55 protein-coding genes (1 of these 55 running past the window's edge) are annotated in these 57,671 nt (G+C 51.0%); 26 read left to right on the forward strand and 29 right to left on the reverse strand.

All coding sequences use genetic code 11. The annotated features are described in order from the left end of the window. Positions 1–649 precede the first annotated feature (649 nt). The 8 genes from PsAD37_RS01045 to htpX all read right to left on the reverse strand — a co-directional run bounded on the left by PsAD37_RS01045 (position 650) and on the right by htpX (position 10,726). Positions 650–1,102: a GNAT family N-acetyltransferase gene (locus tag PsAD37_RS01045; RefSeq protein ID WP_063294569.1), complete on the reverse strand. Its 453-nt coding sequence runs from the start codon at positions 1,100–1,102 to the stop codon at positions 650–652. Between the two features lie 12 nt (positions 1,103–1,114). Continuing rightward, positions 1,115–1,858 carry a carbonic anhydrase gene (locus PsAD37_RS01050; protein WP_244272464.1) on the reverse strand — a complete coding sequence of 248 codons (744 nt, stop codon included), beginning with the start codon at positions 1,856–1,858 and terminating at the stop codon, positions 1,115–1,117. 113 nt (positions 1,859–1,971) lie between these two features. Continuing rightward, positions 1,972–2,439, reverse strand: coding sequence for a GNAT family N-acetyltransferase (locus tag PsAD37_RS01055; protein ID WP_208991616.1), 468 nt, complete (start codon positions 2,437–2,439; stop codon positions 1,972–1,974). A 114-nt stretch (positions 2,440–2,553) separates the two neighbouring features. Continuing rightward, positions 2,554–4,065, reverse strand: a complete 1,512-nt coding sequence (locus PsAD37_RS01060; protein ID WP_063294611.1) for a glycosyltransferase family 39 protein — start codon at positions 4,063–4,065, stop codon at positions 2,554–2,556. A 168-nt stretch (positions 4,066–4,233) separates the two neighbouring features. Then, positions 4,234–5,850, reverse strand: a complete 1,617-nt coding sequence (gene purH, locus PsAD37_RS01065) for a bifunctional phosphoribosylaminoimidazolecarboxamide formyltransferase/IMP cyclohydrolase (protein WP_063294571.1) — start codon at positions 5,848–5,850, stop codon at positions 4,234–4,236. A gap of 163 nt (positions 5,851–6,013) precedes the next feature. Beyond that, complete coding sequence (locus PsAD37_RS01070) at positions 6,014–7,672, reverse strand: heparinase II/III family protein (RefSeq protein WP_063294572.1); 1,659 nt, start codon at positions 7,670–7,672, stop codon at positions 6,014–6,016. Positions 7,673–7,945: 273 nt separating this feature from the next. Beyond that, positions 7,946–9,394 (reverse strand): 16S rRNA (cytosine(967)-C(5))-methyltransferase RsmB, encoded by a 1,449-nt coding sequence (gene rsmB / locus PsAD37_RS01080; protein WP_084407620.1) that lies wholly within the window; start codon positions 9,392–9,394, stop codon positions 7,946–7,948. 303 nt (positions 9,395–9,697) lie between these two features. After that, entirely contained in the window at positions 9,698–10,726 is a 1,029-nt protein-coding gene (gene htpX, locus PsAD37_RS01085; protein ID WP_063294574.1) for a zinc metalloprotease HtpX, read from the reverse strand. Positions 10,727–10,938: 212 nt separating this feature from the next. Between htpX and PsAD37_RS01090 the strand changes: the two genes are divergently transcribed. Beyond that, entirely contained in the window at positions 10,939–11,202 is a 264-nt protein-coding gene (locus PsAD37_RS01090) for a DUF1674 domain-containing protein (protein ID WP_063294575.1), read from the forward strand. A gap of 59 nt (positions 11,203–11,261) precedes the next feature. Here the strand turns inward: PsAD37_RS01090 and PsAD37_RS01095 are convergent, their stop codons facing one another. Continuing rightward, positions 11,262–12,266: a CorA family divalent cation transporter gene (locus tag PsAD37_RS01095; protein WP_063294576.1), complete on the reverse strand. Its 1,005-nt coding sequence runs from the start codon at positions 12,264–12,266 to the stop codon at positions 11,262–11,264. A gap of 202 nt (positions 12,267–12,468) precedes the next feature. On the opposite strand from PsAD37_RS01095, the gene PsAD37_RS01100 reads away from it, so the two are divergent. From PsAD37_RS01100 to PsAD37_RS01115, 4 genes are all read left to right on the forward strand, one after another. Next, positions 12,469–13,665 carry an aminotransferase class I/II-fold pyridoxal phosphate-dependent enzyme gene (locus PsAD37_RS01100; RefSeq protein ID WP_063294577.1) on the forward strand — a complete coding sequence of 399 codons (1,197 nt, stop codon included), beginning with the start codon at positions 12,469–12,471 and terminating at the stop codon, positions 13,663–13,665. 4 nt (positions 13,666–13,669) lie between these two features. Continuing rightward, positions 13,670–16,567 carry a DNA translocase FtsK gene (locus tag PsAD37_RS01105; protein ID WP_063294578.1) on the forward strand — a complete coding sequence of 966 codons (2,898 nt, stop codon included), beginning with the start codon at positions 13,670–13,672 and terminating at the stop codon, positions 16,565–16,567. A gap of 254 nt (positions 16,568–16,821) precedes the next feature. Beyond that, on the forward strand, positions 16,822–17,511 hold the full coding sequence (locus PsAD37_RS01110) for an outer-membrane lipoprotein carrier protein LolA (protein WP_057464662.1): 690 nt from the start codon (positions 16,822–16,824) through the stop codon (positions 17,509–17,511). A 72-nt stretch (positions 17,512–17,583) separates the two neighbouring features. Next, positions 17,584–18,633, forward strand: a complete 1,050-nt coding sequence (locus tag PsAD37_RS01115) for a cyanophycin synthetase (protein ID WP_063294579.1) — start codon at positions 17,584–17,586, stop codon at positions 18,631–18,633. A gap of 64 nt (positions 18,634–18,697) precedes the next feature. On the opposite strand, the gene PsAD37_RS01120 is transcribed toward PsAD37_RS01115, so the two are convergent. Beyond that, complete coding sequence (locus PsAD37_RS01120) at positions 18,698–18,904, reverse strand: DUF1737 domain-containing protein (protein WP_057464660.1); 207 nt, start codon at positions 18,902–18,904, stop codon at positions 18,698–18,700. A 91-nt stretch (positions 18,905–18,995) separates the two neighbouring features. Then, complete coding sequence (locus PsAD37_RS01125; protein ID WP_063294580.1) at positions 18,996–19,898, reverse strand: CoA ester lyase; 903 nt, start codon at positions 19,896–19,898, stop codon at positions 18,996–18,998. 268 nt (positions 19,899–20,166) lie between these two features. Here PsAD37_RS01125 and PsAD37_RS01130 point away from each other — a divergent pair, with 268 nt between their 5' ends. After that, entirely contained in the window at positions 20,167–20,628 is a 462-nt protein-coding gene (locus PsAD37_RS01130) for a GNAT family N-acetyltransferase (RefSeq protein WP_063294581.1), read from the forward strand. A gap of 14 nt (positions 20,629–20,642) precedes the next feature. On the opposite strand, the gene PsAD37_RS01135 is transcribed toward PsAD37_RS01130, so the two are convergent. Next, positions 20,643–21,686: a DUF2125 domain-containing protein gene (locus tag PsAD37_RS01135; RefSeq protein WP_063294582.1), complete on the reverse strand. Its 1,044-nt coding sequence runs from the start codon at positions 21,684–21,686 to the stop codon at positions 20,643–20,645. Between the two features lie 94 nt (positions 21,687–21,780). On the opposite strand from PsAD37_RS01135, the gene PsAD37_RS27365 reads away from it, so the two are divergent. Next, the gene (locus tag PsAD37_RS27365) at positions 21,781–22,305 is read left to right on the forward strand and encodes a gamma-glutamylcyclotransferase (RefSeq protein ID WP_082827028.1); all 525 of its coding nucleotides are present in this window, start codon (positions 21,781–21,783) and stop codon (positions 22,303–22,305) included. Positions 22,306–22,318: 13 nt separating this feature from the next. Here the strand turns inward: PsAD37_RS27365 and PsAD37_RS01145 are convergent, their stop codons facing one another. The 5 genes from PsAD37_RS01145 to ftsE all read right to left on the reverse strand — a co-directional run bounded on the left by PsAD37_RS01145 (position 22,319) and on the right by ftsE (position 26,235). Further along, positions 22,319–22,690, reverse strand: a complete 372-nt coding sequence (locus tag PsAD37_RS01145) for a hypothetical protein (protein ID WP_208980588.1) — start codon at positions 22,688–22,690, stop codon at positions 22,319–22,321. A 158-nt stretch (positions 22,691–22,848) separates the two neighbouring features. Next, the gene (locus PsAD37_RS01150) at positions 22,849–23,628 is read right to left on the reverse strand and encodes a 1-acyl-sn-glycerol-3-phosphate acyltransferase (RefSeq protein ID WP_063294583.1); all 780 of its coding nucleotides are present in this window, start codon (positions 23,626–23,628) and stop codon (positions 22,849–22,851) included. 65 nt (positions 23,629–23,693) lie between these two features. Further along, positions 23,694–24,401 carry a YdcF family protein gene (locus tag PsAD37_RS01155; protein ID WP_208991618.1) on the reverse strand — a complete coding sequence of 236 codons (708 nt, stop codon included), beginning with the start codon at positions 24,399–24,401 and terminating at the stop codon, positions 23,694–23,696. A gap of 102 nt (positions 24,402–24,503) precedes the next feature. Then, on the reverse strand, positions 24,504–25,583 hold the full coding sequence (locus tag PsAD37_RS01160) for an ABC transporter permease (protein WP_208991619.1): 1,080 nt from the start codon (positions 25,581–25,583) through the stop codon (positions 24,504–24,506). Then, complete coding sequence (ftsE, locus tag PsAD37_RS01165) at positions 25,576–26,235, reverse strand: cell division ATP-binding protein FtsE (protein WP_057464653.1); 660 nt, start codon at positions 26,233–26,235, stop codon at positions 25,576–25,578. The genes PsAD37_RS01160 and ftsE overlap by 8 nt, the downstream gene beginning before the upstream one ends. Positions 26,236–26,658: 423 nt before the next feature. On the opposite strand from ftsE, the gene PsAD37_RS01170 reads away from it, so the two are divergent. From PsAD37_RS01170 to PsAD37_RS01185, 4 genes are all read left to right on the forward strand, one after another. After that, positions 26,659–27,624 carry a zinc-ribbon domain-containing protein gene (locus PsAD37_RS01170; RefSeq protein ID WP_063294586.1) on the forward strand — a complete coding sequence of 322 codons (966 nt, stop codon included), beginning with the start codon at positions 26,659–26,661 and terminating at the stop codon, positions 27,622–27,624. Next, entirely contained in the window at positions 27,621–28,166 is a 546-nt protein-coding gene (hpt, locus tag PsAD37_RS01175) for a hypoxanthine phosphoribosyltransferase (protein ID WP_057464651.1), read from the forward strand. Before PsAD37_RS01170 ends, hpt begins: the two co-directional genes overlap by 4 nt. 14 nt (positions 28,167–28,180) lie before the next feature. Further along, positions 28,181–28,576, forward strand: coding sequence for a response regulator (locus PsAD37_RS01180; protein WP_063286186.1), 396 nt, complete (start codon positions 28,181–28,183; stop codon positions 28,574–28,576). 166 nt (positions 28,577–28,742) lie between these two features. Next, on the forward strand, positions 28,743–30,044 hold the full coding sequence (locus PsAD37_RS01185) for a S41 family peptidase (RefSeq protein ID WP_063294587.1): 1,302 nt from the start codon (positions 28,743–28,745) through the stop codon (positions 30,042–30,044). 56 nt (positions 30,045–30,100) lie between these two features. Here the strand turns inward: PsAD37_RS01185 and PsAD37_RS01190 are convergent, their stop codons facing one another. The 5 genes from PsAD37_RS01190 to argH all read right to left on the reverse strand — a co-directional run bounded on the left by PsAD37_RS01190 (position 30,101) and on the right by argH (position 36,736). Then, positions 30,101–30,733, reverse strand: a complete 633-nt coding sequence (locus PsAD37_RS01190; RefSeq protein ID WP_057464717.1) for a TetR/AcrR family transcriptional regulator — start codon at positions 30,731–30,733, stop codon at positions 30,101–30,103. Between the two features lie 130 nt (positions 30,734–30,863). Next, positions 30,864–33,509 carry a TIGR02302 family protein gene (locus PsAD37_RS01195; protein WP_063294588.1) on the reverse strand — a complete coding sequence of 882 codons (2,646 nt, stop codon included), beginning with the start codon at positions 33,507–33,509 and terminating at the stop codon, positions 30,864–30,866. A 96-nt stretch (positions 33,510–33,605) separates the two neighbouring features. After that, positions 33,606–34,877, reverse strand: a complete 1,272-nt coding sequence (lysA, locus tag PsAD37_RS01200; RefSeq protein ID WP_063294589.1) for a diaminopimelate decarboxylase — start codon at positions 34,875–34,877, stop codon at positions 33,606–33,608. Positions 34,878–34,926: 49 nt separating this feature from the next. Then, positions 34,927–35,196 carry a lipoprotein gene (locus PsAD37_RS01205; protein ID WP_063294590.1) on the reverse strand — a complete coding sequence of 90 codons (270 nt, stop codon included), beginning with the start codon at positions 35,194–35,196 and terminating at the stop codon, positions 34,927–34,929. 139 nt (positions 35,197–35,335) lie between these two features. After that, complete coding sequence (gene argH / locus PsAD37_RS01210; protein WP_063294591.1) at positions 35,336–36,736, reverse strand: argininosuccinate lyase; 1,401 nt, start codon at positions 36,734–36,736, stop codon at positions 35,336–35,338. Between the two features lie 29 nt (positions 36,737–36,765). On the opposite strand from argH, the gene PsAD37_RS01215 reads away from it, so the two are divergent. Together PsAD37_RS01215 and PsAD37_RS01220 are read left to right on the forward strand one after the other, a co-directional pair. Then, positions 36,766–37,434: a TlpA disulfide reductase family protein gene (locus PsAD37_RS01215; protein ID WP_063294592.1), complete on the forward strand. Its 669-nt coding sequence runs from the start codon at positions 36,766–36,768 to the stop codon at positions 37,432–37,434. A gap of 67 nt (positions 37,435–37,501) precedes the next feature. Further along, a complete protein-coding gene (locus PsAD37_RS01220; RefSeq protein ID WP_063294593.1) occupies positions 37,502–37,966 on the forward strand; it encodes a YccF family protein in 465 nt (154 codons plus the stop codon). 20 nt (positions 37,967–37,986) lie between these two features. On the opposite strand, the gene PsAD37_RS01225 is transcribed toward PsAD37_RS01220, so the two are convergent. Further along, positions 37,987–38,367, reverse strand: coding sequence for a VOC family protein (locus PsAD37_RS01225; RefSeq protein ID WP_063294594.1), 381 nt, complete (start codon positions 38,365–38,367; stop codon positions 37,987–37,989). Between the two features lie 88 nt (positions 38,368–38,455). Then, on the reverse strand, positions 38,456–39,337 hold the full coding sequence (tesB, locus tag PsAD37_RS01230) for an acyl-CoA thioesterase II (protein WP_063294595.1): 882 nt from the start codon (positions 39,335–39,337) through the stop codon (positions 38,456–38,458). Between the two features lie 127 nt (positions 39,338–39,464). Here tesB and PsAD37_RS01235 point away from each other — a divergent pair, with 127 nt between their 5' ends. From PsAD37_RS01235 to cls, 4 genes are all read left to right on the forward strand, one after another. After that, on the forward strand, positions 39,465–40,706 hold the full coding sequence (locus tag PsAD37_RS01235; protein WP_063294596.1) for a ubiquinone biosynthesis hydroxylase: 1,242 nt from the start codon (positions 39,465–39,467) through the stop codon (positions 40,704–40,706). Positions 40,707–40,726: 20 nt separating this feature from the next. Continuing rightward, the gene (locus PsAD37_RS01240) at positions 40,727–41,578 is read left to right on the forward strand and encodes an SDR family oxidoreductase (protein WP_084407621.1); all 852 of its coding nucleotides are present in this window, start codon (positions 40,727–40,729) and stop codon (positions 41,576–41,578) included. 94 nt (positions 41,579–41,672) lie between these two features. After that, positions 41,673–41,984, forward strand: coding sequence for a YrhK family protein (locus PsAD37_RS01245; RefSeq protein WP_063294597.1), 312 nt, complete (start codon positions 41,673–41,675; stop codon positions 41,982–41,984). Between the two features lie 63 nt (positions 41,985–42,047). Beyond that, positions 42,048–43,478 carry a cardiolipin synthase gene (gene cls, locus PsAD37_RS01250; RefSeq protein ID WP_063294598.1) on the forward strand — a complete coding sequence of 477 codons (1,431 nt, stop codon included), beginning with the start codon at positions 42,048–42,050 and terminating at the stop codon, positions 43,476–43,478. Positions 43,479–43,653: 175 nt separating this feature from the next. Here cls and PsAD37_RS01255 read toward each other — a convergent pair whose 3' ends face one another. The 3 genes from PsAD37_RS01255 to PsAD37_RS01265 all read right to left on the reverse strand — a co-directional run bounded on the left by PsAD37_RS01255 (position 43,654) and on the right by PsAD37_RS01265 (position 48,093). Then, positions 43,654–46,419: a DEAD/DEAH box helicase gene (locus PsAD37_RS01255; RefSeq protein ID WP_063294599.1), complete on the reverse strand. Its 2,766-nt coding sequence runs from the start codon at positions 46,417–46,419 to the stop codon at positions 43,654–43,656. 70 nt (positions 46,420–46,489) lie between these two features. Beyond that, complete coding sequence (locus tag PsAD37_RS01260; RefSeq protein WP_208991620.1) at positions 46,490–46,891, reverse strand: GNAT family N-acetyltransferase; 402 nt, start codon at positions 46,889–46,891, stop codon at positions 46,490–46,492. A gap of 50 nt (positions 46,892–46,941) precedes the next feature. Beyond that, a complete protein-coding gene (locus PsAD37_RS01265; RefSeq protein WP_063294601.1) occupies positions 46,942–48,093 on the reverse strand; it encodes an MFS transporter in 1,152 nt (383 codons plus the stop codon). 182 nt (positions 48,094–48,275) lie between these two features. On the opposite strand from PsAD37_RS01265, the gene PsAD37_RS01270 reads away from it, so the two are divergent. The 6 genes from PsAD37_RS01270 to PsAD37_RS01295 all read left to right on the forward strand — a co-directional run bounded on the left by PsAD37_RS01270 (position 48,276) and on the right by PsAD37_RS01295 (position 52,662). Next, positions 48,276–48,806 (forward strand): TspO/MBR family protein, encoded by a 531-nt coding sequence (locus PsAD37_RS01270; protein ID WP_208991621.1) that lies wholly within the window; start codon positions 48,276–48,278, stop codon positions 48,804–48,806. A 40-nt stretch (positions 48,807–48,846) separates the two neighbouring features. Next, positions 48,847–49,041: a twin transmembrane helix small protein gene (locus tag PsAD37_RS01275; protein ID WP_063286199.1), complete on the forward strand. Its 195-nt coding sequence runs from the start codon at positions 48,847–48,849 to the stop codon at positions 49,039–49,041. A gap of 23 nt (positions 49,042–49,064) precedes the next feature. Continuing rightward, positions 49,065–49,640, forward strand: a complete 576-nt coding sequence (locus PsAD37_RS01280; protein ID WP_057464634.1) for a cob(I)yrinic acid a,c-diamide adenosyltransferase — start codon at positions 49,065–49,067, stop codon at positions 49,638–49,640. 290 nt (positions 49,641–49,930) lie between these two features. Next, complete coding sequence (locus PsAD37_RS01285; RefSeq protein ID WP_063294602.1) at positions 49,931–50,680, forward strand: electron transfer flavoprotein subunit beta/FixA family protein; 750 nt, start codon at positions 49,931–49,933, stop codon at positions 50,678–50,680. 24 nt (positions 50,681–50,704) lie between these two features. Further along, on the forward strand, positions 50,705–51,634 hold the full coding sequence (locus tag PsAD37_RS01290) for an electron transfer flavoprotein subunit alpha/FixB family protein (protein ID WP_063294603.1): 930 nt from the start codon (positions 50,705–50,707) through the stop codon (positions 51,632–51,634). A gap of 146 nt (positions 51,635–51,780) precedes the next feature. After that, positions 51,781–52,662, forward strand: a complete 882-nt coding sequence (locus tag PsAD37_RS01295; protein ID WP_057464631.1) for a 3-hydroxybutyryl-CoA dehydrogenase — start codon at positions 51,781–51,783, stop codon at positions 52,660–52,662. Positions 52,663–52,728: 66 nt separating this feature from the next. Here the strand turns inward: PsAD37_RS01295 and PsAD37_RS01300 are convergent, their stop codons facing one another. Continuing rightward, complete coding sequence (locus tag PsAD37_RS01300; protein ID WP_084407622.1) at positions 52,729–53,841, reverse strand: GTP-binding protein; 1,113 nt, start codon at positions 53,839–53,841, stop codon at positions 52,729–52,731. Positions 53,842–53,911: 70 nt separating this feature from the next. After that, complete coding sequence (locus tag PsAD37_RS01305) at positions 53,912–55,249, reverse strand: D-alanyl-D-alanine carboxypeptidase family protein (protein ID WP_063294605.1); 1,338 nt, start codon at positions 55,247–55,249, stop codon at positions 53,912–53,914. A 463-nt stretch (positions 55,250–55,712) separates the two neighbouring features. Between PsAD37_RS01305 and PsAD37_RS01310 the strand changes: the two genes are divergently transcribed. The 3 genes from PsAD37_RS01310 to acs form a co-directional block, all read left to right on the forward strand. Next, the gene (locus PsAD37_RS01310; RefSeq protein ID WP_063294615.1) at positions 55,713–56,315 is read left to right on the forward strand and encodes a glutathione S-transferase family protein; all 603 of its coding nucleotides are present in this window, start codon (positions 55,713–55,715) and stop codon (positions 56,313–56,315) included. Between the two features lie 160 nt (positions 56,316–56,475). After that, positions 56,476–56,874, forward strand: a complete 399-nt coding sequence (locus PsAD37_RS01315; protein WP_084407623.1) for a DUF1761 domain-containing protein — start codon at positions 56,476–56,478, stop codon at positions 56,872–56,874. 176 nt (positions 56,875–57,050) lie between these two features. Beyond that, positions 57,051–57,671, forward strand: partial view of an acetate--CoA ligase gene (acs, locus tag PsAD37_RS01320; RefSeq protein WP_063294606.1) — the beginning only. 1,329 nt of this gene lie beyond the right edge of the window; only the first 621 of its 1,950 coding nucleotides appear in the window; the start codon lies at positions 57,051–57,053; its stop codon lies beyond the right edge, outside the window.

Consider the following 57,671-nt stretch of genomic DNA (forward strand, 5'->3'; position numbering starts at 1 on the left):
TTCAACGTATGTTTTGCAGCAAACACAGTCGCAAAAATCGACTTAACATCATAACATGACCGTCACCCATGTCCCCGAATAAACGTCAACCATCTCTCCGGGACAAACATCAAAGCCCGGGATGACACCGGTGGGACTGCAAAAAACTTATCCCCCTTGGCAAAAGATGCCGCCATACTAACTCCCATGCCTACGTAACGGGCTGCTGGCGGACCATCCGTCAGTTTGTCGTAGGCTGGGTGGGGCTTTTGAGAGAGGTAACGCATCTTTCAAAGGTCCGGTGGAACCGATTTTCAGACGTGACTGCATGGTCTGAGAGGAAGGGCCCAAGCTTGAGGGGCATCACGCAGTGGCATTTGCTGGTCAGAGCAGCTGATGTCAGGGATAGAGGACCTGTTTAGGCCGGGAAACTTGCCTGAGCAAAGCCACTGTCCTTCCAGGAAACTGGCTATCGTGTCTTTCAGGATAAGAGGCGATGTTGTCCATACCAAAATGCCCGGGCAAGGCGACAGCCAATGCCGAAGACTCACTACCAATAAAATGCGCAGGCACTGCCTGCTCGCCTTGCCCTCCCCATTTTGGGAGTTTCACGTGAAAACACCGCCGGTCATTTCCAGCGGTGCTAAAGCTGTTTGCATAACAGGAAGGCTCACGCTGCCGCCTTCTCCTTAAACATGTGAAGCCGGTCCGTATCTTCCCACTGCAATCTATAGCCAAGCTGCTCAATGAACACCTTCGCAGGGTGGGTCTTGATCGGGTTGAACGTCCACTGGCTAAAGCCCTTGCGCTGAATATCTTCCTCCGTGCGCTCAAGCAGATACTTCGCCAAACCATAGCGGCGAAAATCCGGATGCACATACACGTTGAAGATATGGGCACTGTCGTTCTGAAGCCCCCAATAGCAATAGCCTTTAATGTCATCTGCCATTTCAGCGGCAAAGGTGCGTAGCAAAGCCTCTTCCATCCGCTTGCGCTGCACAGCCTCACACGTCTTCCACCGCTCAAAATTCTGCGGTTCCAACTCCGCCATATAATGAGCCTCAAGCTCCAGTAAAGCCGGAAGATCCTTCGCTTCAGACACCCTGATTATGGGAACAACCATCTGCCAACCCTCTTATGTCACCATTGTAACTTTGCCCGTATCAAGGTCATACACCCCGCCAACCACCTTCAACGTCCCCGCCTTGAAGTGCTTGTCTAAAATGGGTGATGCCTGCTGCAAAGCCGTCACGCCCCACTGCACATTGGCTTTGATGGCATTGACAAGAACATCCCCCTTCTCACCCTGCGCCTGTTGCACAGGAGGTCGAAGAAGTTCAACAAGCGTCTGAATATGACCGGGAAACTGGTTGCCACTTTGTGTCGAAGAAATCGCCGCCTTAACAGCACCGCACTTCTCGTGCCCCAACACCATAATGAGCTGCGTACCCAGCACATCAACACAAAACTCAAGGCTCGCCAGCCCTTCCGGCGTCACAACATTGCCAGCAATACGAACCACAAAAAGATCCCCACGCCCGGTATCAAACGCCAGCTCCGGCGCCACACGGGAATCCGCACAGCCAAGGATCGCCGCAAACGGGTTTTGCCCAGCAGCCAGTGCAGCACGGGTACTCTGGAAATCAGCAGGAGTGATATCACCCTCAACATAGCGTTTGTTACCATCCATCAAACGCTTAAGAGCAGCCTCACCACCAATCTCATTCTTAGGAATAGGCGGCTCCTGCGCACTGACAGACGAAACAGCACCAACACCACCCGTTGCCAGAGCAGCACCAAACACACCAGCCGTTTTCAAAAACTTGCGGCGCGCTGGTGATCCAACCAAACCCGCTTTGTCATTACACATCCAACACATAGGCTTCTCCTGGCCAAACAACAAAAGTTGCAGCCAGCCTAAAAGCCCATTCTGGACATTCTGTTGTTGAATTGGATGAAACAGCCCTAAACAAAAAGAACTCACAATCGCACCTAAATTTCTCTTTCCAGCCGCGGACCAATTTCTCTGAATTCGTTATTAAGATAAAAACTCAGCGTCGTTTTCCAGGCCGGCTGATGCGGCGCTCCCACTTCCAAATACGGCCAGTCCATCTCCTGCCCCTTCAACACCGCCTGCTGCAGCAGTATCTTACCAACCCCGGCACACCGGCCAGACGGCACAACGTAAAACTCAACAATTTCACCAAACCGGCCACCAGCATAAATGGCCTTCTTTTCCGCCAGTGTAATGAGTCCGAGAAGCTCCCCCTGAGACCGCGCCAGATAAGCCCAATAGCGAGAGCCACCATCCGACAGAATATCCTCAGCCGTCATTTTGAACTGCCCAACATCAAGCTCATCTTCCGGCCAAAGTTCGCTTTCCATCGCAAAGACGAGTTCACCCAAACGATGCGCATCCGCTTCTCTGGCAGGTTCCACTGTAATCTCATCGAATATCACGGACCCATCTCCCTGATCTCAAGTCGCAATGACCAGCCTACCAATTTTTAGAGCGTCGACCCATTCTCAAAACTGGGAGAATTTAGCCGTATAACTCTAATACTGTGAGGCTGCCTAATTATTCCCCTCAACAATGATGAAGCTATACTCGAATGGGTATTCCGACCAATGATAGTAAGGCGCAGCTTCCTTATGGATTTCACTGTTAGGGATCGGCTTGCCTTTAAGCTGCTGATAAAGGGCAGACATGTTCTCAGGGACAGCCTTGGAGTGCCCTTTCCAAAGGATAGCAACCGGATAGGCGTAGTTGATATCGATACCGGAATACTCCGGAATGGTTACTGCCCAACCCGGTTTCAGGTCGCCAATGTTACCCGCAATGCTGTGAGACGTGGTCAGAACACTTCGCACACCATACTGCGCCAGCGTATCAACAATTGCCTGAGAAGGAAGCGCGTGCGCACTTGGCTTCTTAAAACTGCCAAAGGCAAAGTTGAAGGGAATGAGCACAACGATCAGCACTGCCAGCACACTAGCCGTGCCAAGAATGATCTTGGCCTGACGTATTGAGACCTCAGCAAACAGCCACAGCGAAGCAACCAGCGGAGCAAGAAACAGGATTGGTTGAAGCCACCGGTCTTTCACATTGGTCGCACCACTTGCAACAACAGACACAGCAGCAATAACCAGCCCAAAGATAACGACAAGCGTGAGAAGCTTGCGAATGGTCTCATTCACATATTGGTCGTGCTGCTCAGCATCCTTCCAATAAAAGCTCGTCGCCCATGCGCAAAAGAACAGGACCACGGCCACAATGACAAACTGCAAAGCTGCATTTATCAGAGAGATAAACCCGGTCAGAAAATGCCGTTCAACCTTTTCGATTCCGAACTTATGGACACGCGCGTAGATGAGGTCCTGGTTCTCAAACATCCAGAAAGCAGGAGGAAGCAAAAGCACGATAGCAACAGCAGCAGAACCAAGAATGTATTTTGAACGTAGAAACTTGCGACCGTCCTCAATGCAAAAAACTGCTGCGATCAAAGCAGCGAGCAAAAACATATAGTTGTATTTGGAAAGCGCACCTGCTGCGATCACAACACCAAACACAACAGCGCGCCACCAACTTGGCTTTTCGATGCAGGTCAGGAAGACATAAACCGTCCACGCAGAACACGCGAACATCAAAACTGAATGGCTCAACGCCCGCTGCGCCTCCCAGGAGATCTGCGGCAGAAAGATAAGTGAGGCCGTCCCGATAGCAGCCAACGTCGGATCAGAGGCCTTCCGCGCTGTGAGCCAAACACCTAGATAGCCAAGAAACAACAAGGTGTTTTTAAGAAGAGCAGTTGCAAAGAGCCCTTCTCCAAACACCCAGAAGAAAGCGATCGTCAGCCAAGTATAAAGTGGTGGCTGCGGGCCATATCCAAGCTGAAAACTCTGAGCTGCAATAATCTGCTCCGCTTCATCCAGGCCCAATACGGGAGACGCAAAATAACGAATAATGGTCTGGACGATGAAGTATCCAGCAAGAAGCCAGACAAAGTGTTTCGCGATGAACGTAGCCCAGTTATCCGAGACTATGGCGCGTTGAAGTTTGGGAAGGAAACCTTGATCTTGCAGCATCTGCACCATGCGCAGCTATCGACGCTTTTGCGCCTTGTTTTCGTTCCCTCCACCATAGCAATTACAACTAAGCATTGGCTTTCAGCTTTAATTAAAACCAGAGGCCAATAAAAAAGCCCTCGCAAGCATAACCTGCGAAGGCTCTGAATTTATAAGAGATGCCGCCCTTTAGTGACGGAAGTGGCGCATTCCAGTAACGACCATTGCCAAGCCAGCTTCATCAGCGGCTTTGATCACTTCATCATCACGCATGGAACCACCTGGCTGAATTACAGCAGTGGCACCAGCCTCAGCAGCAGAAAGCAAACCATCAGCGAACGGGAAGAACGCATCAGAAGCAACCACACAACCTTTAGTCAACGGCTCAGCAAGGCCGGCGGCCTCAGCGGCATCCTCAGCTTTGCGTGCTGCAATGCGAGCGCTGTCAACACGGCTCATTTGCCCTGCTCCGATGCCAACAGTCGCACCATCTTTGACGTAAACAATCGCATTGGATTTCACATGCTTGCCAACACGGAAGGCCATTTTCAGATCAGCCAGTTCCTGATCAGACGGAGTACGCTTTGTCACCACCTTCAGATCCAGATCATCAACAACACCGCTGTCGCGATCCTGAACCAGCAAGCCACCAGAAACAGTCTTCACAAACAGGCCCTTGGCGCGTGGATCAGAAAGACCATTAGTCAGAAGCAAACGCAGGTTCTTTTTCTTCGCAACCAGCTCAATCGCTTCTTCTGTCGCATCAGGAGCGATGATTACCTCAGTGAAGATCTTGGTAATCTCAGAAGCAGCATCCGCATCCAGAGTACCGTTGAGCGCAACAATGCCACCAAACGCAGAAACCGGATCACAAGCCAGCGCTTTCTCGTAGGCTTCCTTCAGCGTAGGCGCCTCTGCAACACCACATGGGTTCGCATGCTTGATGATAGCAACTGCTGCCGTACGAGCCGGATCAAACTCGGAAACAAGCTCAAACGCTGCATCTGTATCATTGATGTTGTTGTAAGAGAGCTGCTTACCCTGTACTTGACGAGCCGTCGCCACACCTGGGCGCTTCTCACCTGTCACGTAAAAGCCAGCTGCCTGATGAGGGTTCTCACCATAGCGCATCACTTCATTCAGCGTACCACCAATCGCGCGATAATCCGGAGCTGCCTCATCAATCTGCTCTGCCATCCAGTTGGAAACAGCAGCATCATAAGCAGCGGTACGAGCAAAAGCCTTCTGCGCCAGCTTCTTACGAAGAGCAATCGGAGACTGACCGTTATGCGTATCCAGCGCCACAACCACAGCAGCATAATCAGCTGGGTCAACAACAGTGGTTACATAGGCATGGTTTTTGGCAGCAGCGCGTGTCATCGCCGGACCACCAATGTCGATATTCTCGACACCGTTTGCGTAGTCAGCACCAGAAGTCACGGTGTCTTCAAATGGGTAAAGGTTCACACAAAGCAGGTCGATACCGATGATACCATGCTCATCCATCGCAGCAACATGCTCAGCATCATCACGAATGCTCAGCAATCCGCCATGCACCATAGGATGAAGCGTCTTAACACGGCCATCCATGATTTCAGGAAAACCAGTAACCTCGGAAATATCTTTAACTGGGAGGCCAGCCTCAGCAATCGTTTTGCGAGTTCCGCCTGTTGAGATCAGCTCAACTCCACGTTCGGAAAGCGCTTTCGCAAACTCAACAAGACCGGTTTTATCGGAGACAGAAAGAAGCGCACGCTTAACCGATACGATTTCAGGTATCGGAACGCCTTTGGAGACAACGGCCATGGGTAAAAGCCTACTCTCTTAGAGAAAATGGAAGGGTTTTGACGCCCGCCAAATAACACTTATTCACAGCTGTGGGAACCCATTTTATGGGGATTGAGAGCGGTTTGACGGGTAACCTTTAGGAGCAGTTTATATCCCCTAAAGGGCAAAGGCACAAATGACGTTAGGTCTTCCGCCGCGCCTTGGCAGAAGCTGTCTTTCTCAACATCCAGGTCACGCTCAACGCTTCTTTCACACCAACCGTAAGAACGATCTGCTGTGTCTGTCGATGACCGAATACGTCTGACAGATAAATTGATTCCTCAATGGAGAACTCAATCCCATCCGCAGAAAACTCCCAAGCTTCACCATCCGCACACCGCAAAACAGCAGCATCACCCAATGGCAACATGGTGCAACTCACTTGTGGATGTAGATGAAAACGGATCGTGACAATCTCTTCCTCTGCCTTGTCAGATGCTGGCTTGAACTGATCAATCCCATCCAGAACGGTTCCATCACGCGACAACGTCAGATCACGTTCATGAACAATACCATAGCGCTCTACATAACCGTCATGACTTGCAATCACACGGTCAGAAAGATCGGTATCCTGTCGCTCCGCTTCAACGTCTTTGGGACCAGACAGGACTGGGTTACCCAGCATCTTATCAAAACGGGAAGACGTCAGAAAACGACAAGAAGATGTATCGCCAATTCCTGCTGTCGAATGCGCAGCAGTTGAACGAGCCACCATCTTCCAGGCAACTTGCTCTCGTGTAGAAACGCCACAGTTCACAACAATACGGTTGCGCTTTGAGGAGAACTCAAAGGAGAGACAACCAGCATGCGTACTGCTGGAGAAACGCGTTGGCGGCGGTGCTCCCACATCGATCATCACAAGGCTATCACCACCAGTAAGACGCTGATAGCCGGAATGCGGTGCACTAACAGGCGGTGTTCCACGTGCATCATCATAAGCAAGGATGGTCGCGACCACATCACCCGGAGTAGAAGCCATGCCATTGAAGTGAGCAAAGGATCCATCACCATGACGGAAGAAGCGGATCATCGGCATCATGCGGTCAATGGATTCCATCATGACTGGAGACACCGTTTGTCCCTGCATCACGAGCGCCTGGCGGATTGGAAGCAGATCAACAAGGATCTCAATAATCGCACCGGGATGTCGGGAGATATGACCACCATCCGGCAGGATTTGACGCTTCAACTCCTGATCAAGGCGTTTCAGAGCTTGTTTGACGTGACGCCCCTGCCCATCCATGGAAACCGTTGCACAAGCATTCGCCATGGCAACTGTCAGACGCGGCAAGCCATCCGGCGCTTTGTTCATAGTCCGGCGTAGATAACGCACCTGTCGGTACAGCGACCGCATGAAGGCACGATAGAAATCCGCTTCACATCCAGTCAGCAGTAAGGGAGATTGAGCCATCCAGCTCAGCACACGGCGCGCAACAACTTCCTGCTTCCAGCCGCCATCATGCCAGCGACCGCAGGATCTGATCCAGTCCTCAACCAAAGCACGGGCATTTTGCTGTGCCATGTTGGTCTCAGCAGCACGCAAATGGCGAAGCCATGAAAACCCATGCAGCGCTTTTGACCATTGGAGATTCGGCGGCTCAACATCAAACGGAGATTGCCCGCCCACCTCAACCAGATGCCCAGCAAACAGGAACCGGCCTGCATAAATGTCAGCGGCGTTTGTTGCATCTGCAGTGCGCAGATCCTGAGGAGCGATAAGCAGACGCGATGGCGCACTTCCAAACGAGAACACGCGGAACATAGATCCCCCTCGCGCCCAGTTCAGACTGTTTTGAGCCATGTTTTGTGTCAAAAGACTAAGGATTCTAAGTCTTTCAGACACCGTTGCGCCCGTCATACCCCTTCAGCACTCCATTGGAGCGTATCCCCGAAAAGCAGTTTCGGTTTCAGATAAGGATACGCACAAAAACAAAGATTTAGAGCGTGAGCAAGAAAGCGATTTGCAACAACACGCTCTAAACAAACTTAACAAATGGTTTGCGCCCAAGCTCTTTAAATCTCGTTAACCATGCCCACTTTGCGCAAATCCTTGGTGACATTCCACCAGCTCTTTTTAAGAGAGACGCAAACGAGCTGCGAAAAAGCCATCCAAACCGCCAGATGTTTTACCTGAGGATGGGTTCTGGCCTGGCATCGCACGGAAGTCGCCTTGAGAATTAATCGCCTCAGCAACGCCGCCCAGCTCATCAGCTGTTACAGGCACACGCTGCACCTCAGGATGCTCCAGCAACAAGCGCTGAACTTGCAATTCACCCTCTTCCTGTTCCAGCGAACAGGTGCAGTAAACAAGAGTTCCACCCGGCTTCAGCCAACCCAGTGCTTTTTCAAGCAATTCGTACTGTAGGTCAGCAAGCTTGAGCACATCATCTTCACGCTTCAGCCATGCCACATCTGGGTGACGGCGAATGGTACCGGTTGCAGAGCAAGGTGCATCCAGCAGAATTGCGTCAAACAGATCAACCGGCACAAATTCACGAAGATCAGAAACTTCAGTCTCAGCTTCCAAACCAACGCGCTTCAGATTCTGTGTCAGGCGCTGCAAACGACGGGCTGAGATATCGACAGCTGTCACATCAGCACCAGCAGCAGCAAGCTGCATGGTCTTACCACCGGGGGCGGCACACAAATCTGCAACCACTTTGCCTTTGATATCACCCAGCAAGCGGGCTGGAACAGCAGCTGCAGCATCCTGAACCCACCATTTGCCATCTTCAAAGCCTTCCAGCTTTTCAATCGGCCCGTCTGGCTGCAAGCGTACGGAATAACCCAGCTGAACTTCACCACCCAGCTTTTCCGCCCAATCATCACGATCTGCTGGTACGCTCAGGTCCAGATGCGGCTCCTGCATATGCGCAGCGGACATCGCACGCGCAGCTTCTTCGCCATAAACTTCACACCAGCGCGCAAACATCCAATCAGGAGCATTCAGCTTCGCAGTATCTTGCTCAGCAATAATCGCTGCACCTTCACGTGTTGCACGGCGCAGAACGGCATTGACGAGGTTTTTATACGGCTTAGCACGTGCATCACGGCCTGCGAGCGTCACAGCCAGAGAAACCGCGGCGTGATCCGGCACGGACATAAAGAACAACTGCGCCATGGCAACATGGAGAATGTCCAGAACGCGACCGGTTTTCTCAGGAATAGGACGGTCAAGGAAGCGATCAACCACATCCTGAATCTGACCACGGCGACGCAGCGCGGTGCCAATAATTGCCCGAACAAGCGCCCGATCATTCGGCTCAAGGCGTTTATAGCCCGGATGACCATTGTTCAGGTCAAGCTCACCATCCAGTGGCATGCGCTTGCTCAAAACTTTACCAATCAGATCGGTGGCAGCCTTACGAGCTGCGTAGCCGGGATCTTTAAAGGTGCCCTCTACGCTCTCCGTTTCGGAAGCTCTGTCATTGTCTCTTGGAGTCTTCGGTGCTCCAGAACGCTTTCTCCCCTTGAACTTGGAGTTTCTGTCCTGAGAGGATGTATTCTTACGCTCTGCGCTCATCGTTGATCCATGTATTCCAGAATGTGTCGCCAGACCTTCGGCGCCATCTATTCTTTTAAAGATGCATTCTTGTGTGAAGAGCCTCACTCAGAGGCCAACCGGTTTCATCAGGTTCCACTAGAGTTTCGGCGGATTACTGCCAGTTGTAACCAAAGGAGAACTGTCAAATCCTGCTCGGCTAACCACAGAACCTTTAATATTGCAAAGACAATTTGGGAAGCGCGAATAGTTATTCAGGTAAACACGGTACAATCAACAAAGCAAATGCGAGAGACGGTTCGCATTCGCAGATTTCCCTTGCTTTTAGCCCCATGGCCCTTTGGGCTTCCGAGGTTCATCACGACTAGGTTGGTCATGACCACCACGCTGCCCTGATTGGCGGGATGCTCCCCATGGGCCACTTGGGCGAAGTGTTTCACGCCGCGGCTGAGCTTGTGACGTCTCGCGCACGTTAAAATGACCACCACCGCCAGAACTACGTGTTTCAGTAAAGCCAGCTTCAGAAGCCATCTGACGAAGCGCCGCAATCCGGTTATCTGTGTTCGGATGTGTCGAGAACAGGTTGTCCATGTTCTGACCGGAAAGCGGATTGATGATGAACATATGCGCCGTTGCAGGGTTATGTTCTGCATCTTCATTCACAACCCGCGCCGCGCCACCAGCAATCTTATGCAAAGCGGAAGCAAGCCAAAGCGGGTTACCACAAATCTGCGCACCCATACGGTCAGCTGCATATTCACGTGTTCTGGAAATCGCCATCTGAACCAAAGCCGCCGCCATTGGTGCAAGGATCATCATCAGGATAGACCCAATCAGACCAAGCGGATTGTTGCGGTTTCCGCCAAAGAAAAGCGCAAAGTTCGCCAGCATGGAGACCGCACCAGCGATCGTCGCAGTAATCGTCATGATCAGCGTGTCACGGTTTTTCACGTGGGCCAACTCGTGCGCCATCACGCCCGCAACTTCTTCTTTGGAAAGAGAGTTCAAAAGACCAGTCGTCGCTGCAACTGCTGCATTCTCAGGGTTTCGGCCTGTCGCAAACGCATTGGGCTGCGGGTTGTTGATCACATAAACCTTCGGCATCGGCAGCTCAGCACGCGCCGCCATAGTACGAACCATACCATAAAGCTCCGGGGCCTGTCGTTCATCCACTTCCTGCGCATGGTGCATGGCCAAAACCATGCGATCCGAATTCCAATAGGAGAAGATGTTCATACCACCGGCGATCAATAGAGCAATCAGCATGCCGGTTTGGCCGCCAAGCATGAAGCCAATACCCATAAACAAAGCGGTCATCGCCGCAAGCAGCATACCGGTCCGTACATAGTTCATGGTTTCAATGCTCCAATCTGTTCTCTTAGTTCGCCAATTCCGTCGGTCATCCACCAATGAACGCAGTGCCCATTGCAAAATACAGGCTCACGCGCCTATATCTAAGCCTACGCGATCATTGTGAAACTACCACTACCAGCTTAAGTGGTAGCTCCAAATGGCAAACGCAAGCTTACAACAGCGATAAGCAGCATCAGCCAACCGGGATTGAAATGGAAAAAGACAACAAATCAGCCGTCGAAAACTTTAAAACACAAGAAGTCGATACGACGGAGCAGATTGAAGAAGCGTCGAAAAAACGCCGGTTTGAAGAACTGCCCCCTGCCGCCCAACGCGCTTTAAAAGAAGCCGAAGAGCGCCGCGCAGAGATCGATGCTGCCCAAAAAGAAATGCCGAAAGAGCTCAATGGCCGCGGTGGCCTGGACCCTGCCCGCTACAGCGATTGGGAAGTCAAAGGCATTACCAGCGATTTTTAGAGCGCAATCGTCAATAATGGTTCCGGCTTTCAGATAAGAACACACACGTAGCCAGCTCCCTAGAAGATCTTAAACCATCGGACGACCGCAAACAGTCCCACACCGATAAAGATCAGAATCCCGCTAACAATACTAAACGCAACCGGATCATGGCTTCCCGGAATGCCGCCCACATTAACGCCGAGTAATCCAGTTACAAAGCTAAGCGGCAGAAACACAACGGCAATTGCCGCCATCATCAGCATATAGCGGTTGGTGTTCTCTGATCGTTTAAACATGATCTGGTCGTGAACTATTTCTGCTCGTTCACGGATAGCATCCATCTCCTCGGCAATTCGAAGGGCTCGGTCACCCGCTTCACGAACGCGGCGTTTGTTGATCCGATTGACCCATTCAAACTTCTCAATTTCAAAATTCCTTAAGATATCCAGATGCGCCAGCATGCTGCGTCTAACAATGGTTGCCAACCGACGAACCTGCGCGAGTTCGCTTTCCCAAGGATGATCTCCTGTCTCCAGCACCACATCTTCAAGATGATCGATCCTGCCCTGAAGCACCTCAACCATTTCTTCAGCACGTTCCGCTATCGCCAGCACCAATCGAGCCCAGAATTCTGCCGTACTTTCCGGTGGCACACGGGCCTTGAACCCCTCAACCAAACTTTGAAAAACATCCAGCGGATCGTGCCAGATGCAGATCATCCGCTTAGCATCCACCCAGATCTGGGCACATTCCATGTCGCCGCTTTCCTGTTTCGGCAACTCATTGAAAACGTTGATGGCAATAAACGCCCCTTTTGTACGTACATGGCAATGCGGACGTACCTCTCGGGCCAGAAGACCATCAATATCGTTGTGTTCCAGCCCAATTTCTTCAAGAAATTCGCGGTTCTGAGCGGCAACCCGTTGCAAATAAGCCCAATAAAATTCGTCGGGCTCCAGCTCATAGTCACGCAGCTGTTCTAGCGTGAGTCTGCGCATGCCTTTTGACTTGGAAAAGACAATGACAAATGAAGAATCCAAATGAATCTGGCTCGCTTCAATATTTTCTGTGGTTTGTGCCATTCCGACAAATCCCGGCCCAAGTTCGATCCTAACTCAACGCACACATCAAAACCCACACTTCTAAAAAATCAGATGACAAACCCCAGAAGAAACACCTATTCAGCTTAGCGCACAGTAAATTGGTTAACAGCCAATTTACCAAAAAACACTAGAGTTTTGGTGCTCCGAGCATTTGTTGTAAATCATTCCTGCGAGGATTCTTGTGTCCACGAAAGAAATTGAGAAAAAATCTAGCGGAGGAAACCCGTTTCAGCGGCTGAATCAGCAGCTCGCTGGAATCGAACCGGGTCTTGATCCAATTGTCATGACAATCGGTGAACCGCGTCATGAACCTCCAAGCTACGTCATTGAAGTACTTGAAGAAAATCAGAACGGTTTCCGCAAGTATCCTGCAATTCGTGGTACAGATGAATTCCGTGCAGCTGTTGGCAAATGGGTCAAAAACCGTTTTCAACTCTCTGATGCCTTCGATCCGGACAAAAGCGTTATTCCGCTCAACGGCTCTCGCGAAGGACTTGTCTTTGGCTGTGTTTGCGCTCGCGACTATCTGAAGAAAGACGGTAAGCCGGCTGTTATTTTGCCGAACCCGTTTTACCAATCCTATGGTGCAGGTGCTCATATTGCGGGTGCTGACGAAATTCTTTTGCCAGAACCAGCAGACGGAGTTTTGCCTGATCTGGATGCCATCGATCCAGCTTTGCTCGACCGCACCGTCGCATTCTATTTCGCGTCCCCCGCCAACCCACAAGGCACCGTTGCGCCTATGGAGTATTGGCAAAAGCTCATCAAGCTGGCACGCAAACACAACTTTCTGCTCTTCGCTGATGAGTGCTACTCTGAAATCTATCGCGACACGCCTCCAACAGGCATTTTGGAGGCCGCAGAAGCTCTTGATGGCACGCTGAAAAATGTCGTGACATTCAACTCATTGTCCAAACGCTCTAACCTCCCCGGCGCACGCTGTGGCTTTGCTGCCGGAGATCCGGAGTTCATTCAGTTCTTCGCCGATTTCCGCAATGTTGCAGCACCTCAAGTCCCAATGCCTGTGCAGGCGCTCGCCGTTCGTGCGTTCGGAGATGAAGGACACGTGATCGAAAACCGCCGCCTCTACAATAAAAAATACGACGCCGCAGAGGAAATGCTATCTCCTCTATTTGGCTCAGTACGTAAAGATGGCGGCTTTTTCCTCTGGCTGGATGTTTCCCGCTGGGGTTCTGGAACACAGGTCGCTGAAAAGCTCTGGCGTGAAGTGGGCGTAAAGTCCTTGCCAGGAGCTTACATCGCCTCTGATATGCCGGACGGCTCCAACCCCGGTGACAAATATATTCGCCTCGCCCTCGTTGAATCTTTGGAAGTCAGCAAGGAAGCTTTCCGAAGAATTTTGGACTCTCTGGAGTAATTGAATGCGTCAGGCTGCTGCAATGCAACGACCAAAAGCAAGCTCTGTTTCACTGGCTGACACAGAGAGCCCGATCAAGCGCTTTATCAAAAGCAACATAATCGTCATTGGTGGCGCGGTGATCCTCGTCATCGGTCTCTGTGTGGCGGCAGCCCTCGCAACATGGTCAACGGACGACCCAAGCTTGAATCACGCAACCAATGCGGAGATTCACAATGCACTGGGTCAGACTGGAGCCATTGTTGCAGACGTTTTGATGCAGACAATCGGGCTGGCAACAGCTGTCTTTCTGGTGCCCATCTTCATCTGGGGTTGGCGCCTGTCTCTCAAGTATACATCCGGCGTCACCCGTAAACGCTTTCTGACATGGCTTGTCGGAACCGTGCTGTTTGCAGGTGGTCTGGCGGCCATTCCAATTCCATCAAGCTGGCCATTGCCAACAGGACTTGGCGGTTTCCTTGGCGACTGGATCTTCTCAGTTCCAACTGCAATCCTGCCAGAGCTCTCGACCGGCATGAGAACCCTGACCGGTGCTGTCGGCCTTGGCCTGCCTTCGATTGTGCTATTAGCTTACGCAGCTGGTCTCATCGGCAAAGACCCAACCCCGGCAGAGTTCACCGAAGACGAAGCCGTTGAAGATGAATACACTCCTCACGAAGCATTGCCGTTCACGGAAGATTCTGAGGAAGACTATGACGGCGAAAATAACCGCTACTACGCAATTATTGGCGCACTAAGCCACTGGAAGCTCATGGCAACCAGCGCGATCCAGCGCACGGTCTTCAAGCGTAAGCTGGTCACTGAGCAAAATTGGCAGGAAGAAGATTATGCAACAGCTCCGCATGATCCAAACCAACCTCAGCAGCCTGAATACTACGAAGAAGAACAGCACGACCAACAGGCAGATCAGCAGTGGGAAGAGCACGGAGCTGATGAAGACGAGCCCGCTGAAAAAGACAACCTAGTCTCTCGTTTAAGACGCAAAGTAGCATCCAAACTCATGTCTGTCGAAGACGATGGCCTCAGCGATTATTATCAGCAGGAAGATCAGGCTGAGCGGTCAGATGTGCAGTTTGACCCGCAACACGACAACACCCAACATTATGCCGCACCAAACGAGCACTATCCTGAAGAACAGTGGGAGCCCGTTCCTGCAGGTGAACCTGTTTATGATGAACAGGGATATGTGCTCGGACCAGATGAATACCATGAGGGCGAAGACCTTCATCTCGGCCCTCAGCCAGATGCACCGATCGGCATTGCAAGTCCTGATGAGCAAGAACCACCAATGCAGACGGCGCCTCAACAACAGCCACCACGCCCTGCTCCGGGGCGCTCTGTACCGCGCCCGTTTGCTCAGGAAAAAAGATCTACCGCAATTATCAAACAACCACCGTTTGAATTGCCAAGCATCGAGCTGCTCGCTGAGCCTCAGGCAGACGGCAAACAGCGCCTGAGTAAAGACGCACTTGAGCAAAACGCCCGTATTCTGGAAGGCGTGCTGGGTGACTTTGGCGTCCGTGGTGAAATCATCGCAGTTCGCCCGGGACCTGTTGTCACGCTTTACGAACTGGAACCAGCTCCGGGTATCAAATCTTCCCGCGTTATTGGCCTGGCAGACGACATCGCCCGTTCCATGAGCGCGATCTCTGCACGTGTAGCCGTTATTCCGGGCAAAAACGCCATCGGTATCGAGCTGCCAAACGCCAAGCGCGAAACCGTATACCTTCGCGAACTTCTGGACTCTGAGGACTTTGACGCGTCCAAGGCAAAGCTGGCCATGGCCCTCGGCAAAACCATTAATGGTGAAGCCGTCATCGCCGACCTTGCCCGCATGCCTCACTTGCTCGTGGCGGGTACCACAGGCTCTGGTAAGTCCGTTTCCGTCAACACCATGATCCTCTCCCTGCTCTACAGACTCACCCCTGAGCAGTGTAAGATGATCATGATCGATCCGAAGATGCTGGAACTGTCCATTTATGACGGCATTCCGCACCTTCTCACCCCTGTTGTGACCGATCCGAACAAAGCCGTCGTGGCTTTGAAATGGACCGTTCGTGAGATGGAAGATCGCTACAAGAAAATGTCCAAGATGGGCGTGCGCAATATCGACGGGTACAATACCCGCATTGAGCAAGCCATGAAGAAGGGCGAAAGCTTCACCCGAACCGTTCAGACCGGTTTTGACAAAAACACTGGCGAGCCAATCTTCGAAGAAGAAGAACTGCCAATGGAGAAAATGCCGTACATCGTCGTCGTCGTTGATGAGATGGCTGATCTCATGATGGTGGCCGGTAAGGACATTGAAGGCGCAATCCAACGTCTGGCACAGATGGCCCGTGCAGCTGGTATCCACCTGATCATGGCAACCCAGCGTCCATCAGTGGACGTCATCACCGGCACTATTAAAGCCAACTTCCCAACCCGTATTTCGTTCCAGGTGACGTCTAAGATCGACAGTCGCACAATCCTTGGCGAAATGGGCGCAGAACAGCTGCTTGGCATGGGTGACATGCTTTACATGGCAGCAGGCGGTAGAACACAACGTGTTCACGGTCCATTCGTCGCTGATGATGAAGTGGAAGACATCGTTTCACACCTCAAAGAGCAAGGCACACCAACTTATCTCTCTGACGTGACTGAAGACGCCGAGTCTGAAGGCGGTTACGATGCCCTGACGCAAGGCTCCGGCAACGCAACCAACGACCTGTTCGATCAGGCCGTCGCAATCGTCGCCAGAGACCGCAAAGCATCGACCTCCTACATTCAGCGCCGCCTCTCAATCGGTTACAACCGTGCAGCTTCTCTTATTGAGCGCATGGAGCAGGAAGGCATGATCAGCCCAGCGAACCATGCCGGTAAGCGTGAAATCCTGCTTCCAGAAAACGGCGAACAGTTCTGATACCTCTCTTACAGCAGTCTGCCTACAGCCAATCACGAGGAGACTGCTGTAAAACACTCCCGAAAAGTTGATCAGTCATTTCGGAGATCTCTAGGCGAATTTATGGAATTTGAGGCATATGCCCCATCTTCGCCTTATGGTAACGATAGCCTATCAGAATGAGGGTTCACAAATAACCGCAAGCTGGATTTAGAGAAGAGTTAATCAACTCGCTTTACGGTTGTTCTACGAGTTTTGACAGCGGAGTTATATTTATGATTGCATCTCAGGCGATCTCTTTTGGTAGGATTGGCAAAAGCCTCGCAATTGCAGCAGCGCTTTTTATTGGTTCTGTCCCACTAACTGCGGAACACTCCGCCGCTCAAACAGCCCAGCAAGCGCAGCCAGTCGCGCTGACCAACGTGCAAGCCATTGACGCCGTTAGCAAGTATTTCAATTCCGTCCGCAATATGCACGGCAAGTTCGTGCAGTTTGGCCCAACCGGCGGGCGTGTAGAAGGCCAGTTCTTCATCAGCCGCCCGGGCAAAGTCCGCTTCTACTACAACAAGCCTTCTACACTCGACATCATTGCTGACGGCAGCATGGTTTCGGTGAAGGACCGTAAGTTGCAGACACAGGACATCTGGCCTCTTTCCCAGACACCGCTGCGCTTCCTGCTGGCTGATAAAATCGACCTCAAGACAGACGCCAATGTAACCAACGTGGTTGTTGAACCAGATCTCATCACAATCGCGATCGACGATAAAACCCGTTTCACATCTGGCCGCCTGACGCTGATTTTCGACGCAAGAAACTACAAGCTCAAACAATGGACTGTACGCGACGCACAGGGTTACGACACGTCTGTTGCCATTTATGACGTGACTGAGAACGGCGCGACTAACCCGGATCTGTTCAAGATTGATTACATCGCGAATTCCCGTCAGCGACGCGGCAACAACTAGAGCCTTAAGCAAAATTCTGATGTATGAAGAGGAGTGCTTCGGCGCTCCTTTTTTACTAGCTTGAGAACTTGAATGCAGTTTATCCCTGTTGCGCCTGACCTGCCGAACCTCCCTCTTGCCCCACGCTTGCTTGCAGAGCTGTGTCAGGAGAAAGGCATCAAACTCGCTCTCGACAGCGAGTTCTTCTATTTCGGCTATATCGAAACAGGCAGCGGCAAACGCTTTCCCATCAAGGGCGGAGCCTTCGCACTCAATAGCTATGCTGCTGGAGAGGCTGCGCGAGACAAGGATTTCTGCGGTCGCCTGCTACAGGACGCAGGTCTGCCCACCCCAAACTTCAAACTCATTCATTCAGACAAAGCCATCAGGCAACTCAGCATCGCCAACCCACATGTCGCCAAAAGCCTGAACACGCTCACAGATGCAGGCGAGATCGCTCAGTCACTGGGTTATCCGGTTTTCATAAAACCCAATGAGGGCACCCAAGGCGTTGGCGTTCAGAAGATTTCTGATGAGGCGGAACTCAACACCCATCTCACAAACGCTTTGCGATCCAACGACCGCATGCTGGTACAGGAAGCTGTCTCAGGCCGTGACTACCGCGTGATTGTACTTGATGGAACCATTCTGGCCATCATCGAACGGCGCCCTCTCTCCATCATCGGAGATGGCACCAACACCGTTGCAGAACTACTGGCTGCAAAAATCAAAACCCTCACCACCCGCAGCGGCGGCTATAAGGTTGAAAACGACGACCCGCGCATCCTCAAAGCCATTCAGGAAGCTGGCTACAATCTGGCAAGCACTCTCCATAACGGAGAATTCCTGCAGCTCCTCTCCAATGCCAACCTCTCAACCGGTGGTGAAGCAGTCGACGTCACCGACCTCGCGTCGCCAGGCTTCAAAGATCTGGCAGTAGAAGCAGCGCGCGTATGCGGCTTACGCTATGCGGGCGTCGACATCCTTTGCGATGATCTCAGCAAAGACGACGCACCAGCAAACGTCTTGGAACTGAATGCAGGCCCCGGCCTCACCAACTTCTGGCAAGCTTCCCCGAACCATCATCATCGCATTAGAGCGGTCTATCGGGGTGTTTTAGAGGCCATGCTGGAAACCGCTTAACGGTAGTCCAAAAGCAAAATGGCGGGAAATTCCCGCCACTTCCAACATCAATCAAAAACGTGTCTTACCAAGCGCCAAGCTTGGTCTCTGGCGTATACTTCTCACCATCAACATGCTTGACCACAGCCTGACCACAAATGGTAAGGCCCTGAGTTGCGTCATAAGTCATGGTTGGAGAGCCCTGCAGTTCCCAACCTTTGTTGAGCGCTTCAGTGACGCGGTGACAAAACTTTGCAGAATCCGGTTCGGTGATGAGGCGGTAAAGGCGCATGTTTATTCCTTTAAATTCTTCTGGTGTGGGCGGGAACCTACCAGCCACACCTATCTGATACCAGAGGTTAAAACGTGCACAGAGTTCAAATTTACGCGTTCACGTGCCGCTTGATAGCCTCAGCAATCGCAACCGTTTTGCGGCCAATATCTGCATGCAGACGCTCAACCATTTTGCCATCAACCTGCACGGCGCCTTTGCTCTGGTTTTCTGGCAGCTCAAACTCGGCAATCATCTTCTTCGCCCACTCAACATCCGCCTTACTCGGCGCAAAGGCAGTGTTGCAAGGCCCAAGCTGCTTCGGATGGATCAACGTTTTGCCATCCAGCCCCATCTCTGCCCCCTGCTTACATTCTTCTGCAAAGCCCTCAAGGTCAGAGAAGTTGTTATAAACGCCATCCAGAATATCCGCGCCACCAACACGCGCTATCGCCAGGAGGGTCATCAGCCAAGGCATCAAAACAGCACGTCCCGGTAGGATCTTTGCACCACTCTCCTTGCTCAGATCATTGGTGCCGATGATGAACACGTCCAGACGGTTATGTGGGTCCTTGGCAGCCTCAGCAATCTCGGAGGCATTGAGGATCGCACCCGGGGTCTCAAGCATCGCCCAGATGCGAACACTATCAGCACCCTGCTCAGTCAGATAATCCGCAACAGGCTGAATATCAGCAAGGCTCTCCACCTTCGGCAAAAGCACAGCATCCGGTTTGGCAGCAACAGCTGCTCTCAGGTCTTCCTGGCCCCAGAGGGTCTTCATCCCATTGATACGAATAACAAGCTCACGATGCCCGTAACCGCCACCAGCGACAGCCTCACACACTTGGGTGCGCGCCATCTCTTTGGCATCAGGCGCAACAGCGTCTTCAAGGTCCAGCAGCAGCACATCCACATCCAGCCCTTTGGCCTTTTCCAGTACCCGTGCGTTTGAGCCCGGCATGTAAAGCGCACTGCGACGCGGTCTGATACTGTGAACTTGCTCTGAGCTAGACATGACACTTCCTGTTGCGTTGCAAAATCAGGCTGAGTTTAGAGGCCTCAACCCGCCTTCACTACTCACCATTCGTGCTATTTACGAGTTTTGAACCGTCAAACACTAGGTCTTTGGCCGCAATAATAGCACCGATGAAAAACAAGCCAGCCTTAGGAATTAGGCATCCCACAAAATTCCAAGCCCTATGAGACTTTCACACCTTGATTTTAAGGGATTTTTGGGGTCACTCTATAACGCAAAATCAAACGAAGGAACGGGAAGAGGTATAATGGCTGATCTTTCTTTTAGAGCCTTAAAACCCGGTGACGCGCCAGACTTGGCCCCTCTCATTGCAGAGAATGCGCAAGCTCTTAAGCGCGGTGCTCCACGTCGCCCGGACGAAGTCTTTTCCGAGCGCCTGCTCGAAGACAAGTCCATCGAAATCATTGGTGCATTCGAAGGTGAGACACTGGTTGGCTTTGCCGCTTTCTTTGACATTCCAGACCTGATCTCTGGCCTGCGCATTGGCCAGTTGGATGATATCTACGTCGTACAGAACCATCGCCAAACCGGCATCGGTCGCACTCTCGTGGAAGAAATCTCCAGGATCGGCAAGGAACGTGATTGGCTTCATGTCCGCTGGCTGGTGCCAAACAAAAATAAGGTCGACAACAGCCTCTTTGAAAATCTGGCAGAACCAGACGACAAAGACAGCTTCATCGTCCCGATTGACCGTCTGGCTCTCGCATAAACCAAAAGCGGCTCTTACGAGCCGCTTTCTTTTATGATCAACTGAGGCACAGGCCCCAGATCAAAGAACGCAATACGAGCACGCCCATTCTCAATGGTCACTGGGATCTTGAGCGTCGGCACACCATTTACCGCACTTCCCTGCCCAATACTCATCGCAGTCTTTTGCAGCGTTTCAAGCATTTTGGAGCCTTGTGGGAACAGTGGCCGCAACACATCCTCCAACTGATGAATACCAGTGATCACCAGCGGCAGCGTTCCATTCAAACGCCCCTGACGGTCAATCACCAGATCACCACCCGTATTGACGGAAAACTCACCGCTTTTCAGCTGCAAGCTGGAGAGGTTGACCTTTAATTCTTCATCAACCATCAAATCAGCAATATTGCGAACTTTGCCGTCCAGAAGCTTCGAGCCCTCCGGCAACTGAATAACAAGGCTGATATCCAACGGCACATCATCAGACACTTTACCCGCTGTCAGGCCATTGACCTGCACAGCCAGATCAAGCGCGTCCTCATTGCCTTCAACGCGGCGCATATGCGCTTCTGTCCGCTCAGCATTCAACTCAACGGACTGCTCGCCAATGGTGTAAGTCAGCTTCGGCTCTTTAAAGACAGCGTCAATTTTGGCAGGCTTACTGTTTTCAGCCACCACGCTCGCCTGAGCAGTTTTCCAATGCGCTGAGTATGCAGGTCCCTGTTGACCAAAGTTCGCCTCGGCAGGACCGGTCGCCTCAAAGATCACATGGGTCGGGTTATAAGCCAGCGCTACACCACGTAACTCATTGATAAAATACCACTCTCCGTTCTTATCCATGCGGAACGGGGTACAGGTCAGTTCAAATCGGAACGGGTAACCACCAAGTTGCTGGTCACCACATTTAAGACCTCCGCCGTCTGCTTCCGCAACCTTTACACCATTGCGTAAAACATCAGAAACAATACCGCGCCCAACTGCCCAATAGGCGGACCACCCGCCAATGATCAAGGCGACAAGGATCGCCAAAACGAAATACGCAGACTTTCTTGGAGGCCGGGATACTTTTGGTTCAGTCATCTACTCTCCGTTACCCTCACACAGTGCTGTGAGTTGCATGCTGATTACGAGCCTGATAGGCGTGTCATTCAAAGAATTCTACGAGAAAATAGTTATGCGAGATTTATGGATATTTGGCTACGGCTCACTAATTTGGCGCCCTGGCTTTACTTTCGAGCAAGCAGTCCCCGCAATCTTGCATGGCGTTCATAGAACTCTTTGTGTGTATTCATGGGTTCATCGTGGGACTCAAGACAACCCTGGACTGGTATTTGGGCTGGATAAAGGCGGTGCTTGCATCGGCATGGCATTCAGGGTCTCACCAGAAAACTGGCAGCACACACTTGGGTACCTCCGCGAACGTGAACAGCAAACCATGGTGTATCTGGAAACACACCGCCGTGTCCGTTTGCTGGACGAGGAAGGCACCAAAGTTCGTGCAGTCACATTCGTTGCAGACCAGAAACACGAGCAATATGCAGGTGCGTTACCGCTAAAAGACCAATTGCAGATTGTAAAGGGGGCTGTGGGTCAGTCTGGCGCAAATCCGGAGTATGTACTCAACACTCACGCGCATATGAAGGAAATGGGTATTAAAGACCAGAACGTAGAATGGCTGGCACGACAACTCTCGATATAACTTCAGGTTTCGACTACTCGTCTTCCTGCTTGATATAAGAAAAGATCCCCGTACGCAGATCATTGTGAGCGCGATCCCTCTCCGCGCTGTCTTCTGCCAGAAGATGTACGTATGCACCCTGCGAAGGTTTCAGCGCAGGCATTGGGGTCTTTTCATTCGACATACCCAAAAACCCGAGCCAGACAACGGCTTCGCTCTTCTTGTCTGTGATCAGAACAAGGTTCTCCGCATAGTCAGAAACTTCTTCCGGAGAGATCCGGGTAAAGAGGTAACGATGCCCGGATGCACCAGACCAGTATTTGAACTGGCTACCAGCACCTAGCTCCTCTGACACACGTGGAGACCTGCCACTTGGCAAGCGATCATCAAACAATGAGTACTGCAACGCACTCTCCTGATTTCTCCTGCTATTTCCCATAGTACTTTATAGAACAAACTGCGAACATGTTACAAGTTAAGCCAGAGCATTGTCAAAAAAAGAAGCCGCCTTTAAGGCAAAGGCGACCTTCTTCCTTTGAAACATCTGATTTCCACGCAAAATCTTTATTTTTTCTTATATTCTGCCTGCAGTACACGAGCTTCTTTGATGATAATGTTATCCGGCGTATCTTTTTCCGCTTCATCAAGCAAACGTTCAGAGGCAGTCTCGATCCGCTCCTGCAAAAGCTTGAAGAATTCCTCCGGTGGCAAGCCCGGCTGAATAGGCTCAAGGATCTCTGCTTTGATCGTGCCAGGGAAACGGAAGAACCGGCGACGCGGCCAATAAACACCTGAGTTAAGAGCAATCGGAACAATAGGGCAGTTCAGCGTTTTATAAAGGTGCACGATACCATATTTGTATTGTGGCTCAGCACCAGCTGGACGGCGTGTTCCTTCTGGGTAGATGATGATATTGCGGTTTTCCGCAATAGCCTCAGCAGCTCTCTTACCCATGGCAGCAAGGGCCTTGCCCTTTTTACCGCGATCAACAGGGATCTGGCGGAACTTCATCAGATACCATCCGAAGAATGGCACCCAGCGCAACTCACGCTTCAGGATAAACGTTGGCTGACGATAATACTCAGCAAGCGCAAACGTTTCCCATGCAGACTGGTGCTTGGAAACGATGACACAGCCCGTATCTGGCAGGTTTTCGAGGCCTGTGATCTCGGATTTTACACCACCAACCCAACGCAACAAAAACTTCTCTACACGGCACCAGAATGGCAGCAACCACCAGCAATACCGGACAGGAAGAATAAACAAAAACATACACGCGATCATAATGATCAGGGTGCTGATGTAAAAAAGCACGTTAAAAAGAACGGAACGCAGGACGAGCATAGGACCTTCACAACCATTTCCACCCAGCACTATGCCAAGGTGAATTCAGATTTCATCTTACGAAATTAAGAGGAGTGTCTTACAGGGAATACAGCGTCCAGCTCAACTCGCAGCCGAACGAGGATATACTTCACATATTCGCGGAGGAGAAGCTTTGTTATCGAAGAACTTTCATACCAACGCTCTAAATCCAGCTCTTTATGGTAGACAGGGCTTGGGTAAAGCTCAGCATCCGGCAGGCGAACTTGCAATTCGGCCAACGCTCTAGGCATGTGATAGGCACTGGTAACGACCAACAGTGAGCTGAACTGATTTTTTCGCACCCAGTTCGCCGTTTCCTCGGCATTCCCGATGGTATTGAGCGCTTTTCGGTCCAGATCAACGCAGCAATCAAACAACCACATCCGTTTGGAATTAAGCCGCGCAATCTGCTTTGCACTGGTTGATGGGTGAACGCCAGAGATTAAAAGACGCTTCGCGCTTCCCACTTCCAGAAGATCCAGACTTTGCGAAATCCGGTCTCGACCACCAGTCAAAACAACAATGCCATCAGCATGTTTGGGTACAACAGCCTGCACAGCGGGCTGCAAAACTTCCACAAACCACAAGAAGCCAGCTGCAAAAACGACAGAGCAAATCAGAAACAACAAAAAGAAGAAACGGATACTGCACCGGACAAACGACTTCCGGCCAGAGCGTTTATCAACGCTGGCTGGTACCGGCTCTTGCTCACCGGGTGCTTTAAATTTAGCCGCTGTGTCGCGCGTATTCAAAGAATGCTCCATGATGCCGCTACAATGCTTATAGCCACAAACCTGAACGAATATTTTCCTGACTACATATCAGAACTGGCGAAAATGGGAAGAAAACGACACTTAATCCATATTTGCCAAATGTCTGTGGACAGCCAGACGAGACGTCAGAGCGGTTAAGACCGCAACAAGCACCACAACCGCAACAATTCCAACGTACCCGATCACACCCACCTGCACCGCCCCAAACAAGGCCTGAACCTGATTACCGCTGACGGAAGTAATGTCCGAACTGCCAAAGAAACCGATGACCAGAAAGCTCAGTGCGGCAATCGTACCGCCGATGACCCCGCCTTTAAGCCCTAACACCAGGAAGTGACGCTGAAACTCGGAGGCAATAAAGCTAACTTCCGCACCAACAAAGTGCAGCACTTCAACCACATCCTTGTTGCCGGACATAGCAGCCTGCGTCGCAAAAATGACGGAGAGCACCATGGAAAACAGAACAAGCACCAGGATACCAAAACCTACAAGCACAGCGGTATTCGCCATCGCAGAAAGCTGGCGATTCCAGACACGGTGATCATCTACTGAGGCTGCACGAATATCCTGCTCAATCTTTGCCTTCATATCTGCCAGATTAAGCAACTCAGGATCATCTATTTCCACCAGAACCAGACGCGGAACCGGAAGCTCTTCCAGTTCAAGCCCGGCCCCAAGCCAGGGCTGAAGCAATCCCTTGGTTTCCTCATCAGAGAGCGCACGCGCATCCCCGACACCGGGAAACTCGCGAACAAGAGCCAACGTGCGATCAATCTCCTGCAGCATGTTCACGCCATCCGCAGGACGGATCTGCACAGTGACCTCGCGCACCAGATCATTGGTCCAGTCATTCGCCGCATCATTGACGATGGCAACAAACCCAACGGTCAGGCAGGCCAGAAAACTCATGATCGCCACAACAAGCATCAAGGCCTGACCGGAGATCGCCTGCGGCGGTACAATCGGAGCAGGCCTCGCTTTGAGCTTGAATCGCAAACCAGAAGGTTTTGCACCCGCCGCTTTTTTGACCGGGCGACCACCCTTGCCTTTTGGCGGTCCTTTCCGCGGTCTGCTAGGCCTTTTTTGTCCAGCAGGCGCGCGTTTTGGCCCCGACTTCGGGCCAGACATTGGCGGTTCTCGTCTTTGCTGAGTATCAGTCATGAACAGCCAACCGCCCGTCGTTGAGGATAAGATGCCGAGCTTCCACTTGCTCCAGCAAATGGAAATCATGGGTTGCGATCACCACGGAAGTGCCAAGCCGGTTCAGCTCAATGAACAAACGCAACAAACGGCGGGCAAGCGGAGGATCCACGTTACCTGTCGGCTCATCCGCAAGCAAAACTTCAGGCCGCGTGATCAACGCCCGCGCAATAGCAGCGCGCTGCTTCTCACCACCGGAAAGAACAGGCGGCAGCACATGCATACGGTCACCAAGTCCCACCCACTTCAGCAAATCAATCACATCAGGACGGTACTCTGCCTCGGATTTCCCCGCAACACGGTGCGGCAGAGCCACATTCTCGTAGGTGGTCAGGTGATCCAGCAACCGGAAATCCTGAAACACCACACCAATCCGGCGGCGCATGGACGGCAGCTCAGCCTTTGCGATCTTGGTGGTGTCTTTGCCAAAAACAGAAATCAACCCGCGAGTGGGGCGCATAGAAAGGAATAACAGGCGCAGCAAACTGGTTTTGCCCGCACCTGAAGGACCAGTGAGAAACTGAAAAGATTGCGGCTCAATGGAAAAGGTCAAATCCCGAAGTACTTCAGTGCCCATGCCATACCGAAGTCCCACATTCTCAAAGCGTATCACCGAAAATTCCCCTAGCAGACGTGAGGTTTCGCCTTATCAGAAAAATGAGGCCAAACTCGTGCAAATCACTCTAAAAAATAATTTTCTCGCGTTCAATTTTTGACTGAACTTACCCCTGCAAATTTATGCGAGCCTGTTCCTTTGGATATCCCTCGAATAAATTAACACTTCATTAAGGATATAGAGGTCCTCATACTTCAGATAGAATAAATTCTAGTCACTCAACCTGACGTGAAGCACCTGTATTTAGGCTAGTCAAAGCCTACGCAGTTGAGTACTTGTGAGTATATTGCATATTTGGTGGCTCTGAGACGTGTTCCCGACAGCCTTCTTCGGCTCTCGAAGAGGAATACGCTAGAAAATGAAGGATTTAAGCGGCTTGTCCATTCCTTTTAAAGGCCAACCGCTTTTGGACCACGCTCGATGAAAATTATCTGCCCTCAATGTAATACTGCCTACGAGATCCCAACGGACAAAATTGGGGAGACTGGCCGCAAAGTAAAATGCGCCAGCTGCAATCATATCTGGCAGGTTACACCAGAGGTAGAGGACGATTGGGCCGCTGCACTCGATGCTAAGCCCGAAGTACACAACAATTCAACACCCGATGACGACCGCAAAGAGCCCTCGTTCTCTGAAAGTTTGGATGAAAACGATTGGGCTGGTCTCGGCGATAAAGCAGATCGTCACGAAGCATTTTCAGAAGAAGACCTTGTAGGAAAACCCAAGGAAGAACCTTCAGATTCAAGCGGTTCTATGGGCAAGGACACCGGCACTCAGTCCAGTGACAAGGCCAGCAACTCCTATGAGGCACCAGAAGAACCAACGGGTTCTGAAGAGGATAAACCCGACGATAAAATGAAATCTGAAGGCGCCTCTCAAAAGTCCAACCGAAGATCTAGAAAAAAAACCAAGTCATCCCGCAAATCAGGTGTTATAAGCGCGAAAGGCCTGCTGGGCGCAAGTCTTCTTGCTGCTTCACTCGCACTCTGTTTTTCAGCTGTGCACTACCGTGAATCAATCGTAAGAACCTTCCCCGATTTGGCTGGTCTTTACCAGTTGGCTGGTATGACCGTAAATCTGCGTGGTCTTGTATTTAAGGATCTGAGAACATTTCGTGAGGTGGACGACGGTTCCGTCGTGCTTGTGGTGGAAGGTTCTGTAGAAAATGTTACAAGAAGCGAGACGTATATTCCGGCGATTAAGCTGGCGTTGCGCTCACTGGACACGCAAGAGATACACTCCTGGATTGTTGAGCCAAGAGAAGACTGGCTTGCACCAGGTGATAAAACCCGGTTCAGAGCTCGGCTAAACAATCCGCCAGAGCGAGCCGCCGACATTCAATTGCGCTTTGTTGAGCGCCAAAAGAAAAGAGCGAGCATTAGATGACCGGTAACCCGGAAATCCGCGTGCTGTTTGATGAAGAAGCAATCGCGGCACGCGTAAAAGCCGTCGCAGAAGCTATCTCACAGGACAAGCCTCACAATCTCCTCGTAGTAGCGGTCTTGAAAGGAAGCTTCATTTTTGCAGCTGACCTTGCCCGTGCTTTGCACAGAGCAGGTTCCGTTCCGGAAATGGAATTTTTACACCTTTCAAGTTATGGAAGTGGAACGGTGTCGTCAGGAGAGGTAAAAGTCCTCCGCGATATCGAAAGCGACGTGACCGGAAGAGACGTCATCTTGGTCGATGATATTCTTGAATCCGGCCGCACTCTGAAGTTTGCACGCGACATGATCGCCGAACGTGGAGCCAAGTCTGTCCGGATTGCTGCACTCCTGGACAAACCGAACCACAGAAAAGCCGATGTTAAATCGGATTATACGGGCTTTGATTGTCCGGATAAATTCGTCGTCGGCTACGGCATGGACATGGGGCATGCATGGAGACAGTTGCCATTCATCGGCTACGTGCCGCAGGAAGGTGACGACTAACTAGGGGGGCTATAATGGCTCACATACTTCTGACGGAAGACGATGATGCAGTCCGCGCCTTTGTAAAACGTGCATTGGAGCTGGACGGGCACAAAGTGACCGCCGTAGAAGATGGCGCCGAAGCCGCTCTTGTACTGCTGCAACAGCAGGGCAGGTTTGACCTTCTGCTCTCCGACATCAGAATGCCGGAGATGGATGGTATCGAACTTGCGATGCAAAGTAGCGCTCGCTATCCGGGCCTGCCAATCCTTTTGATGACCGGTTACGCAGACCAGCGTGAACGCTCTGAAGAAGTCGGTAAATGCGTGAAGGACGTTCTGACAAAACCATTTTCACTGGTGGAAGTCAGAAAAGCTGTTACCACTGCCTTGGCAGAAGAAGAAGGCTCTCAGCAAACCGCGTTTGCTTAAAGCCCTTCCCCAATAAAGTTTCAAGAAACGCGATCCCTCCTCCGAGCGGTCGCGTTTTGTTTTTTCAGTCTCAAGCGCCAAACCTAAATCCAACACGCTGTACAAAATCAGGGTTTCCTGATCTTCTATGCGCATATTTCATTGTTGGTTTTGAGTGAGCTTTCCCATGGAACAAGAGACTTCTGCCCTTCAACAAGCAATGATGCGCTTGGAAGACCCGGCAGCGCCCCTTCCTCCTGTAGCAAAGTACTATGCAGCCAGCCGAATATATTCAGCGGTAGAAAGCTGTTTCGCGCATTGGGAAAACATCCCGGAAACCAGCAACGCAGATCTCTACTTTCGCTATCTAGGTGCATTGGAAGACGTCGAAGATCGCCGTGGCTTCCTGCTCGCAACGCAGAGCTATCTGGCTCGCCTTGAGAACGCGCATACTCACTTCATTGATTTCACACTCTTGCAAAACTCAGGCTTCGGGTTCTGGGCACGCCCCCTACCCGTATCAGCCTCAAAGCGCGCATGGACTGTTTGTGGCTCAACCCGCAAAGACATCAAAACCGGAGACATCATTGAGCAGGTCAACGACCTTCCTGCTGATGAGTTCTTTGCGAGGTACACAAAGCTTGTCAGCGCCTCAAGGCCAGAAGCGGCAGAACGCAACCTGCTGCTATTCAATAGCTTTCTTTTGCCAAACCAACTCAAGATCACTCTTCACGACGGGCAAAGCCTGCAGATCACCCGCGCAGGACACAAGCATCCGCTTTCATATCTCAAAGCATTTGAACTCGACACGTCGGGAAAGCATCCACGCCTGATCATCCGCAGCTTCTCAAAACCAGAGTACGAGGAACAAGCTCTCGCCTTCCTAAGCCAGATCGACAATCAGTGCCCACTTATCCTTGACTTACGTGGCAATGGCGGCGGCAACACACCCATGAAGCTCATGAAAAAACTCTGCCTGGAGCCGATCGCAATCTGGATGGAACGAACACCTCAGATCACCGGACTGGAGAAAGCTGAACAAGGCGTGGCTGCATGGCAAAACGGAGAACTCTCCGCACATCACACCCAGCCCAACGCTGAAACAACAGCAATGCATCTCCTCACAAATGGTGAAACTTTCCCCGCCAGTGCCACACCGTTTCGAGGAAAGCTGATTGTTCTGATTGATGTTGGCAGCGGCTCAGCAACCGAAGATCTCTTGATACCTCTAAAACATTCCGGACGCGCAACAATCGTAGGCGAAGCATCCGCAGGTTCAACCGGACAACCCTATTTTGAGGCACCTCTGCCCAAAACACAGCTCACAATCTCGGCAAAGCGTACTGATTTTCCAGATGGGACAAGGTTTGAAGGAGTTGGGATACATCCGGATTATCCGGTTATGCCAACGCCAGAAGACATCCGCCAAGGCAACGACCCCGCCCTCACACTTGCACAGCAACTGCTCAGGCAAGCCGTGACCAGCTAAGCCAATCTCTAACGCCCTCATCCAGCTTCGGTTTCGCAGCCGGTGCCTGCGGACCTTTAATCAGCCGCCTTATCAGACGGGCGCTTTTCATAAAATTCCAGCGTGTGCAGGCTCATATCCGCATATTCAAAAAGCATGTTGCGGGAGAATCCGCGACGGATCAGAACATAAAGCCCCTCAAGGATCATCACATAGAAGATCAGAAGCTTCTCAATATCATCAGGGTCTTTAAGTTCACTCTTCAGATCCATGAATTTCAGGCGAAAATGCTTCACACCCTCCTGATAATACATCGCAAACTTCGCCAGCAGCTCCTCGTCAAACAACGCCATATTGTCGAGCACACAAAACTTATCGCCGTGCTTGCTTTCACGATGACCGACACAGATATCGATGAACTCATATAGCACCGCTTCGATAGCCGAATGCAGATTGGAGTGCAGTGAAATGGTGCTTTTCAGCTCTGCAAAAATGCTGTTGAGCCACCACAGCAAAACCGCAGCGCAGAAGTCCTGCTTAGTCGTGAAGTGTTCTTCCACATACGCCCGATGCGGCCCACAGGCTTCATAGAAGTCTTCCATGGAACAGGCTTGCAGCCCTTTAAGCACAAACACTCTGATGCAGTCATCCATCACCTCTTCGATGATGTGTGACAGAACTTCAGGTTTGTTTGGATCTGTCTGGCTCATGGCGAAAGTATAGGAGCTAAAGCGGGCACGACAATGAAGGAGCCGCCAAATGGCAAAGAAAACTGGAAGGACCGACATCGCGATCAATCTAGTTTTCTAACTCTTCATTAAAGCATCCTGAATCCGCAAATCAGTAGCGCTTCATCAACCGTTCCAGATACTCCAGCTCAAGCTGCGGACGGTCGGGATCGGAAAGCCGGCGACGCAGCTCTTCTAGAATACGCCGCGCCCGCTGAACCTCAATCTCATCAGGCACTTTCACCTGACTGCCAAACTCCGGCCCCTCAACACGGCGCATACGGCCAAGCGGGTCCTCGTTCAGCGGAGAGTTGGTTGCTTGCCCTTGCCCACCAGCCTGTCCGGCCAATTGCTCTGCAAGCTGCTGAGCGCCTTTGCGCAAGGATTCCAAAGCCTGACTCTGCTCAGATACAGCCTCATCTGCTTGTTGCGCTCCAAGTGCGTCACCAGCATCCTCCATGGAGTTACCAGCACTATCCAAATCCTTGCTCGGCTTGGCTCCGTTGTTTGCCATGCTGTCGAGCAGCTTCTGCAGGTCATCAGAGAGATTGCGTTGCTGCTTCTGCAACTCGCGGAAGGCCTGCTGCGCCTCCTCATTGCTCATCTCCCCCCCCTGACCACGCTTATCCTGCGGGTCATTGCGCTGGCCGGGACGGCGCTGCTGGCTGTCCGGATCAAACTTATGCGTTTCATCCATCAGATTGCGTTGCTTCTGGATCATCTCGCCGAGATCTTCCAGAGCCTGCAACATCTCTTGCTGCTGCTGGCTTGGCGCTTGCTGTTGCTGCTGCGCGTTCTGCATGTTCTCCAGCATCTGCTGCATCTGCGCCAACAACTCACGCGCCGCCTCCAAAGAACCGGTTTTCGCCAACTCTTCCATGCGGCGCAGCATGTCATCCAGATCCCGTGGCGTGATCTGCTGAGAGTTCTCATCCATCGGCATCTGGCCAAGTTGCTGAGGGTTCTTGCGCATCTGCTGGGCCATGGATTTCAGATAATCATCCAGTGCCTTACGCAGATCGCTCATCAGCTCAGCAATCTCCTGCTCTGATGCGCCCTGCTCCAATGCCCTCCGCAACGCCTCCTGCGCCTCACGCAAGGCCCGCTCAGCAGCAGATAAACCACCATCTTCAATCGTCAGTGCCACGTTCCACAGCACGTCCAGCATGTCTGTTAGCTGCTCATCCGTATTGGCTGCAACCAACTCGGCATAAGCAAAGCGCAACGGCAGATAAGACCCGGCATCATCGATGAACCGCTCCGGCGCAATCATCAGCATATCCAGCGCATCCACCACCTGCGGATAGCTCTCAACGTTCATTGCGAGATTACGGCGCTGCTCAACAACAGCCCGCGCCAAAGGTTTATTGAACCGGCGCTCCGGAAGCTTGATATAAACGGGCTGCGAGCGCCCCTCTTGCTCAGCCTCATCACGAGCCACAAGCACAAGAGCCACCTCAGAACCTGCCCATGGATGGGCCGTCAAATCCTGAAAGGTCTGCGCGACAGCCATCTTGGAATCTTTGGGCGGCAAACTCAGGTTAAACCGTGGCGCCTCCACGAGAGATCGTCCCGTCCTACCCTCATCCCCGCGCTGAACCTGCTCCATAATAGCCTCAGCAGAAACCACGCGGTAATCATCCTGCACCAGATAAGTCAGCTTGAGACTGCCGGAAAGCTGCTCTTCTGGGTCATCAAACAAACGAATGCGGGGCGGCAAATCAGGGCGAATAGCAATCTTCCAGGAATATTTCGGAGAGTCATTTTGAAGAATTTGCAAGCGTCCGCTTGAGTTCAACGGAAAGCGCCATTCGGTGGTTTTCAGCTCTGCAGAGCTTTCACCAGCTCCTGGCTGAACACGTTCCGGTTCCAAAACCTCTTGTCCGCGGCGCGAAAAATAAACAACGGAGAATTCACCTGTGCCCTGCGCCCGCACCAGCACCTCACTGCCACTGGCAATCGAGAGCGCATCCCGGGAATCCCGCAGTTGATTGGCATCCCCGCTGAGGAAAACAGGAGCCTCACCCGTGTAAGCTGGTGGAGTAACCCACGCATCAATGCGAGCAGGTAAAACACTTCCCACACCCTGAGACTGGAACGGTGCCAAAAGGCTGGACCACCGGTTCGCATCCGAAACGGAATACCCCACCACAAGCAACATAACGGCGAAAACACGCAGGGCATAAGGATCTTTGGCAAACCCACGCGGATTAACGCCCCCAACACGCAGGTTTTTAAGCCGCTCTCGCAACCGCTTTTGGTGAGCAGACCAAAGCGCAAGCGCCTCTTCGTCATCCATCCCGGTCGCCTGCTCATCTTTGTAAGAGAGCAAAGGTCGGTGCGGCAGATCACTGGCAAGCTCCACCTTGCGCAGCCCCTCCGCTTCATCGGGAAGCTTCAGGCGTAAAAGCGGGTAACAACTCCAAATGAAAACAGCGAGAAACAGGATTGATCCCACCGCAGAGCCATAAAACCCAAGCAGCTGCCACAATCCTAAAAAGCTGACAGCTACATACAGGCAGGCCACAATAAGCGGCACCTGAATGGCGGGCCAAAATCGCTCCCAAAACAAATAAAGCTGCGCTTTAAAAGCCAGCCTTTTCAATCGGTAGGATAATCTTTGAGAAAACAGGGACTGCCACAGGTCAAATAGCCCTGCCCCTTCGCCATAACGCGTCTTATGCTCTCGCAATTCGCTTGCAGAAGCTATGGCATTCTTTAGGTTTTTATTGCCGCCATTCTCATTCTGATGGGTCACAAAGGCCTCGCTAATCGCCGCCTGCTTTTTCTTTTGAGCATACGGCGATTAACGTAGATCAGCAATCTGGCAAACCTAAGGGGCTTTCAAACAGAGTTAAGCCTTTTCAACCCAGTTCGGCACAACGTCTTGATTTAGTAACTCATCGTAGCTCGGACGCTGACGGATGATCGCAAACTTGTCGCCATCAACCAAAACTTCAGGCACCAGAAGACGCGTGTTGTAAGTGCCGGATTGGGTCGCGCCATAAGCACCAGCAGAGTAAACGGCCAGCAGGTCGCCTTCCTCAAATTTCGGCATTTCACGGTCGCGAGCCAGATAATCACCAGTCTCACAAACAGGGCCAACAATGTCCGCCATCATCTGCTCACCGTTCTGGCGTTCTTCACTTACTGCACCAATATCATGGTGCGCTTCGTAAAGGGTTGGGCGGATCAGATCGTTCATCGCGGCATCCACGATGACGAAGTTCTTCGCTTCACCTTCTTTACGGTAGATCGTTTCGGTAACGAGAATACCTGCATTACCAGCAATCAAACGACCAGGTTCGGTAATCAGCGTCACGCCAAGGCGCTCAATTTGTTTACGAACAACCTTCGCATATTCAGTAGGCAGAGGCGCTTCAATTCCGCTTCCGTAAGGAATGCCAAGACCACCACCCACATCAAGGTGGTCAATCTCAATGCCATCTTCCTTCAGCAGGCCAATCAGCACACCAAGGCGTTCCAAAGCATCATCAAAAGGCCCAAGCTCAGTGATCTGAGAGCCGATATGCATGTCCATACCGGTCACTTTCAGGCCCGGCAGCTGCGCAGCTTCGTTGTAAACAGCGCGTGCACGGTCCCAGGCAATACCAAACTTGTTCGCAGCCAAACCGGTAGAGATCTTGGCGTGGGTCTTTGCATCCACATCCGGGTTGATGCGCAGAGAAATCGGCGCAGTCTTACCCATCTCGGAAGCAACAGCAGAAAGTCGCTTCAGCTCAGGCTCGGATTCCACATTGAAGCACAGGATGCCAGCATTCAGCGCAAAACGCATTTCCTGACGGGTTTTACCAACACCGGAAAACACAATCTTGTTTGCAGGAATGCCCGCTTTCAGCGCACGACGCAGTTCCCCTTCAGAAACAACATCCGCACCAGCGCCAAGTTTGGCCAACACCGTCAAGATAGCGATGTTGGAGTTCGCCTTCATTGCATAACAGGTCAGATGATCTATTCCATCAAACGCACCATCAAAAACCTTGAAGTGACGTTCAAATGTTGCGCGGGAATAGCAGTAAAATGGGGTTCCAACTTCCGCTGCAATTTCAGTCAGCGCAACGTCTTCAGCGTGAAGCACGCCATCCTTGAACTCAAAGTAATGCAATGTAGGTCCTCTGCACTGGCCCTGCCCCGAAAGGGTTTAGCGAACCAGTCTAAAAATTGAAGTCGGGATCATCCTCATCTGCACCAATCAACGGATCCAGAAACAGACTTTCGTCCTTGTCTCTAGGAATCTCAGGTGCAGGAGCATCATTCAGGGGTGGCGGTGCACCATCTGCAGTCGCCCGAGCTTGGCTTGGCGTTTCCAAACTGCCTTTACGCCCACAAGCAGAAACACTCAGACCGAATGCAACAATTGTGAGGCCAATCAAAAGCTTGGAACTACGGCTTTTTGTAATGTCTTTCATGCCTTGCGAGCTCATGTTTTCTCTGCTCCAATCTGGATGATCTTACCAAACCAGAAATTCGACCTAAGGACTGACTCGGGCGAACCCGAGCCTACTCTCAGTTTTATTTCTGCACCGTAACAACGATGACTGCAAGATCATCCGAAGAACAGACTTACTTTTCCGTCTTCTGCTCACGCTCAAGCTGCTTCAGCCAACGGCGGGATTGCTTGCGCACATTCACCGGGCTGGTACCGCCATAAGAAACACGGCTGCGAACAGATTTATCAACGGAAAGAACGCTGTAGACATCATCCGTGATCTTCGGTTCAACGCTCTGCATCTCTTCCAAAGTCAGGCGATGCAGGTCTACACCCTTATCGACAGCCATCTTAACAAGTGCACCAGTCACATGGTGAGCATCACGGAATGGCATGCCAACCACACGCACACACCAGTCAGCCAGATCAGTTGCGGTAGAGTAACCAGAACCGGCAGCTTTCTTCAGCGTTTTCACGTTCGGCTCAAGGTCACGCATCATGCCAGTCATGGCTGCCAGAGCCAGAGACAAGTTCGGCAGAGCGTCAAACGCCTGCTCTTTGTCTTCCTGCATGTCCTTAGAGTAGGTCAGCGGCAAACCCTTCATCATCACGAGAAGAGAGTTCAAAGCGCCATAAATACGGCCAGTCTTCGCACGGATCAGCTCAGCTGCATCCGGGTTCTTCTTCTGCGGCATGATTGAAGAACCGGTCGAAAACTTGTCGGAAAGCTTGATGAAGCCGAACTGGGCAGAACACCAGATCACAATCTCTTCTGCCAGACGAGACAAGTGCATCGCACAGATGGACGCATCCGCCAGCGCTTCAATGGCAAAGTCACGGTCAGAAACACCATCAAGAGAGTTTGCAGTCGGACGATCAAAGCCCAGAGAAGCCGCAGTCATCTCACGGTCAATCGGGAAAGATGTACCAGCAAGCGCAGCACAGCCAAGAGGGCTCTCATTCATACGCGCACGCGCATCCTGAAGACGGGAGCGGTCACGAGAGAACATCTCGACATAAGCCATCAGGTGGTGGCCGAAAGTCACTGGCTGCGCGGACTGCAAGTGTGTAAAGCCCGGCATCACAACCGCTGCATGCTCTTCTGCTTTTTCAGCAAGCGCCTGCATCAGGCCGGTCACTTGTGCCTCAAGATCGTCCAAAGAGTCGCGTACCCAAAGACGGAAATCTGTGGCAACCTGGTCGTTACGTGAACGAGCTGTGTGAAGACGGCCAGCGGTCGGGCCAATCAATTCAGCCAGACGCGCTTCGATATTCATGTGAATGTCTTCAAGCGCACGTGAGAAGGTAAAGGTGCCCTCTTCGATCTCTGACAGAATTGTGTCTAGACCCTGAGCTATCTTTTCGGCATCTTCTGCGCTAACGATGCCCTGTGCAGCCAACATGCTAACATGAGCCTTGGACCCGGCTATGTCTTGTCGGTAGAGCTTGCGATCAAAATCAATGGAAGCATTGATCTCTTCCATGATTGCATCTGGCCCTTCCGCAAAACGGCCCCCCCACATGCGGTTGCTCATGTCTAGCCTCATTATGATTTGGGTTTAATATGAAGAAACTGACAGTTACCGGAAAGTTCGGCCTCGGAAAAGGGCTTATTGCAGCATTAGCTGGATTTGTCGTCGTAGGCGGAGCTGTATGGGCGCTTAATCAGCAAAAAAGTGAGGATCCACAAGCCCTCGCCTGCTCTTCTTCAATGAATACCGCAAAAAATCTCAAGGGTTTGACCACAGGCGAAGTGGCCGCTTTCCTGCCTGCGGAGAAGCCTTTGAATCTCTCACAGCTGAAATTCAACGATGCAGACGGCAACTTCATCACCATGGCAGACCTGAAAGGCACCAAACTGCTCAACCTTTGGGCCACATGGTGCGCCCCATGCCGCAAAGAGATGCCGCATCTGGACAAACTGCAGCGTGAAGCAGGCAGCGAAGAGTTCAACGTCATCGCCGTTAACATGGACCGTGGTGAAAACAATCCAAAGCCGCTGAAGTTCCTGAGCGATATCGGCGTGAAGGATCTGGCGTACTTCTCAGACCACACCATGGACACCTTCAACAACCTGCGCACCAAAGGCAAAGCCCCTGGCCTGCCAAGCACAATCATGATCGGTGAAGACGGCTGCGAAATCGGCACCATGTTCGGCCCCGCCGACTGGGCAGCCCCAGAAGCCTTCGCACTGGTCAACGCCGCGCTGGCTGGACAGAAAAAGGTTCAGTGAATTGAAATTCACGTAGCGGCTACTTAGATACATCTCAAAATCCATTTATCAATTTGAGATATTTATTATGCGCTACGCTGGAAATGTAATCTGGTTTGTCCTTGGAGGCTGGTACCTGGCCCTGATGTGGCTTGTGTACGGCCTCCTGTTCGCACTCACAATCATTGGCCTCCCTTACACACGAGCAGCCTGGGAAATGGCCAATTTATCGGCATGGCCCTTTGGCAAGGATATTGTGCACATAAGAGATCTGGATAACAAAGGCGCAACGCCAACCACTGTCTTAACAGGAATCCTGGGTTTCATCTTCAACATCCTATGGCTGCCGTTCGGCCTCTCGCTGTTCCTCGGCTATGTGATATCCGGCATTCTCACCTGCCTGACAATCATAGGCATTCCCTTTGGCCTTCAGTCCTTCAAACTCGCAGCAATTTCCTTCTGGCCCGTCGGACGCCGTGTTGTAACGACTCAAACAGCAGACTTGGCACGTCAATACAAAGCCAGAGAAACCCTAAACAGCTACAGATATTAGAAAACCCGAAACAACAAGCTCTAGTTCACATTTGTTGTATCTGTCGCGCACACTCTCAATCGATGCCCGTCAGGATCAGTGGCAACAAACGTGTAGCCAAAATCCAGATCAGTGGGCTCCAGAACGATCGGAATGCCCTTCTCTTGCCAGAGACTATAAACCTGATCCACCTCTTCGCGGCTAACATCACTCAGCGACAGCTCAAACCCGCCAAAGGACGGTTGAGGTTTCGGGTCGATCCCCTGCGCAGACTGCAAGCCCAGTGTGACGTCGTCTCCCAGAGAAAACAGCGAGAATTCCTGAAAACGCTCAACCGGACTGCTTTGCAGAACATCCGCATAAAACTTGGTGCTTTTCTCCACGTCTTCGACATAGAGAATAACGCTATTCGGTTTAAACATGCTCACACCCCGTTATCTTGCAAGTCAAAGAAACAAACAGATTGCTGCAATCTCAGAATAGCCCTCGCACCAAGCAATATCTTTGATCTTACCCCTTACCCGGCACAGGACGCTCTCGCATCCGCATGAGGCCTTCCTGGGCTGCAGAGGCGACCAGAACACCATCACGCGTATAAAGACTGCCACGGCTGAAGCCACGGCCACCAGCTGTGCGCGGACTATCCTGCGTGTAAAGCAACCACTCATCAAAGCGGAAGTCACTGTGGAACCACATCGCGTGGTCCAGGCTCGCCACCTGAAGGTTTGGCACAAACACATTGATGCCATGCGGGAACAGTGCTGTATCCAGAAGCGTCATGTCAGAGGCATAGGCCAGCACACACTGGTGAATACGTGGATCATCCGGCAACTTAGATGCCGCCCGTACCCACACATGCTGAACCGGCTCTTGCTTCTTCCGAGAAAAATATTGCCCTAAATCCAATGGACGCAACTCAATCGGGCGCTCCCGCTTCCAGTATTTCTGCACGGGCTCCGGAGCCTTTGAGATCAGCTCATCCGAAATTTCGGAGATCGGCATCAGATCTTCCGGCATCGGCACATCCGGCATATCAATCTGATGTTCCATCCCGCTTTCAACGCGTTGGAAAGAGGCAGACATAGCGAAGATTGCATGACCATGCTGAATCGCCACTACACGCCGTGTTGTAAAGCTACCACCATCACGAATACGATCCACCTCATAGATGATTGGCACCTTCGGATCGCCCGGACGCAGAAAATACCCATGCAGCGAATTGACCTGACGTTCTGCGCCAACCGTTCGGGAGGCAGCAACAAGAGCCTGACCAATCACCTGTCCACCAAAAACACGCTGCCACCCGCTTTGTGGGCTTGTGCCACGAAACAGATTTTCCTCTAATTTCTCCAGATCCAAAAGGTCCAGCAGATTTTCAACAGCCTTCGTCATTACAGACAAACCTATTTTTGTAGTGATTTCGATTGCATGTGAGTAGTGTGGCGCTATATCGATAGTGTCAACGATCAATTGGGCTAACCTAATGGTTATAGGGCAAACGATTACAGGAAAGAGTTCTATGAGCAAGAAACAGACCGCCACCGAAGACCTTTATGACGTCACCATTGGCGGCGGCGGGTATGTTGGCCTATCGCTCGCGCTTGCTTTGAAGCAGTCAGAACCTTCCATGAAAATCGCGCTTGTAGACCTGCGCCCACGCTCAGCCATCGAGAACGATCCGCGTTCCTCGGCCATCGCGGCAGGCGCCGTGCGCATGCTCGATCAACTCGGCATCTGGTACAAGCTTGAAGATGAATCCCAGCCTATCACTGAAATGATCGTCACAGACAGCAAGCTGCACGACAGCGTGCGCCCAATCTTCCTGACATTTGCAGGCAATGTTGATGACGGTGAACCATTTGCCCACATGGTTCAGAACAATCATATGGTCGGCGCATTGCATGATGCAGCCACAGATGCCGGCGTTCACATCTTCGCGCCCGACAGTGTCAAAGACTTTGCAGTAGAGCCAGCCCACGTCAACATCACACTCGGCAGCGGCAAAACCATCCAGTCACGCTTGATCGTGGCAGCTGATGGCGTGCGCTCCAAACTCCGCGATCTCGCAGGCATCCAATGCAATCGCTGGAGCTACAATCAAAGCGGCATCGTCACCACAATAGCACATGAACGCCCACACAATGGCCGCGCAGAAGAGCACTTCCTGCCCTCCGGTCCGTTCGCGATCCTGCCACTGAAAGGCAACCGCTCCTCCATCGTCTGGACTGAAAAGACGGCAGAAGCCAACCGCTTGGTCAATGGCGATGAGTTCACCTTTGAAATCGAACTGGAACGTCGCTTCGGTCATCATCTGGGCGAGCTCAAACTGGACGGACCCCGCGCTGCGTTTCCTCTGAACCTCGTGCTGGCGCGCTCTTTCGTCTCCAACCGTTTCGCACTGGCAGGCGATGCTGCACACGGCATCCACCCAATTGCTGGCCAGGGTCTCAACTTCGGCTTCAAGGATGTTGCAGCCCTCTCAGAGGTGCTTGTAGACGCCCACCGTCTCGGCCTCGATATCGGTGCAGCACACATTTTGGAGCGCTACCAGAGCTGGCGCCGTTTCGATACTTGGCAGATGGGCATGACCACCGATGTGCTGAACCGCCTGTTCTCCAACAACATCGATCCAGTCCGCGCCGTGCGCGACCTCGGCCTCGGTCTTGTTGAGCGCATGCCGTTCCTCAAAAAGCACTTCATAGGCGAAGCAGCAGGCATGGCCGGTCCTTCCCCCAAACTGCTTCTCGGCAATCCGCTTTAATCCCGTTCTAGGTCACACACGTGAAAGACAAACGCTCCATCCTCATCACCGGATGTTCCACCGGCATTGGTTACTCTGCTGCACACATTTTGAGAGAGAGAGGATGGCAGGTCTTTCCCACCTGTCGCAAGCCACAGGATACAGAACGCCTGTGCTCAGAAGGCTTTGACGCCTTCCATCTGGATTATTGCGAAACCGAATCTATTCAGGCCGCCGTTGAGTCAGTTCTGGCAATCACAGGTGGACGTCTCGATGCGCTCTTCAACAACGGCGCCTATGGCCTTCCTGGCGCCATAGAAGATCTACCCACTGGTGCCTTGCGCCGTCAGTTCGAAACCAACTTCTTCGGCTGGCACGAACTCACCCGCCTTGTCATTCCGACCATGCGTAAACAAGGCCATGGCCGCATCGTGCAATGCTCTTCCATTCTCGGCCTCGTCGCCATGGACTACCGCGGCGCCTACAACGCCACCAAGTTCGCACTGGAAGGCTACACCGACACCCTGCGGCTGGAATTGCATGGCTCAGGCATACAGGTGAGCTTAATCGAACCGGGTCCGATTCAATCTGAGTTCTCCAAAACTGCCGTCAAAATGTTCTATGAGGAAATCGGCGAGGAGACCAAGAACGCCTCCCACTTCCGCGAAAGCTACAACCGCCGCCTCTCCATGCTCGCCAAAGGCGGCACCACAAAATTCAAACTCCCACCTGACGCAGTCGTCAAAAAACTCACCCACGCCATTGAAGCCCCCAAGGCCAAGGCACGTTATTACGTAACCGTTCCAACCCACATCATGGGCACTCTACGGCGCATCCTGCCAACCTCAATGATCGATATGATCCTGAGAAGGTCTGCAAAGTCGGAAGAGTAAGAGAACGAGACCCTTCGGTTTTCTTCAAAGCAAACTCCCAGTGCCCCGTATTGCGCGCACTCTGGATTTATGCCCCCAGCAAAAGAGATTCCCCATGGCACTATTTCATCCTGACAATTGCACAATGAGTGAGCGACATAAGCAAATTTATGCGTATTGTGAACTCGCTTATACTGCTGTTGATTTCTCTGCAGCAGCCTTGTTCGTCGTTGGCAGCATTCTCTTTTTTAAAGAGGCAACCACTTATGTGGGAACTTGGCTGTTTCTGATCGGATCAATTTTATTCGGGTTCCGCCCAACAATTAAGCTCTTTCGGGAAATTGCATATATCCGCCTTGGAAAATATGAGGGCCTACCTGAAGGCACTGAGAATAATACGGGTTGGCTAAACCCCGATATGAAGTGAACCTAACCAACACGTTCGCCAACGATCAATCACAGGGCGAAATTTTAACGCAGCCGAGTTCAAATGACCTTCTTACTAGTTTTCCATGTTCTATTAGTTTTGACGTTTACAATCCGAATTCTGCTGCGAGATGATTTGTCACCACCGGTTCGCCTCGCCTGGTTCATTGTTCTGAACGTGCTGCCCTATGTCGGCATCGCCATTTACTTCCTCTTCGGAGAAACTGATCTTGGCCATCGCGCAGACAAACGTCACAAAGAGATTTTTGATGAGATCCATGAAAACGCTAAGCAATTCATGGGCACGCCAGCTGATGTCGATCAGCTAATTAACCCGGAATACCGCAACAGCTTCCATTATGCTGGTTCAATAAACGGCTTTTATCCAGTTGCTGGAAACAACGCCACACTCATGGAAGATGCCACGGCTACCCGCGACAGCTTGATAGCAGATATCGATGCCGCGCAGGATTATGTGCATGTTCTCTATTACATCTGGCTAAATGACCACACTGGCACAGCACTCGCCGACGCTTTGATCAGAGCAACCCAGCGAGGGGTCGTATGCCGCGCGATGGCAGATGGTCTCGGCTCACACCAGCTCATAAAATCACAGCTATGGGAAAAGATGAAAGAGGCAGGCGTTCAACTAGCTGTCGCCCTGCCGCTGGATAAACCAGTGCGAACGCTCCTGACCAGCAGATTGGACCTGCGCAACCACCGTAAAATCACGATTATCGACGGGAAAGTCACTTACTGCGGCAGTAGAAACTCAGCTGATCCGGAATTTCTGGTCAAAGCAAAATACGCTCCCTGGGTCGACATTATGCTTCGTCTGACAGGGCCCATTGTGACGCAAAATCAGCTTCTGTTCATAAGCGATTGGATGCAGGCAACAGGCGAAAAGCTAAATGACTTTGAGTTGAAGTCAGAACCGGCACAAGAAGGGTTCCCGGCACAGGTGATGGGCGATGGCCCAACGGAACGCAAAGGAGCAACGCCTCAGCTCTTTGCCTGCCTTATTGCAACCGCCCGCTTCGAACTCACACTATCGACGCCCTACTTTGTCCCCGATGAAACTGTTCTGGAAGCCCTGCGCGCTGCGGCTTATCGAGGCGTAAAAGTCACCTTAATTTTCCCGAAGGTCAACGACAGCTGGATCGTGGCAGCTGCAAGTCGCAGTCACTATTTCAAACTTCTGGAGGCCGGTTGTGATCTCTTTGAGTTCAAAGGCGGTCTGTTGCACGCCAAGACACTCACAATGGATAACAAGATCACTTTGATCGGCTCTTCCAATCTGGATCTGCGAAGCTTTGACCTAAACTACGAAAACAACATTCTGTTGCAGGACAAGGCAATAACGAACGCTGTTCTGGGCCGACAACAGCAATACCTCGACAGTTCAGATCAGGTCTTTTTTGAAACTGTTTCCAGTTGGTCATACCTCAAGCGAATAAAAAACAACATCATCGCAACAGTCAGCCCTATCTTGTAGTCCTGCAGCTAACCTCTACAAAGCTAAATGCAATCGCGATTTGGACTCACACCTTTTCAATAAGGTTGTTTGAGACGGAACTACGACTGTCCAATCCTAAAATTGTAATCTCTGCTATTGTTTGAAGCGTTGCAGATATCGGGGGAAAATATGCAAAGTCGAAGAAATGACTAAGTCATTCCCACACACTCAGACGATCAGTCTTTTTCTGAAAGACTGAAGCAAAGGACTGCGTTCGTGCTTGCAAAAGTGATAGTCGCCCCTCAGGGCTACGTGTGTAGATAAGTTGTGAAGGCCCGATATATCGCTCCCAGCGTTTAGCAAAGAACTCGGCATTCTTCTTTTTTTGACCAATAGAGTTTGGAACTGGGTGATAATCCACGCGAGATATACCGCCGAGCCTGGAAGAACGCACAAGCAAATATCGCGGATTTTCAGATGGGCCTAAAACTTCTCCCATTGCCTCCAAAAAGAGACGTCTCTCCGCAGGCGTAGCCCCATCCAACCGACAATAAACGACACCCATTTTGTTTTGCGTGGACTGAATACGAAGGTTTTGAGTGCTTGTTTTTATATGCTCCATGAACTGAAGAGTTTCTAAGACGCTCCATCCAACTTGCGTTATAGATTTCTCTAAAGAACTGTTTCGCAGATATAATCGAAAAATCTTGAAAGCTTTTGGTGCGATCATAACCGCAGCTACACCAGCACCGACCAGAATCCAAATTGCCAATGTCTCAACACCACGAACACCAGACAATATCTGCGCAATGGCAAGAGCGGCGGTTATAAGACCTGTCATAATTAAGTATTGGATGGTTTCAAAAAACACGAAACCTTGGGGCGCGTAGTTTGAACCAACGTTTTCACGCATTTCCGGTTTCGGGCTGGAACCATGCAATCCGTTGCTCCATGTGTGGCTCAGAGCGTTCCTCACTTTAGCCCGCGCTAACATGCTTTGATTAAGGCTCTCTACACCAGCACCCGTCCATTTCGTGCCAGCAAGAGCAAGCCGCTTGGAACCGTTTTCTATTGTGAAGGGCGCTTCATAAGAAACGCCTTCAAAAGCAAGAAACCGCCTTTGCAGCATCCTCACATCATCTCCAACATTCTGTTGAATGTCATCAAACGGGTCAAAGACTTCTGGCCTTAATATCTCTTTTGTAAAAACTGATTTCAGCTTTTCATCGAACCGCTCAATATCAACTGATGCGAGATGCCAGATATTGGCTGTTTTATTAGGTTTACTCGGATCAATACGAATAGCCCTGCCACGCATTTGATTGGAAAGCATGTAAGAACCAACATAACTGGCTAGAATGAGGGTATTGACGGAGGGCGCATCCCAACCTTCTCCAAGCAATGCCTGCGTTCCAACCAAGGCGGTAATTCCGCCAGCATTGAACACCTCAGTTATCAAGTGAACGATGCTTTGCTTTTGCTCTCCCTTGATATGAACACGGACGAAATTCTTGTCATGAGCCAGGTCTGAAAACCGAATATGGCTATTATCGATGTGATTATCTCTAACCACTTGATCAAAGATGCCAAGAGCATCTTTGGGAAGAATAATCAGAGATCCGGTCAGCACACCAAGTTTGACGCCGGCGATACTTTCGCGGCGGAGATGCTCAAAAATTGGGGCCACACCAATTTTATTAAGCGGGCCTATTTCATCCGTACCAGAAGGCAATTCGGCCTCTCGAATATAGTCCGCAAGAACCACCATGCGTAGATCATCACCAAGTTGCCTAGCTTCCATTCGAGTGATCGTAGCTATGCTCTTCAGCTTGCCAGTGCTGCTGGCTAGTATTTTTTTGATTTCCTTGGTGTCTTCAAGGTTTATTCTGCGCCGCTCAATAGCTCCTATTCGCTTAAGTTCGCGGCGAACAGCAACCAGAGTGTCATCAAATTCGGAGAAGTCATCAATATAGGAGTAAAGAACCCCACTCAGCAATACTTCAAGCCACTTGGGATCAACACCCGGAACCTCAGCCGCCCTGACACCTAAAATGTTTAGAGCGTAATCAGGCGGAGCAAAGCCAAGCGAGTTGAGAAATATAATTATCGAGGAGAAGAACTGCGGATCATCAAGAATGTCTTTAACGTGGCTCTGCGTATCACGAACCCAAGGATGCGCAGAAAGGGCATCTAGAAAGCGCTTATTCTCCGAAAGCTCCTTAAGAAATTCTGCAGTGTTTTTTTTGAATTCCCATAGTTTCTGGTGCTCATCCTTTGTCGGAAGAGAAAAATGAACATAATCTTGATGCGGACATAAATCACCGCGTTGCACCAACTCAGGCACCGAAATTTCAGCATCTATTGGGCCGCACAGCTCTTCGTACTTCTGCCACTCTTTAAAGTCGACATCATATGGAGGAGAAGCTGTCAATGCGACGGTTTTGGGCTTCACTAAGCCAGCTTTCAGCTTGATAAGCGCCTTCCACCATTCATTCCGTAAATGATGCGCTTCGTCCAGCACGAGCACATTCACATTTTGCTCAGCAAGCAGTGCAATTACATCAACCGATTTAGACCGGATTACCTTTGGCTGATCTTCTGCTTCATCTTCTGCGTCTTGAAGCTCCTCATCGATGTCCTCATTCGAGAATGCGGCATGAAGAGCTTGATAGGTGATCACAGTGAGAAACCTTGGGTTTCTGATATCCTTTGATATCCAATCAGGTCGCTCTTCACCCTCTGGTAAAAACAAGGACGTGAGGCGTTCGATCCATTGATTGCGGATCGTAATCGTAGGAGCAAGAATTACTGCGGGTTGACCTACCCGCCTTATGACCTCCAATCCAAGGATAGTCTTTCCTGATCCTGGAGCTGCAACAATATGCAAGTGGTCATCATCCAGATGGGTATCTAACTCAGCGAGAACGCGCTCTTGATACTCTCTCCAGGACGCTTGGAAACTTAATTTATCAAATGTCATTTAACTGGTTGATTTCTCGTCTGAAAATCGTCGATTGATGCTCTCTTCACCACAAAACTGCATATAAGAACTAAATAGTCTTCAGAGACAGTGGCACAATTTCAACACGTGCACGCACATAAGAAATCCCTGATTTTTCAAAAACTTCTCCTTCTGTGCTGAAACCGAGGCGCTGGTAGAAAGCAACAGCATCTTCTCTTGCGTCGCACCAGATGTAATCCGCTTTTTGCAAGTCAGGCTGGTTTGCTGCAAACCGTATGAGGTTGCTTCCGATGCCGCGCCCTTGCTTATCCGGCAACACCGCCAGTTTTCGCAGTCTCACAGAGGGCAGATCGAAGAAGAAAGACCCAACACCAATCAGGTTTTCTTCTTCAAATGCTCCAATATGAAGGGCCTGGTGATCTTCTGGAACCATGACCCGCTCTATCGGCGAGTCTGGCCAGAGCACTTGCTGACGTAGTTTGTATGTCAACGTTGCAGGAATGCTCCGAAAACTAATCTCTAGTTCTCTCATACTTCCCCTCACCGCTTAATCAAGGACCGGCTCATCAGCAAGCTCAGCACAAGTGCCGGTAACATCAGCATAAAGCCGCCCTGGATACCGAGGTGATCAGCGGCATAGCCGATGACGAGTGGACCGACAAGGAAACCGCCGAGAGCAATCTGCGTCATCAAGCCCACATTGACAGCAGCAGAGCGGCCCGGTTTTTCAGCAGCAGCCGTAACAGCCAGCGGAAAGCCACCAGAAACGCCCAGCCCGACCAGACCGAAACCAAGCAATGACACCGCATAGTTTGGCGAAATCACCAGAATTCCGACGCCAATGAGAGCAAGGATAACAATCCCAGCAGCTGCGATCTGAACGTCAACACGAGATCGCAACCAGTCTCCGGTTAAGCGCCCGAATGTCACCATCAGAGCAAAAGCGCTATAGGCAATACCTGCGTAACCAGCAGATAGATCAAACAGATCAGTCACATAAATCGCAGACCAATCAGCAATCGCACCCTCTGTCATTGTGATGCCAAACGCAAAGAAGCACACCGCAATCAGCGCCCCACTCGGCATCTGGAAACCACTCTCGGACTTCTCTGCAATATCTGGCTCTCGGCCTTCTGTCAGGCTGTAGGAGGTAAACAGCGCTGGTAATAGCGCCATACCACTTGCCATGAGAATGCTTTCAGATGGCCCGTAACCAACCCAGGAAAAGCCGGAGCTGATCAAACTTCCCACCAGCACACCAAGACTCCACAAGCCATGACAGCCCGACATAATGAGCTGCCCGCTCTTCCGCTCGGTCTTATCGGCAATCACGTTCATGCACAGTTCCACAAACGCCAGCGAACTGCCAACAACTGCCAAATAAACAAACAGCTGCAGAATGGATTCGGCATACGTCGGCAATGGCATCAGACAGATGAACGCAAACAAGCCCGCAATCAAAAGTTGGCGCGCACCAAACTTCTCCGTCAGCCGCCCGGCAAACATCAGCATGAACAGCAGCCCAACCGGCATGCCAACCAGCGCAAGGGCAAACTCCCCTTCACTCACCTGAAGTCTTTGCTGAATTTCTGCGATGCGTGGAAACCAGGCGCCAAGCGCGATGGGTTGAAGAAAGAAGACGCCGCGAATAAGATTCACATCGCGCGCACCAAGGACTGCTTGTTGTGTCATGGAAAAAGCTTTGAAGAGAGAAAAACGACCTATTAAATATCTAGCGTGATATTTTAGAAAAATGCAAGCTGTGTAGAGCACCTAATACAACACAACCTCGTTTGCTGACGTAACAACGCAAATCAACGCGGAACATGCGCAAAAAACGCATTTCTGCACAAAACCTTTCAAAAGGAATTTCCGTGCCCCTTAGCGACACCACCAAAGCCAAGTTAAAGAACAGAGTTGTCTGGAGTCGTCTCGTTGGATGGGGACTTTTGTGTTATGCAACAGCAGCTTACGGCGGCATCGTTACTGCACCGGCCATCCCCGAATGGTACGCCTCTCTCAACAAACCATCCTTCAATCCACCTGATTGGATTTTCGCGCCGGTTTGGTCTGTTCTCTACACACTTCTCGGCATCAGCATCTGGCTGGCCACCGAATTTCAACAAACTGGCACCAACGAGGCAACCAAACCACCTTCAAAAACCAGCATTCAGCTAACTTTTGTTATAGTATTGTTTTTAAACGGAATTTGGTCCTGGGCATTCTTCGGACAGCAAAACCCGACACTTGGCCTTGTTGTCCTTATCATCTTGCTCGCGCTAAGTTTTTTCACTTTCCGACTATTTTATAGAGCGCAAATCTTTGCAGCTTGGCTCTATCTGCCCTATCTCCTTTGGGTTAGCTTTGCAGCCGTCCTGAATGCCTCTATTGTGGTTCTGAATTAATCCAACACCTCAATCGAGACTTTTATTATTGGAGATTTTGATGAGCGGTATTGTTGCCACTCTAGTTCCTATTGCTCTTTTCGCCGTCGCTCTGGTCCTCGCCCTCGGCCTTTGGAACATGATGCGCGGAGGAGATCCAAACCGTTCGCAAAAGCTTATGAGATATCGCGTTCTGTTGCAGTTCGCAGCTATCATATTGATTATGCTTTCCGTTTACTTCGCAAGCACATCCTGATTTTGGTTTGAAATTGGTACACAATGGTCACCCTCAATAAGATCTATACAAAAACTGGCGACGACGGCACCACTGCTCTTGGCAGCGGAGAGCGCAGACAAAAGCATGATCTGCGCATCGAGGCCTACGGAACCGTTGATGAAACCAACTCAGTCGTTGGCATAGTCCGATTGCACGCATCCAAAGAAATGCCAGTGCTGGACGAACTGCTTGGCCGCATTCAGAACGATCTGTTCGATCTCGGCGCCGATCTGGCAACACCAGACACAGGCGAAGACCTCGGATACGAACCACTACGCATCACAGATAATCAGGTCAGCGCTCTGGAAGACGCAATCGACCAGATGAACGTTGAGCTTACCCCGCTGAAATCATTTGTATTACCGGGCGGCACACCACTAGCAACGCACTTGCATCAAGCCAGAACCGTCTCACGCCGCGCCGAGCGTCTCGTTGCAGCTCTCTCCCAAAAAGAGAAGGTCAACAAGCAAGCTCTGCAGTATCTCAACCGCCTCTCCGACCTCTTCTTTGTTGCATCACGCTATGCAAATCTGAAAGGCGAAGGCGACGTTTTGTGGGTAGCGGGCAAAAACAGATAGCAATTTTTTGATGAAGAAATTGGCCAAAGGCGCTTGACGAATAGGTAAACTATCAACACTTATGGATAACTATCTTCACCTTAAGGCCACTTGACCTTATACATTGGTTGAAACCCAATACCTATTTACCCTAGGCGATCGTTGACAGCCCCAAAATTGCTCAGTACGGTCGCCGCAAATGTAATGCAATTTGCATTCCCTTTTGGCTCTGGTAGCCCGGCGGAAGCTGTGTCTTATCAACTTGGTGGCGACGCATACTCCCCTGCATTTCTAGTGGAGGTTCTAGGAACATGAAAATTCTCGTGCCCGTAAAACGGGTCGTTGACTATAACGTAAAAGTTCGCGTGAAAGCGGATGGCTCCGGCGTTGAACTCGCAAACGTCAAAATGTCCATGAACCCTTTCGACGAAATCGCCGTTGAAGAGGCTCTTCGCCTGAAAGAAGCTGGTAAAGCAACTGAGATCATTGTTGTTTCCATCGGCCCTAAGCAGGCAACTGAAACGATCCGCACCGGCCTCGCAATGGGCGCTGACCGCGGTATCCTCGTTCAGACCGACGACGTTGCGGAGCCTCTCGCAGTAGCAAAGGTTCTCAAAGGCATCGTTGACGAAGAAGAACCAGGCCTCGTTATCCTCGGCAAACAGGCGATCGATGACGACTGCAACCAGACAGGTCAGATGCTTGCTGCACTTCTGGGTTGGGCACAGGGCACATTCGCTTCCAAGGTTGACCTTGGCGATAACACAGTAGACGTCACCCGCGAAATCGATGGTGGTCTGCAGACTGTTAAGCTGAACATGCCAGCGATTGTCACCACTGACCTGCGTTTGAACGAGCCTCGCTACGCTTCTCTGCCAAACATCATGAAGGCAAAGAAAAAGCCGATTGCTGAGAAAACACTGGCGGACTATGGCGTAGACGCTACACCTCGCCTCAAGGTTCTCAACACTGCTGAGCCTGATACACGCAAGGCAGGCGTTAAGGTCGCTTCCGTTTTTGAGCTGGTAGACAAGCTCAAAAACGAAGCTGGCGTTCTTTAAGATAGGTCAAGAGGAGTTAGCATTATGACCACGCTTCTTGTGGCTGAACATTCCAATTCTGCTTTGAACGAAGCAACGGCTAAGGCACTGACAGCAGCTATAGAAATGGGCGGCGACGTTCATATTCTCGTTGCTGGTAAAGACTGTAGCGCAGCAGCTGAAGCTGCTTCCAAACTGTCAGGCGTTGCTAAGGTTCTTGTTGCTGATGACGCAGCATATGAGCACCAGCTTGCTGAACCAGTTGGCGATCTGATCGTTGCACTTGCTGCTGATTACGACGCTGTTGTTGCTGCTGCGACAACCAATGGCAAAAACACTCTGCCACGCGTTGCTGCTAAGCTCGACGTAATGCAGATCTCTGAAATCATTGCCGTTGAATCTGCAGACACGTTCAAGCGTCCAATCTATGCAGGTAACGCAATCCAGACTGTACAGTCTGCTGATGCAAAGAAGGTTCTGACTGTTCGTACAGCATCCTTCGCTGCAACTGCCGAAGGCGGTTCTGCTCCAGTTGAAGCTGCTGCAGCTTCTGCTGATCCGGTAATTTCCTCCTTCGTGGGTGAAGAAATCGCAGCTTCTGATCGTCCGGAACTCGCAGGCGCTAAGATCATCATCTCCGGTGGTCGTGCTCTCGGTTCCGAAGAGAAGTTCAACGAAGTTATCATCCCTGTTGCTGACAAGCTGGGTGCAGCAATCGGTGCATCCCGTGCAGCTGTTGATGCTGGTTACGCACCAAACGATTGGCAGGTTGGTCAGACCGGTAAGGTTGTTGCACCTGATCTTTACATTGCTTGCGGCATTTCCGGTGCAATTCAGCACCTTGCAGGCATGAAAGATTCCAAGATCATCGTCGCGATTAACAAGGACGAAGAAGCACCAATCTTCCAGGTTGCTGATTACGGACTTGTCGCAGACCTGTTCGTAGCTCTTCCTGAACTGGAAAAAGCCCTCTAATCATATTTGATTAGCTTTTCAGGAACCCCGGGATGTTAATATTTCATTCTGGGGTTCTTGCTGTTTGAGGCAAGACTTGCGATGTATGTTGTTACGAGAACGTCAAAGCACGTTTAATCGATGCTTGTAAGAATTTGGATCTGACAATGGTGGTCGAAGTAAAGAAAGTCGGTGTTATTGGCGCCGGTCAAATGGGCAATGGCATCGCACACGTAAGTGCTTTGGCAGGATACGATGTCGTGCTTCACGATATCGATCAGGATCGTATCGACAGAGGCCTGGCCAGCATCAATGGCAATATGGCACGTCAGATCTCAAAAGGCACGATCACTGAAGAAGATCGCGACCTCGCTCTTACCCGTATCAAGACATCTGACGATGTTAAATCCCTAAGCGATGCAGACCTCGTTGTTGAAGCTGTGAGTGAAAACGAGCAGGTCAAACGCAAAGTTTATCAAAGTGTTTGCCCAATTCTGAAGCCTGATGCCATCCTTGGCACAAACACTTCGTCTATTTCCATCACGCGTCTGGCATCTGCTACAGACCGTCCGGAAAAATTCATCGGTATCCACTTCATGAATCCGGTTCCGCTTATGGAACTCGTTGAGCTTGTTCGTGGCATTGCAACCAGCGATGAAACCTTTGAACTTTCCAAGGGCTACACCCTTGGCTTGCATAAGACGATTGCAGTTTCAGAAGACTTCCCAGCCTTTATGGTGAACCGTATTCTGCTACCGATGATCAACGAAGCGATCTACACTCTTTATGAAGGTGTTGGCTCCGTTGAAGCAATCGACACAGCAATGCGCCTGGGTGCAAATCACCCGATGGGCCCGCTGCAACTGGCTGATTTCATTGGTCTGGATATCTGTCTGTCCATCATGCAAGTGCTGTACGAAGGCCTCGCAGACAGCAAATACCGCCCATGCCCACTACTCGTAAAGTACGTTGAGGCAGGCTGGCTTGGACGCAAAACCCAGCGCGGTTTCTATGACTACCGCGGTGAGGTTCCAGTCCCTACGCGCTAAAGTGTTTATAAGACACACAAAAGCCCGCCACTTGAGCGGGCTTTTTTATTGCTGCTGTTCAGCTGATTACTTAAACGTACCGCTGAATCCACCAATGGAAAGCGGATTATCCATCATCGCAGTGCGGTCAGGCGTGTCAGCAGCAACACCACCGGTGAATGCATCAAACATTTTCTTCACAAAGCCCTCAGACAGACCTTTGGTAATGAAGACCAGCCGCGTTCTATGATCCGCATCAGGCCACTCTGCAAGCCGTACAGGTGGGTGGAAGACATGCTGCACCCCATGGATCACCAAAGGCTGATCCGGGTGCTCTATGGTCTTTATAATCCCTTTAACGCGCAAAAGCTTAGGGCCATGTGCAGAGCGCAGCAGGTCCAGGAGCATCTCCAATGCAGCATTTGGGATTGCCCTGTCGGTCTCAAGCGTAAAGGCGCGAACATCTTTACCATGGCGGTTCGGGTCGTGATGGTGATCATGCCCGCCACCATGATGATGGTGCCCGTGATGATCATGTGAGGCGTGCTCATCCTTGTACGCCTCTTCCCTCAACCACTTTTGAACATCTGGGATTTTGCTCTCAGGGTTGTACAGTCCGCAGTTGATGAGTGCGGCAGCTGTTGCAGAACCATCTTGAGCGTTGAGCACAATTGCACCAGGGTTCAGATGCTTCAGCTCAGCCAGCAGATCATCAGAAGGCTCCTGCAAATCCGTCTTCGTCATCACGATCCGGTCGGCAACAGCGACTTGCTTGACCGCTTCCTCATGAGAATGGATCGTATCCAGACCATTGACGGAATCAACCAATGTCACCACACCATCAAGTCGATATCGCATGACCAAGTACGGATGCAGCATCACAGTATGCAACACCGGAGCTGGATCAGCCAAACCTGTTGTCTCAATTATCACGCGGTCGATCTTCTTCATGCGGCCATTGTCGATACGGCGCAGAATATCTTCCAGCGTATTAATGAGATCACCACGGATAGTGCAGCACAAACAACCAGATGAGAGCTCAATGATCCCATCATCAATGGTATCTACGAGCAAATGGTCCAAACCGATCTCACCAAATTCATTGATAATGACCGCTGTATTTTCCAACACTGGCTCTTTGAGAATTCGATTAAGAAGCGTTGTTTTACCAGCTCCCAGAAAGCCAGTAATGACGCTCATTGGGATCGGGGTTGGCGGACTCCGCCTCTCTTGGGTACTAGCCATAATTCTGCACTGCCTGTAGCTACGGTTACTGCGTTTTACCGAAGGCAGACGTATTAGCATAGAGCCCACCCGGGCTGCCAAACAAATCTCGTTTAGAAGTCGATTTCAAAGGCCGCAAAGAAGCCCCCTTGCCCACAGGCACATTAAGTTGCTGAATGCCTCCAATCGGTGCAGGCTCCAAACCCTTTCGCGAACCTGGTTTCGGCATTGGCAAAGGCACTGCATTTCCAAGCTTTTTAAGCGCGACAACAGGGTGCTCATTGCCAATACGCACAGTCACGGGTGCATATGACTTCAACTGTGGGCCCAGAATTTCTTCATAGACCAAACCCCAGTTCACTTTCTTCTTGGAAAGACGAATAGATTTGCCGCGTGGGCTCGGACTGGCCGCATCAGCATAAGCCATCATGCTGGCAGAGCCACGTTTTGTCCCAAAGCGATCAACGAGCTGTTGAGCCGTTGGCTTAGCATTGCGCTTACAGTAGTGGTCTTTTGGTGGGTTGATATTCCCACTCCCACGGAACGCCGTAATCTTGGTTCCTGCTGTCTTTTTGAAACCGCTATCAATGAGCTTCTTAGCAAAGGCTGAGCGTTCTAAACTGGAAGCTGCCCCCAAAACAACAGCAATAACTGTTCTTCCATTCCGCGTTGCAGAAGTCGCAACATTGAAACCAGAATTACAAATATATCCAGTTTTCAAGCCATTTGCGCCATCAGTACGCAGAAGGAAGTCTCGGTTTCCGGACCGAAATGTTCTTCGGCCAAATCTAATTCCCGGGTGACTCATGTAAGAGCGATACTGCGGAAATTGGTTCCACAGTGCACTCGCAAGCAGCGCCATATCCCGCGCAGATGAAACCTGACGGTTGTCTGGTAGCCCGTGAGGATTGACGAAACTGGTATGCGACATTCCTAGCCGACGCGCAGTAGCATTCATCTCGTTGATAAAGTCTTCTTCAGTGCCGCCTACCCGCTCAGCAACGGCCACTGCAATATCATTGGCCGATTTCACAAGGATCATCTTCAAGGCATTATCGAGCGTAATTGTCGTGCCGACCTTGAACCCCATCTTGCTTGGAGGCTGGTTGAGTGCGTTTTGAGAAACCATCACCATATCGCTCATGGCCATCTGACCCTGAGAGATACTCTTAAAGGCAATATAGGCGGTCATCATCTTCGTAAGCGAAGCAGGGTACCAGCGGTCGAAAGCACCGTTCTGCTCCAAAACACGACCATTATCAGCGTCTATCAACAACCATGCAGCGACATCTGCACGAGCATTTGTCAGCACAGAGGCCAAAGCTATTGCGAAAACCGCAAAAAATCGAAGTTTCTGAGCAATCCAATAAACCGAAAAATTCACGATCTTACCGCTCCACGCCTACCAGTTTTTGCAGCAAACAACCTTTGCATAGCTGTCTTCGATAGCTCAGTTGCTAGTTTAGTTTCATGAACAGCCCAAGCTACCGTTAGGTAATACAGTAGGGGTAAACAATAAAAACTATGTCACCAGACACCGGCAATAAAGATTGGTGTCTCTCCCGAAATATTGGGGTCACAATATCAGTAAAAGCGCGCCATTTCCAAACATTTCAGGACATTCTCTTCCAATTGTTATTTTGTGAAATCAAACTAACAAAGAGACACTGTCGCAATCACCCCTTCAGTTGTAAGGGGCTTTTCTTTTTACTCACCTCAGCGTCGATCAACTTTGCCTATTTAAAGCTGCGCACCTTGTAATCTGAAAGCTTATCCTCAAGTCGCAGTCATTCTTGCTTTTCTTTTTCACCTTCAACACAGATGATCGGATCTCAGAGGAGGATCTTATGTACAAAGTTATTGGCCACCCACAATCAAGAACCATGCGGGTACTCTGGTTATTGGAAGAACTGAATTTGCCTTATGAGGTCGTGCCCAGCAAACCTCATCAGGAAGATGTTTATGCCGTAAATCCATCAGGCAAGATTCCTGCCCTGATCGTTGACGGAGAAACCATTTACGATTCAACGGCAATCTGTACTTATTTAGCAGACAAACATTCCAGCCTGTCATTCCCATCAGGAACTTTAGATCGCGCCCGGCAGGATAGTTTTACAAACTTCGCCCTTGATGAAATGGACTCCATTCTCTGGATGGCTGCAAAACACTCATTTATTCACCCTGAAGACCAACGCGTACCAGACATTAAACCTGCTTGCCGATTTGAATGGAACAAATCGATGAAGCTGCTTGAGAAACGCCTTGGCGAAAACACTTGGGTGACGGGCGAAACTTTCACAATTGCTGATATCATCATCGGCCATTGTGCAGTCTGGGCTAAAATCTCCAAGTTTGAATGGCCAGAAGGACCTGTCAGCGAATATTTTTCAAGGGCTTTAAGTCGACCAGCTCTTGCAAAGGCTAATGAAAAAGCTACGGCAATGCAATAACCTGCTGAAGTAGGAGGGTGGCCCAGCCCACCCTCTCCCACCATTTCAGCGCGATTAGAAATTGAGTAGCACTTGAAGCTACCAAATAATTTCAATACATTTTTTGAATAATAAATACTCAAGTCATGTGCACACCATATCTTTTACAGGGTGTATTGATATGATTGAAGGAATTTACTTACCAGGTGTGCTTGCTGCGGGAATCGCTTCATATATTTTTGGTTCTATTTGGTACTATGTGCTTTCATATTCCTGGATGAATGCTATTGGCATATCAGAAGAAGACGTTCAAATGTCTCCTTTCACTTACGTCATTACTTTTCTCTGCGAAATGATCATGGCTTTCGTCCTTGCCGGAATTCTCGTCTACTCAGGCTCAGTCACCATTGCCAGTGGCGTGACTGCAGCAATCGTAATCTGGGGCGGCTTTGTACTCACAGGCCTGATCGTCAATCACAAATTCCAACGAGCCTCATGGATGCTTACGCTCATCGATGCAGGCCATTGGCTCGGTGTTTTGATGGTTCAAGGCATGGTTTATGCGCTGATATCTGGTTAATTCCGGATACCTAGACATCTCGTATCGCTGAATTTTCGTAGGCCAAACGAACCTAGAGACAAAGGGACCTACGAAAGTTCGAAGCATATTCGCTAGACGCCCCAACGGCAGCTGCCCATAATACGCCACAGGAGTTGGGTATGTGATTACCCGTGGAGGAAATGGGGAGATTGACCATGACTGGTGATGTATATCCAGTACCGGCTGAGATTGCCGAAAACGCCCTGCTCAACAACGAGCAGTACTTGGAAATGTACAAGAAGTCCGTTGAAGATCCCGACGGGTTCTGGGGAGAGCACGGAAAACGGATTGACTGGATTAAGCCTTATTCCAAGGTCAAAAACACGTCCTACGACTACCACAATGTTTCCATCAAATGGTTTGAAGACGGCACGCTGAACGTAGCAGCCAACTGCATTGACCGTCATCTGGCAGAGCGCGGCGATCAGCCAGCAATCATCTGGGAGGGTGATGAGCCGGATCAAAGCAAGACAATCACTTACAAGCAACTGTCTGAAGAAGTGAACCGTTTTGCAAACGTCATGCTTGCCAATGGCGTGCAAAAAGGCGATCGTGTCACTGTCTACATGCCAATGATCCCTGAAGCAGCCTACGCAATGCTCGCGTGTGCCCGTATTGGCGCAGTTCACTCTGTTGTGTTCGGCGGTTTCTCACCTGACAGCTTGGCCGGACGTATCGAAGACTGCAAATCACGCTTTGTCATCACAGCTGACGAAGGTGTCCGCGGTGGCAGAACAGTACCTTTGAAAGAAAACACTGACCGCGCAATCGAAAAA

It is taken from the genome of Pseudovibrio sp. Ad37 (genome assembly GCF_001623075.1).
Lineage (GTDB): Bacteria > Pseudomonadota > Alphaproteobacteria > Rhizobiales > Stappiaceae > Pseudovibrio.

Coding starts and splice junctions, on each gene's coding strand:
- PsAD37_RS01170 (WP_063294586.1), top strand. CDS start 26,659: ATGAAAATTATCTGCCCTCAATGTAATACTGCCTACGAGATCCCAACG.
- PsAD37_RS01130 (WP_063294581.1), top strand. CDS start 20,167: ATGGCTGATCTTTCTTTTAGAGCCTTAAAACCCGGTGACGCGCCAGAC.
- PsAD37_RS01295 (WP_057464631.1), top strand. CDS start 51,781: ATGGTGGTCGAAGTAAAGAAAGTCGGTGTTATTGGCGCCGGTCAAATG.
- PsAD37_RS01090 (WP_063294575.1), top strand. CDS start 10,939: ATGGAAAAAGACAACAAATCAGCCGTCGAAAACTTTAAAACACAAGAA.
- PsAD37_RS01205 (WP_063294590.1), bottom strand. CDS start 35,196: ATGAGCTCGCAAGGCATGAAAGACATTACAAAAAGCCGTAGTTCCAAG.
- PsAD37_RS01265 (WP_063294601.1), bottom strand. CDS start 48,093: ATGACACAACAAGCAGTCCTTGGTGCGCGCGATGTGAATCTTATTCGC.
- PsAD37_RS01180 (WP_063286186.1), top strand. CDS start 28,181: ATGGCTCACATACTTCTGACGGAAGACGATGATGCAGTCCGCGCCTTT.
- PsAD37_RS01290 (WP_063294603.1), top strand. CDS start 50,705: ATGACCACGCTTCTTGTGGCTGAACATTCCAATTCTGCTTTGAACGAA.
- PsAD37_RS01160 (WP_208991619.1), bottom strand. CDS start 25,583: ATGACTGATACTCAGCAAAGACGAGAACCGCCAATGTCTGGCCCGAAG.
- PsAD37_RS01045 (WP_063294569.1), bottom strand. CDS start 1,102: ATGGTTGTTCCCATAATCAGGGTGTCTGAAGCGAAGGATCTTCCGGCT.
- PsAD37_RS01110 (WP_057464662.1), top strand. CDS start 16,822: ATGATTGCATCTCAGGCGATCTCTTTTGGTAGGATTGGCAAAAGCCTC.
- PsAD37_RS27365 (WP_082827028.1), top strand. CDS start 21,781: ATGCGAGATTTATGGATATTTGGCTACGGCTCACTAATTTGGCGCCCT.
- PsAD37_RS01235 (WP_063294596.1), top strand. CDS start 39,465: ATGAGCAAGAAACAGACCGCCACCGAAGACCTTTATGACGTCACCATT.
- PsAD37_RS01125 (WP_063294580.1), bottom strand. CDS start 19,898: ATGTCTAGCTCAGAGCAAGTTCACAGTATCAGACCGCGTCGCAGTGCG.
- PsAD37_RS01120 (WP_057464660.1), bottom strand. CDS start 18,904: ATGCGCCTTTACCGCCTCATCACCGAACCGGATTCTGCAAAGTTTTGT.
- PsAD37_RS01220 (WP_063294593.1), top strand. CDS start 37,502: ATGCGCTACGCTGGAAATGTAATCTGGTTTGTCCTTGGAGGCTGGTAC.
- PsAD37_RS01115 (WP_063294579.1), top strand. CDS start 17,584: ATGCAGTTTATCCCTGTTGCGCCTGACCTGCCGAACCTCCCTCTTGCC.
- htpX (WP_063294574.1), bottom strand. CDS start 10,726: ATGAACTATGTACGGACCGGTATGCTGCTTGCGGCGATGACCGCTTTG.
- PsAD37_RS01190 (WP_057464717.1), bottom strand. CDS start 30,733: ATGAGCCAGACAGATCCAAACAAACCTGAAGTTCTGTCACACATCATC.
- PsAD37_RS01245 (WP_063294597.1), top strand. CDS start 41,673: ATGGCACTATTTCATCCTGACAATTGCACAATGAGTGAGCGACATAAG.
- PsAD37_RS01300 (WP_084407622.1), bottom strand. CDS start 53,841: ATGAGCGTCATTACTGGCTTTCTGGGAGCTGGTAAAACAACGCTTCTT.
- PsAD37_RS01225 (WP_063294594.1), bottom strand. CDS start 38,367: ATGTTTAAACCGAATAGCGTTATTCTCTATGTCGAAGACGTGGAGAAA.
- rsmB (WP_084407620.1), bottom strand. CDS start 9,394: ATGAGCGCAGAGCGTAAGAATACATCCTCTCAGGACAGAAACTCCAAG.
- tesB (WP_063294595.1), bottom strand. CDS start 39,337: ATGACGAAGGCTGTTGAAAATCTGCTGGACCTTTTGGATCTGGAGAAA.
- PsAD37_RS01070 (WP_063294572.1), bottom strand. CDS start 7,672: ATGGCTCAAAACAGTCTGAACTGGGCGCGAGGGGGATCTATGTTCCGC.
- PsAD37_RS01050 (WP_244272464.1), bottom strand. CDS start 1,858: ATGTGTTGGATGTGTAATGACAAAGCGGGTTTGGTTGGATCACCAGCG.
- PsAD37_RS01255 (WP_063294599.1), bottom strand. CDS start 46,419: ATGACATTTGATAAATTAAGTTTCCAAGCGTCCTGGAGAGAGTATCAA.
- PsAD37_RS01060 (WP_063294611.1), bottom strand. CDS start 4,065: ATGCTGCAAGATCAAGGTTTCCTTCCCAAACTTCAACGCGCCATAGTC.
- PsAD37_RS01105 (WP_063294578.1), top strand. CDS start 13,670: ATGCGTCAGGCTGCTGCAATGCAACGACCAAAAGCAAGCTCTGTTTCA.
- PsAD37_RS01275 (WP_063286199.1), top strand. CDS start 48,847: ATGAGCGGTATTGTTGCCACTCTAGTTCCTATTGCTCTTTTCGCCGTC.
- PsAD37_RS01095 (WP_063294576.1), bottom strand. CDS start 12,266: ATGGCACAAACCACAGAAAATATTGAAGCGAGCCAGATTCATTTGGAT.
- PsAD37_RS01280 (WP_057464634.1), top strand. CDS start 49,065: ATGGTCACCCTCAATAAGATCTATACAAAAACTGGCGACGACGGCACC.
- PsAD37_RS01310 (WP_063294615.1), top strand. CDS start 55,713: ATGTACAAAGTTATTGGCCACCCACAATCAAGAACCATGCGGGTACTC.
- hpt (WP_057464651.1), top strand. CDS start 27,621: ATGACCGGTAACCCGGAAATCCGCGTGCTGTTTGATGAAGAAGCAATC.
- PsAD37_RS01135 (WP_063294582.1), bottom strand. CDS start 21,686: ATGACTGAACCAAAAGTATCCCGGCCTCCAAGAAAGTCTGCGTATTTC.
- PsAD37_RS01285 (WP_063294602.1), top strand. CDS start 49,931: ATGAAAATTCTCGTGCCCGTAAAACGGGTCGTTGACTATAACGTAAAA.
- purH (WP_063294571.1), bottom strand. CDS start 5,850: ATGGCCGTTGTCTCCAAAGGCGTTCCGATACCTGAAATCGTATCGGTT.
- PsAD37_RS01215 (WP_063294592.1), top strand. CDS start 36,766: ATGAAGAAACTGACAGTTACCGGAAAGTTCGGCCTCGGAAAAGGGCTT.
- PsAD37_RS01315 (WP_084407623.1), top strand. CDS start 56,476: ATGATTGAAGGAATTTACTTACCAGGTGTGCTTGCTGCGGGAATCGCT.
- argH (WP_063294591.1), bottom strand. CDS start 36,736: ATGAGCAACCGCATGTGGGGGGGCCGTTTTGCGGAAGGGCCAGATGCA.
- cls (WP_063294598.1), top strand. CDS start 42,048: ATGACCTTCTTACTAGTTTTCCATGTTCTATTAGTTTTGACGTTTACA.
- PsAD37_RS01185 (WP_063294587.1), top strand. CDS start 28,743: ATGGAACAAGAGACTTCTGCCCTTCAACAAGCAATGATGCGCTTGGAA.
- PsAD37_RS01150 (WP_063294583.1), bottom strand. CDS start 23,628: ATGCTCGTCCTGCGTTCCGTTCTTTTTAACGTGCTTTTTTACATCAGC.